Consider the following 56596-nt stretch of genomic DNA (forward strand, 5'->3'; position numbering starts at 1 on the left):
AGCTCGGGATCACCGTCTGCACCCTGGCCCTCGGCGCGATCACCAAGCCCGCCGTGCACCACTGGTTGACGCCGCTGTTCGAGACGTGGGGCGCGCCGTTCTGGGCTGCCGACGTCGCGGGCTTCGTGCTGGCCCTGATCATCGTCACGTTCCTGCACCTGGTGGTGGGGGAGATGGCGCCCAAGTCGTGGGCCATCGCCCATCCCGAGGCCAGCGCCACGATGCTCGCGCTCCCGATGCGGGCCTTCATGGTCGTGACCCGGCCGGTGCTCGTGGCGCTCAACGGCGCCGCGAACTGGTGCCTGCGACGCGTAGGCGTCGAGCCCGCGGACCAGGTCGCGTCCGGGCAGGGCCCGGAGGACCTGCGACACCTCGTGGAGCACTCCGTCAGCGTCGGGGCGCTCGACGTCGCCTACTCCGACCAGCTCTCCGGTGCGCTGGACCTGCGCCGTCTCACGGTCGAGGACCTGCTGGCGGCGCCCACGACTCCCGCCGCCGTCGGCCACGGCGCGACGGCCGCCGACGTGCAGGAGGCGTCCCGCGCGTCCGGCCACCTGCGGATCCTGGTGCAGGAGCCCGGCCGCCTGCCGGACGGCGTCGTGCACGTGCGCGACACGCTCCTGCTGGCCGACGACGCGTCCATCGCTGACGTCACCCGGCCGGTCTTCGAGCTGGCCGCCGACCTGCCGCTGCACAGTGCCCTGACGAGCATGCGGGAGACCGGCAACCTGCTCGCGATAGTGACCCGGCCGGACGGCGTGGCGGCCGGCTACGGCGTGGTCACCCTCGCCGACGTCCTGCGCAAGCTCCTCCCGCGCACGACGTCGACCCGAGTCGCCTGACCTCCCGACCCGTTGAGTGCGGGATCTTCGCCCCTTCTGATGGCTCAGGAGGGCGAAGATCCCGCACTCAACGGGTTTCCAGGATCGCGTCTAGCTCGCGGAGGAAGTTCGGGAGGTCTTTTGGGGTGCGGGACGTGATCAGCGGGTAGCCAGCGCCCGTGTCCCGGACCACCGGCTCGTCCACCCAGATACCGCCCGCGTTCCGGACGTCGGTGGCCAGCGACGGGTAGCTGGTCAGCCTCGCGCCCGAGACCTTGCCGGCCTCCACGAGGGCCCACGGACCGTGGCAGATCGCGGCCACCGGACGCCCGGAGGACGTGAATGCCTGGACCACCGAGACGGCAGGAGCCTGCAGGCGCAGGGCGTCGGCATTGATCGTCCCGCCGGGCACGAGCAGCAGGTCGAAACCTGCCGGGTCCACCTCGTCGATGGTCGTGTCCGGCGTGACCCTCTCACCAGGCTTCTCGTCGCCCACCAGGGTGCGTACGTCGTCCCCCGTCACGGCGGCCACGGTCACCACGGCGCCGTGATCGCGCAGGTGGCGCACGGGTTCGAGGAGCTCGTCCTGCTCGACGCCGTAGTTGGTCACGATCGCCAGTACCTGCTTGCCGTTCAGGTGCGACATGGTTCTCCTCCTTCGGTCGGGATCACTGCTCCTCGACCGTAGGCACGGCCGCGCCCCGCTCGCACGGGACGTGGGAGAATGGAAGCTGGCCCTCCCACCCTGACGACGGAGCGAGATCGCTTTGCCCATCCCCGGTCCTGCGCTCACGGCGCGCCTCCAGCCGAACGCCACCGCGCCCGAGCTGATCCGCAACTTCTGCATCATCGCGCACATCGACCACGGCAAGTCGACGCTGGCCGACCGCATGCTGCAGCTGACCGGCGTGGTCCAGTCGCGCGACATGCGTGCCCAGTACCTCGACCGCATGGACATCGAGCGCGAGCGCGGCATCACCATCAAGTCGCAGGCCGTCCGGATGCCGTGGGCGCTCGCCGACGAGGCAGGTGTGCTCACCCCGCACGCGCTGAACATGATCGACACCCCGGGGCACGTCGACTTCACGTACGAGGTCTCCCGCTCGCTGGCCGCGTGCGAGGGCGCCGTGCTGCTGGTCGACGCCGCACAGGGCATCGAGGCGCAGACCCTGGCGAACCTGTACCTGGCCATGGAGAACGAGCTTGAGATCATCCCGGTCCTGAACAAGATCGACCTCCCGGCGGCGCAGCCGGAGAAGTACGGCGAAGAGCTCGCGAAGCTGGTGGGCTGCGAGCCCGAGGACATCCTCCAGGTCAGCGGCAAGACCGGCGTCGGCGTCGAACCGCTGCTGGACCGGATCGTGCAGCGCGTGCCGGCCCCGACCGGCGACCCGAACGCCCCTGCCCGCGCCATGATCTTCGACTCCGTCTACGACACGTACCGCGGCGTCGTGACCTACGTGCGCGTGATCGACGGCGACCTGAACCCGCGCGAGAAGATCGCGATGATGTCGACGAGGGCCACGCACGAGCTCCTCGAGATCGGGGTCAGCTCGCCCGAGCCGCACGCGAGCAAGGGCCTCGGCGTCGGCGAGGTGGGCTACCTGATCACTGGTGTGAAGGACGTGCGCCAGTCCAAGGTCGGCGACACCGTCACCAACGCGGCCAAGCCCGCCACCGTCGCGCTCGCCGGCTACAGCGACCCCAAGCCCATGGTCTTCTCGGGCCTGTACCCGATCGAGGGCTCCGACTACCCGGTGCTGCGCGACGCCCTGGACAAGCTCAAGCTCAGCGACGCCGCGCTCAACTACGAGCCCGAGACGTCGGTCGCGCTCGGCTTCGGCTTCCGCGTGGGCTTCCTCGGCCTGCTGCACCTCGAGATCGTGCGCGAGCGCCTCGAGCGCGAGTTCAACCTCGAGCTGATCTCCACCGCCCCGAACGTCGTCTACGAGGTGACGATGGAGGACAACACGAAGATCGTGGTGACCAACCCGTCGGAGTTCCCAGGGGGCAAGATCAAGGAGGTTCGCGAGCCCGTCGTCAAGGCCACGATCCTCACCCCGAGCGAGTTCGTGGGCGCGGTCATGGAGCTCTCGCAGTCCAAGCGCGGCGACCTGCAGGGCATGGACTACCTGTCCGAGGAGCGCGTGGAGCTGCGCTACCACCTGCCGCTCGGCGAGATCGTCTTCGACTTCTTCGACCAGCTCAAGTCCAAGACCCGCGGCTACGCGTCCCTCGACTACGACACGTCCGGCGACCAGGTCGCCGACCTCGTGAAGGTCGACATCCTGCTCCAGGGTGAGCACGTCGACGCGTTCAGCTCGATCGCGCACCGCGACAAGGCGTACTCGTACGGCGTCATGATGACCGCCAAGCTCAAGGAGCTCATCCCGCGCCAGCAGTTCGAGGTGCCGATCCAGGCCGCCATCGGCGCGCGCGTGATCGCCCGCGAGACCATCCGCGCCATGCGCAAGGACGTGCTCGCCAAGTGCTATGGCGGCGACATCAGCCGTAAGCGCAAGCTGCTGGAGAAGCAGAAGGAGGGCAAGAAGCGCATGAAGAACATCGGCTCCGTAGAGGTGCCGAAGGAGGCGTTCATCGCCGCGCTCTCCTCCGACTCCGACACGCCGAAGGACAAGAAGAAGTAGGTGCCAGCTCTTCCCTCCGGCATCCCGGTGCCCGACGACGGCGCGCTGCCCGCCTGGGTAGGCCCGTCGCCGGCGGACCGGCCGTTCGGCGTCTACGTGCACGTCCCGTTCTGCACGGTGCGCTGCGGCTACTGCGACTTCAACACCTACACGGCGTCCGAGCTGGGCGGGGGCGCCAACCAGGCGCAGTACGCCACGACGGCGCTGCTGGAGGTGGACCTCGCGGCGAAGGTCCTGTCCGACGCCGGACGTGCGCCCGCCGCGGTCTCCACGGTCTTCTTCGGCGGCGGTACGCCCACGATGCTCCCGGCGGAGGACCTCGCCCGGGTGCTCGACGGCATCAGGGGCGCCTGGGGCCTGGGCGACCCGTCGACGGGTGCGGGACGGCGTGCCGAGGTCACCACCGAGGCCAACCCGGACTCCGTGACACCGCAGTCGCTGCAGGTCCTGGCCGACGCCGGGTTCACGCGGGTCTCGTTCGGGATGCAGTCGGCGGTGCCGCACGTCCTGGCGACGCTCGAGCGCACCCATGACCCGCTGCGCATCCCCGACGTCGTCCGGTGGGCGCGCGACGCCGGGCTCGACGTGTCCCTCGACCTCATCTACGGCACGCCGGGGGAGTCCCTCGACGACTGGCGCACGAGCGTGGAGACGGCGCTGGCCACCGGCGTCGACCACGTGTCCGCGTACGCGCTGGTGGTGGAGCCCGGCACGAAGATGGCCGCCCAGGTGCGCCGCGGCGAGGTAAAGCTCCCCGATGAGGACGACCAGGCCGCCAAGTACGAGCTGGTCGACGACCTGCTCACGGAGGCGGGCCTGCGCTGGTACGAGGTGTCGAACTGGGCGCGCGCCGGGCACGAGTGCCGGCACAACATCGGGTACTGGCGCGGCGACGACTGGTGGGGCATCGGCCCGGGTGCGCACAGCTACGTGTCGGCCCCGACGCCGGTGGACGACGACGCGAGCACCCCCGCCGGCGTCCGCTGGTGGAACGTGAAGCATCCCCGTGCCTACGCCACGCGGCTCGAGGCCGGACACAGCCCCGGCGCGGGGCGCGAGCTGCTCACGCGTGCGGAGGCGCACCTGGAGCGGGTGATGCTCGGCGTGCGGCTGCGCGAGGGTCTCGACCTCGGGGTGCTGTCCGTTGCCGGCCGCACCGCGGTGGCGGGTCTGGTGGCGCGCGAGCTGCTCGACGGACGGGCGGCGGTCGGCGCCGGAGGAGTACCGGCACGTGCTGTGCTGACCCGCCGCGGACGCCTGCTCGCCGACTCCGTGGTGCGCGACCTCACCGCCTGAACCACCGTCGGCGCACGGCGTCGGAGAGCCGCAGGGTTTGTTTGCATGGTGGGCGAAATCGCAGATATCTTGTGCCGATTCATACCGTTACGAAGCGGCACCAGCACGCCTGACGAGGGGTACCCGCATGAGCAGCACCTACGGCGGCTGGAACCCACAGGATCCGAACCGCGATCCCCGGCGAGCGACGGCGCCGCAGGTCCCGCACGTCCCGCAGCAGCAGGATCCGCAGCCGCAGCAGGCTCAGCCCCCGCAGGCTCATCCTCAGCAGCCCCAGCCGTTCGACCCCTACGGCCCGCGTGATCCCTACGGCCGCCCCGCCAACCCGTACGGCAGGCCCGACTACCAGCCCCTGCAGCGGCCGGAACAGCAGGATGCGCAGCCCCGGTCCCAGCAACCCGCACCCCCGCAGCGGTACCAGGAGCCGCCGGCCCCGCCCGGTCTCCCGCGGTACTCGGCGGTCTCCGCGACGGAACGTCGGCCAGACGTGGACGAGCCCCCGACGATCGGCAACGCGTGGCGCTGGGGCTGGAGCGCGTTCGGCGCGAGCTGGGGCCTCTGGGTGCTGATGAGCCTGCTGCTCGGCCTGGCGCAGATCGCCGTCCTCCTCGTGTTCAGCCCGTCCACGATGGACGCCCTCATGCACTCGACCGACCCCGTAGCGGTCGAGGCCGCGCTGGCCGCGGGCCGGACGCTCGAGGCCAGGGGGCTGGCGGCGGCCGGCACTGCGGTGGGCTTCCTGCTGCAGGCGCTCCTGTATGCCGGCGCGCTCGCGGCGACGCGCACCCGCAAGGTCCGCATCCGCGACTTCTTCGTCCTCCGCGGTTTCGGCGGGCTCCTGGGGTTCGCGGTGGTCACCGGAGCGCTCGGGTTCGCCGGCACGGCGGTGCCAACGGTCGGCGTGCTGGTGCAGGTGGTGGTCACGCTCGTCCTGCTCCCGGTGCCCTTCCTGCTGCTGGGCGGTGTGGGCTTCGGCAGGGCGCTCGTCCGCGGTATCGGCCTGGTGCTCTCGCACCTGGGGACCGCCTTCGGTGTCTTCGGCATCTTCGCCGGGCTGGTGATCGCCTCGGTCTTCACGTGCGGGATCGGCCTCGTCGTCGTCATGCCCGCGATGCTGCTGGTGGGGGCGTATCTGGTCCAGCGCTGGACCGGGGAAGCCGTCCAGGGCTGACCACCCGGAAACAACTCGGCAGTTGCACATGCGCAAATGCGGAGAAGAGGTGAAGGTGGGGCTGGATCAATGACCAGCCAAGGGGAACACATGAGTGAGAACACGCCACAGAACCCGTACGAGCAGAACGCGGGTGGCGCCACCCCGCCGCCGTCGGCCGGCCCGACGCCGCCGCCGTCAGGCCCGATACAGCCGCCGGCCTACGGCGGGGCGAGCCAGCCCCCTGCCTACGGCGGACCGGCCGTGCCGTACGGGACGCAGCCGGCGAGCCCGTTCCAGGTCGGTGAGGCGCTTCGCTTCGCATGGGACCGGTTCAAGGGGAACTGGCTGTTCTGGGTGTTGTTCGTGCTGCTGACGTTCGTCGTCGGCGCCATCTTCAACTCCGGGTCGGCCGGTGACATCCAGGAGCAGATCAACGCGTCTTCCGATCCGGAGGCGATGCAGGAGCTCGCGACCACCATGTCAGGGGGTAGTTCCCTGCTCGGCCTGATCGGGTCTCTGGTGCTCGGGGTGCTTCAGGCACTCGGGATCAATGCCGCGCTGCGCGAGGTCTCCGGTGAGAAGGCGACCTGGGGCAACCTGTTCAAGGCGAACAACTTCGGGATGATCATCCTGGCCGCCCTCCTGCTCATGGTGGCGAGCTTCGTGGGTGTGCTGCTCTGCGGGATCGGGCTCATCGCGGTGGCGATCTTCGCGGTGTTCACCTACCACAACGTGGTCGACAAGGGCCTGAACGCCTGGTCGGCCTTCACGTCGTCGTTCTCCCTGGTGGGCAAGAACTTCGGTGCGGTGTTCCTGCTGGAGCTCGCGCTCTTCGGCATCAACATCCTGGGTGCGATCCCGTGCGGGCTCGGCCTGTTCGTCACGCTGCCGCTGTCGGTGCTCGCGATCGCCTTCGCGTACCGCCGGATCACCGGTGGCGGCGCGGTAGCCGCAGCCTGAGGCCCGGCGGCCCGCCGTCGTCGTCCCGAAAAATGACCATGCACCTGCTGCCAGGATCACTCGGATCCTGGCAGCAGGTGCATGGTCATTTTTCAGCGATAGCCGACGACGGCGGCCTGGCGGACTGGGCCTACTTGATGAGGCGGATGTTCACCGGGTAGCGGTAGGGCGCGCCCTTGTTGTTCTCCACGGCGGCCAGAATCATGAACACCAGCGCGGCGATGAAGACGAGGTACACGATGGAGCCGATCATGAAGGTGACGGCGGTGATGATCGCGGCGGCGATGTGCACGAAGATCAGCGTGATCTGGAAGTTCAGCGCCTCCTTGGCCTCCTGGTCCACGAACCGGCTGCGGTCCTTGAACACCAGCCAGATCACCAGCGGTGCGATGAACGACAGCAGGACCGGGCCGATCTGGGCGAAGATCGCCCACATGCGCTCGTCCGACGGGTTGAGCGGCTGGGGCTGGTACGGCGCGCCGGAGCCGTAGGGCGGGCCGTACCCGGTGCCCGGCTGCGGCTGACCGGGCGCGGGCTGGTTCGGGTAGGGCTGGGCCGGCTGATCCTGGTGCGGGGGCTGGCCGGGCTGGGGCGAGCCGTAGGCGGGGGCCTGCTCCGGCTGCTGCTGCGGCGGCGGGCCGGGCTGCTGCGGCTGGTCAGGCGGCTGAGGCGACTGCGGCTGCTGCGGGTTCTCGGACATGGCCATAACCGTAGAGGCTGTGGCCTCCGAGATGGCTCATGACGTGGTCACGAAATCGATAAGTTCTTCGACTCGTCCCAGCAGCGCCGGGTCGAGGTCCCGGAAGTCGCGCACGGCGGAGAGGATCCGCTGCCAGCCGCGGGCGACGTCGGCCTGCGTCTCGGCGGGCCAGCCCAGGGAACGCAGGATGCCGAGCTTCCACTCGGTACCCCTGTCGATGACCGGCCAGCGGTCCAGCCCGAGCCGCTCGGCGCGCACCGCCTGCCACACGTCGACGTAGGGGTGTCCGAGCACCAGCACGGTGCCCTGCGGGACGTGGCGCAGGGCCTCGTCCGTCAGCCGCTGCTCCTTCGACCCGGGGACCAGGTGGTCGACCAGCACGCCGACGCGGCGGTCGGCGTCGGGCCCGAACTCCGCGAGGCGGTCGGCGAGATGGTCCACGCCGTCGAGCATCTCGACCACCACACCCTCGACGCGCAGGTCGTCGCCCCAGACCTTCTCCACCAGCTCGGCGTCGTGCTTGCCCTCCACCCAGATGCGGCTGCCCCGCGCCACGCGGGCCCTGGCGCCGTGCACCGCCACCGACCCGGAGGCGGTGCGCGTGGGCCGATCGGGTGCGCGGTTCAGGACTGGCGCGGTGAGTATCACCGGCTTGCCCTCCACCCAGAAACCCGGGCCGAGCGGGAAGGTCCGGGTGCGTCCGCGACGGTCCTCGAGGACCACCACGTGCATCCCGCCCGACTTCTCGACGCGTACGACGGCGCCCACCCAGCCGGTCTCGACCTCTTCGACCACGAGTCCTGTGTCGGCGGGCATCGGCTGCGACGTCGGCCGGCTCCGCCCCCGCTGCGCGCCAGGAAACGCGGGGGACAGCACGTCGGGTCCATACCGTTCGTCAACCACGAGGTGACACTAGTTCCGCCACCGCGCTGAGTGCTGGATATCTGTGCCTTCGGAGTGTCATCCGGGGCAGATACCCAGCACTCAGCGAGGAACGCGGAGGGCCGCTTCCGTGCGGGTCGACACGCCCAGCTTGCGCAGGATCGCCGAGACGTGCACCGAGGCGGTCTTGGCGGAGATGAACAGCCGCTCCGCGATCTGCCCGTTGGTCAGGCCCTCGGCGACGAGCGTGAGCACCTGCTGCTCACGCGGGGTGAGCCTGTCCGGCACGCCGCCCGACGACGACGACGCCACCGTCGGCGCGGGCGCTTCGGCAGGCCCGCCACGGCCGGTCAGCCCGGCCCGGTCGATGAGTCCCTGCGCCCGCTGGACGAGCAGCCCCGCGCCGATCTTCTCCGCCTCGGTGATCGCCGACCCCAGGGTCGCCCGTGCTCCGGGCCGGTCGCCGGCCTCCAGCAGCCGCCCGCCCTCGCGGTACAGCGCGTACGGCCGCAGGTGCACCGGTCCGGCACTTGGCAGGTCGGCGACAGCCGTCCAGAGGCCGGTGCCCAGCTCCGCCTCGAACAGCGCGGACCACAGCGGGTACGTCGGCCAGTGTCCGCACTCGGCCATGGCCGCGCGGTAGGGGGCGTCGTCCACGTCCTGTCCGGCGACGCGCAGCCTGGCGATCGCGAGCGCGGCCACGGCGAGCTGCGGCAGGTCGTAGGCCGGGATGCGCAGATGGTCCGGGGCGACCACCACCGACATGCGCTCAAGGGCCTCGGCCGGCTCGTCCCGCAGCAGCGCGAGCTCCGCCAGCGTCACGCTCGTGCGCGACCTGATCTGCACCTCCAGGCGCCCGAACCGCTCCCAGCTCGCGGCCCTGCGGCGCGCCTCGGCCTGTGCCTGCTCCACCTGGCCCTGCCACATCAGGAGCCAGGCCCGGCGCTCGCTGAGGTAGACGGAGTACACGCTGTCGTGGATCGGCGGGATCGTCCGCTCGTACCAGGCGGCGGCCTCGGTCCAGTCGCCGCGCCCGATCCACGCCTCGGCGACGTTCCCCTCGATCATGATCCGGGAGCCCTCGGACGAGCCGTACCGGCGTGCCGCGTCCACCCCCTCGCGGGCGATCTCCGCCGCCCGGTCCCACTCACCGGCGTGGAGCCAGACGTCCGACCCGTTCGTGTAGTACCGGCTCAGCCCTCGCCAGGAGTCGCCTGCTGCCTCGCGGCTGGCGTCGATCTCCGCGAAGCCACCCGCGTCACCGAGCTGGATGCGGCTCACGGCCCGCAGGTTCTGGGCGACGGACACGACCTCGGCGTCGCCGACCGCGATCCCGGCGTCGTAGGCGGCGGTCGCGGCCCTGATCGCCTCCTCGAGCCTGCCGTCGAGCATGGCGTGGCGCGCCTGCAGCATCAGGAGCTGGCCGCGTACGGCGTCGTCCCGGCCGGGCTCCACGAGCGCGAGGGCCTGCTCGATGAGCTCGGGCCCTTCGTCCGAGCCGGCGTGGCCCGCTGTGAGCGCCGTGTCCGAGAGCATGCGGGCGAGGCCCGCCGGGTCGTCGTCCGGCCACTCGTCGATCGCCTCGTGCGCGACGGCCAGGGCGCGGGTGGTCCGGGTTGAACCGCGCAGGGACTCGGCGACCGTGCGGAGCAGCTCGTGGTGCGGCAGCCCGGCGACACCCTCCGGGTCGGGCACCTGCTCCCACAGCTCGAGGGCGCGCTCGCCGAGGGTGACCGCGGTGGACGACGCCGCGCCGTCCACCGCCGCCTGGTGCCCCTCGACGGCCGCCGCCAGCGCCCTGTCGAGCATGCCCGCGCGCCACCAGTGGTCGGCGATGCGGGACAGCTTCGCGACCGAGCGGGCGCGCCGGACGAGGGCACGCTCCAGTGCCTGTGCGTAGGCGGCGTGCAGCCGGCGGCGCTCGCCGGGCAGCAGCTCCGCGTACACGGCTTCCTGGACCAGTGCGTGCCGGAACGCGTAGCCGACGTCGGTGACCACGAGCACCTGCGCCTCTACCGCCTCACGGACGTTCTCCTCCGGCTCTGGCCCCAGGCCCGCGCCGGTGTGCTGCCCTGAGCCCGTCGAAGGGTCCGCCAGGACGTCGTCGAGCACGTCGTACCAGACCCGCGGACCGGCGGCCGCGACCACGCGGCACAGCGCCTGGGCCTCCCGGCTCAGGTTCCAGTAGCGCAGCAGGAGGATGTCGCGCAGGGAGTCGGGCAGGTCGGTGCCGAGGAATCCGACGAGCTCCTCGACGTAGAAGGGGACGCCCTCGCTGCGGTCGGCCAGGTCGGCGAGCGCCTCGCCGTCGAGACCTATGTCGAGCAGGTCCTGCGCCATCTCGCGGACCTCCGTCTCGCCCAGGCGGGTCAGGTCGAGGCGGTTGGTGAGCCGGGCCCGGTCGAGCTCGGCCATGACGGTGCGCAGGGGGTGCGCGCGTCCGACGTCGTCGCTGCGGTAGGTGAGCAGCAGGAGCAGGCCTGCGGGCGCGGTGCGGGCGAGGCGGAGGGCGACGGCGCGGGTGACGTCGTCGGACCAGTGCAGGTCCTCCATGATGACGACGACGGGGCGCTCGGCGGCGAGCCCGGTGAGCAGGTTCGCGAGGACCTCGGGGAGGCGGTCCGCTCCGGCGTCGGACGCCGGGGCGACGAGCTGGGGAGCGACGACGGACAGGGCGCCCGCCGCGGGCCCGGCCGCGGCGACCACTGTCTCGGGGCCCAGCGTTCGGACGGTCTCGCGCAGCAGTCCGGCGAGGGCCGCGTAGGGGAGGGGGCCGGAGCCCTCGTCGGCGCACTGCCCGGTGAGGACGGTGACGCCGTCGGCGTGCGAGGTCAGCTCGTCGAGGAGGCGGGTCTTGCCGATCCCTGCCTCACCCGCGATCACTATCGTGCGGTTGCCACCCGAGCGGACGGCGTCGAGGGCGGCGCTGAGCTCGCCGAGCTCTCGGGCTCGACCCACCAGGCGGGCGCGGGGAACCGGCATGGGCTCATCGTCCCATGCCGGTCCTGCCGTGGGTCGGCTGGTCATCGTTGCTGGTCATACTGTCCGGAACAGGCATGGGCACGGCCCGCGCCGGGCGTCAGGCGACGCGGGGCCGGGCCGTGCGTGCGGCCTTGGCCTGCCTGGTGGGCTCGGCGGCGCGCTGCTCGGTCGCCTGACGGCGGGCGATCTCCTTGCGCTCGCGGGCCACCCGCGACTGCTCGGCCCGGCGGTCGATCTCCTGCTCGTTCCTGCGGTAGTCGGCGTAGTCGGTAAAACCGAACATGGTGTCTGCCTCCTGGTCGTCGCCGGCCCGTCGCCGGCGATGACTCAAGGTTCGTCCGTGAGGTACCCCTGGCGGATCGGGCGGTCGCCGCATCTTTCGGGCCGGTTCTGCTGAGGCGTTCGGCGGTACCTAAGGCAAACCCTTAGTCGGCCCCTCGGGAACGGGGAGGACACTAGGGATAGGCACCCTGACCTGCAGGTCTGCCCGGTTCGGTCCCGGCCGGTCGGAACGGGTGGCGGGTCGGGGACTTGGCGTGTGGCCTGTGCCGCGTAGGATTGGCACTCGGCTGGCGAGAGTGCTGGAGCGCCGGCCGGAACCCGGGTGCAGGTCCCGGACGTTCTACCTGGGACGGAGGTGAGCGCGGTGAGCGAAGAACGCAGGCTCGATGTCTTGCGAGCGATCGTGGAGGACTATGTCCGGACACGGGAGCCCGTGGGCTCCCGCATACTCACCGAGCGGCACAAGCTCGGTGTGTCCCCGGCGACCGTGCGCAACGACATGGCGGCTCTGGAAGAGGCAGGGCTCATCGCCCAGCCGCATACCTCGGCCGGTCGCATCCCCACGGACAAGGGCTACCGCCTGTTCGTGGACCAGCTCGCCGAGGTGCGGCCGCTGACCGTGCCCCAGAAGCGCGCCATCGAGACGTTCCTGTCCGAGGCGGTCGACCTGGACGACGTCGTAGCCCGCGCCGGACGCCTCATCGCGCAGCTGACGGGCCAGGTCGCCGTCGTGCAGTACCCGTCGCTGCGCCGTTCCGGGCTGCGCCACCTGGAGCTCGTGCCCTCCTCCGAGGGCCGGCTCCTCGTCGTCGTCATCACCGACACGGGTCGGGTGGAGCAGCGTTACCTCGACGTGCCCGTCGGCATGGACGACGGGACGCTCGGCGAGCTGCGCGCGCGCTTCAACGCCGCGGCCGCCGGCCACCGGCTCACCGAGATCGGCACCGCCTTCGCGCGGGTCACCGAGGCTATGCCCGACGAGCACCGCGCGCTGGGTACGGCCGTGGCCGAGGTGGTGACCGCCGCGCTCGCGGAGGAGAGCGAGGAGCGCATAGTGCTGACGGGCCAGGCCAACCTGGCGCGCTCCAGCATGCGGTTCGAGCAGGGCCTGCGTCCCGTGCTCGAGGCCCTCGAGGAGCAGGTGGTCCTGCTCGGCCTCCTCACCGACATGTCCGACGACGCAGGGGTTGCCGTGAGCATCGGCCACGAGAACCGGCTGGCCGGCCTGTCCGAGACCTCGGTCGTCACGTCCGGCTACGGCTCGTCCGACGGCGACTCCGTCGCGATCCTGAGCTCGATCGGCCCCACCCGTATGGACTACCCGGGCACCATCGCCGCGGTGCGCGCCGTCGCGCGCTACCTGTCGCGTGTGCTGCCCAGCTGACATCCCCTTTTCCACAAACCTCTTTTCCACAAACCTCCTCACCCACGTTCCTCAAGAGAGAGACCTGTGACCGACTACTACGAGATTCTCGGTGTTCCGCGCGACGCCTCGCCCGAGCAGATCAAGAAGGCATACCGCAAGCTGGCCCGCGAGCTGCACCCTGACGTGGCGGGCGACGTGGGCGAGGACCGGTTCAAGGACGTCGCGCGCGCCTACGAGGTGCTGTCCAACCCGGACAAGCGCCAGCAGTACGACATGGGCGTGGACCCGACCGCGCCGGGTGGCGGCGCCGGTGGCGGGTTCGGCGCCGGGTTCGGTTTCCAGGACATCTTCGAGACCTTCTTCGGCGGCGGGCAGCCCGCCGGGCCGGTCCCGCGCGCCCGGCGCGGCAACGACGCGCTGGTGCGGCTCGACCTCGAGCTCGCCGAGGCGGTCTTCGGCGCCAAGCGTGAGATCCAGGTCGACACCGCGGTGGTGTGCAACACCTGCGCCGGCGACGGCGCACGGCCCGGCACCTCGGCGCGCACCTGCGACGTCTGCCACGGGCGCGGCTCCGTGCAGCGCGTGGCGCGTTCGTTCCTCGGCCAGGTCATGACCAACCAGCCCTGCTCAGCCTGCGGCGGCTTCGGCACGGTCATCCCCGAGCCCTGCACCGACTGCTCCGGCGAGGGCCGCGTGCGTTCGCGCCGCACCGTCTCCGTGAACGTCCCCGCGGGTGTCGACACCGGTACGCGTATCAAGCTCTCCGCGCAGGGCGAGGTGGGCCCCGGTGGCGGCCCCGCCGGCGACCTGTACGTCGAGATCCGGGAGCGCGCGCACGACACGTTCGTGCGGCGCGGCGACGAGCTGCACTGCACCCTCCAGGTGCCGATGACGGCGGCCGCGCTCGGCACCGTCCTCGAGCTCGACACCCTGGACGGGCTCCAGGAGATCGACCTGCGCCCGGGCACGCAGCCCGGCCAGGTCATGACCCTCAAGGGCCTCGGCGTGGGGCACCTGCACTCGACCGGGCGCGGCGACCTCAACGTGCACATCGAGGTCCAGGTGCCTACGGCGCTGGACGAGGAGCAGACGGCGCTCATGCAGCAGCTCGCGGTCCTGCGCGGCGAGGAGCGGCCCGAGTCGCGGCTCGCGTCCGTGCACGGCGGCGTGTTCTCGCGCCTGCGCGACAAGCTCAGCGGGCGCTGACCGCCCACCCATGAGCGCGCCAGTCTTTCTCGCGGAGGCGTCCACCGCCCATCCGCTCTCGGAGTACGCCGCGGGCTCGGTCTACGTGCTCGACGGCGCGGAAGGCCGGCACGCCGGCGTCGTCCAGCGGCGCGGGCCGGGGGAGCGGATCGACGTCGTCGACGGCGCGGGAGTTCGCCTGCGGACCGTCGTCGAGTCGGTGGTCGGCGCCGAGGTGCACCTCCGGGTCGAGGAGGTGGACGTCGAGCCGACGCCCGCCGTCGTCGTGACGCTCGTCCAGGCCCTCGCGAAGGGCGACCGCGACGAGATGGCCATCGAGGCCGCCACCGAGGTCGGCGTGGACGCGATCATCCCGTGGCAGGCCGAGCGGTCGGTCGTGGTGTGGCGCGGGGACCGGGCCGCGAAGTCGCGGGCACGCTGGGGGAGCACCGTGCGGGCCGCGACGAAGCAGGCCCGCCGCTGCCGCATACCCGACGTCGAGCCGCCGCTGAGCACCAAGCAGCTCGCGGCCAGGACCCGATCCGTCGTCGCAGCGGGCGGGACCGTGGCCGTGCTGCACGAGGAGGCGAAGGCGGGCCTGGCGACGGTAACGCTGCCCGACGCCGGCGAGGTGCTCCTCGTCGTCGGCCCCGAGGGCGGGATCTCGGAGGCCGAGGTCGCCCTGCTGACCGAGGCGGGCGCGGTCACCGCGCGGCTCGGGCCGCACGTGCTGCGCACGTCGACGGCGGGCCCGGTCGCGATAGCGCTCCTGAGCGACCGCCTGGGCCGCTGGACCTGACCCGCACCCCGCCGAGGTAGACCTCTACCTCGGCGGGTCGTTCTTGTCAGTTGCGGACGATGAACTCCACGCGGCGGTTCTTCTCCAGGTCCGCGAAGGTCTTCGGCACCACCAGCGGGTCCGACTCGCCGTAACCCTTCGCGGTCAGCCGGTCCTCGTCGACGCCGAGCCCCACCAGCCGGTCGAGCACCTCCTGGGCACGGCGCTCGCTGAGCCGCCAGTTGTGCACCCGGGTCCCGAGCGAGTCCGTGTGCCCCTCGATACGGACCTCGACCTCGGGGTGCTCCTCGAGCACCTCGGCGGCATTCCGCACCACCCGGCGGCCGTCCTCGGTCAGCTCCGCGCTGTCCGTGACGAACGTGATGTTCGGGATCTCGACCAGGTCCTCCTGGGCCTGCTCGCGCTCCTCACGGGTCGGGTTGCGCTCCGGCTCGTCCTCCTCCGGCTCGGCCGATGCGCCATCGGACGACGGGTCGGTCGCCTCGGGCGAGGGCGTCGCCTCCGCGGAGACGTCGACCGTCGTGTCCTTGGACGTCGTGTCCTCGGACTCCGTGGGCTCGGGGTCCCTCGGGAGGATGTAGGCGTCGATCGTCAGGTTGCCCGCCGACGCCGGACCGTTCGGCCCGTACGCCACCGCGGTCCGGACGCCCGCGACGCCGTTCACCACCTCGGCGGCCGTGATCGCGTCGTAGTCCGACGAAGCGGTCACGTCCGCGTCGCGGCCGGTGACCTCGACATCCACACCGCGGAGGTCGGCCGCGGCGAGCGCGCTCTGCGCACGCTCGGTCAGGTCGGCCTCGATCCCCTCGCGGAACCCCGTGTCCTGGACGCTCGAGAGCGCGCCAAGCCCGAGGACCGCGACGATGACCGGGGGCAGGACCGACCTCAGGTTCATGCCTTGGCCCCGGAACCCGCCGACTCGGTGCCGTCGCCGGCTGCCGCGGCCTCCGCCTCGTCCTCGGCGATCGCCTCGGCCTTGGCGGCGTCGTCGGTGATCTCGTCGACGTCGGCGTAGTCGACCTTCTCGCTGAACTTGGCGCGCCGCTCCTGGCCGCCGACCAGGTAGTCCTGGAACTCCTGGAGGCCCGCCTCGTCACCGTCCGCGAGGTACTGCGCCTGGTGCGCCCAGTTCGCGGCGGCGGGCGCGAACTTGATGCCGCCCGTGGTGAGCGCCTCACGCAGCTCTGCCTCGGACGCGGCGGCGACCTTGGCGTACGTCGTGTAACCGGCCGCCTGGAGCGCTGCCTCGATCTTGGGGCCGATGCCCTCGATACGGCGGAGGTCCTGCGGCGCGGGCTCCGGCTCCGGCTCGGCTGCTGCCTCGGGCTCGGCGGCGGCGGTCTCCGCCTCGTCCTCGGCGATCGCCTCGGCCTTGGCGTCGGCGTCGGTGATCTCGTCGACGTCGGCGTAGTCGACCTTCTCGCTGAACTTGGCGCGCCGCTCCTGGCCGCCGACGAGGTAGTCCTGGAACTCGCGCAGGCCGTCCTCGTCGCCGTCGACCAGGTACTGGGCCTGGTCGGCCCAGTTCGCCGCGGCGGGCGCGAACTTGATGCCTGCCGCCGTGAGCGCCTCGCGCAGCTCGGCCTCGGACGCGCCCGCGACCTTGGCGTACGTCGTGTACCCGGCGGTCTTGAGCGCGGCCTCGATCTTCGGGCCGATGCCCTCGATGCGCTGCAGATCCTGCGGCTCGGGCTCGGGCTCGGGCTCCGGCTCAGCGGCGGCGACGGCGGCTGCCTCCGCCTCGTCCTGCGCGATGGCGGCGGCCTTCGCGTCGGCGTCGGCGATCTCGTCGACGTCGGCGTAGTCGACCTTCTCGCTGAACTTGGCGCGCCGCTCCTGACCGCCGACGAGGTAGTCCTGGTACTCGTCGAGGCCCTTCGTGTCGCTGTCCACCAGGTACTGGGCCTGGTCGGCCCAGCTGGCGGCGGCGGGCGCGAACTTGATGCCCTGGCCCGCGACGGCCTGGCGCAGCTCTTCCTCGTTCGACGCGGCGATCGACGCGTACGTCGGGTAGCCGGCGGCGACCAGTGCGGACGCGATCTTCGGGCCGATGCCCTCGATGCGCTGCAGGTCGTCGGGCTTCGTGGCGGCAGCGGCCTTCGCGGCGGCCGCGGCCTCGGCGGCCTTGCGCGCGACGGCCTCGGCCTCGGCGACGACGTCGGACCCGGCGGCCTCGACCTCCGCCTCACCGGTGCCCGCGCCGTCGGTGGCGCTCTTGTCGTCAGACCCCGTCACGCCGTCCGCGGCGGGCAGGACCGTGCCGGTGCCGGCTGCGGGCCCGGCCTCCGGCGTCTCGACGCCGGCCTCCGCCGCGGTGCCGGTGGAGGCGACCGCGAGGGCGGGAGCGGGCTCGGCGGTCTCCGCCTCGGCGTCCGTCTCCGAACCGGCAGCGGACTCCGCCTCGGCGCCGGACGCCGGCGCGGCGGCGGCCGTGCGTGCGGCCGCCTCTGCCTTCTCCGCCAGGTGCTTGCCCTTGGCTCGGCGGCCCCAGACGAGCCAGCCGATCCAGATGCCTATCGCAAGGCCGATCAGGGCCGCGATGATGATGAATGCGAGCGATTGGGCGATGAACCAACCCACGCGTACCTCCAGGTGACTACTGCGGTGTGTGGTGTGAGGGCGACGACGGGACCCGCGGGACGGATGGCGACGAAATGGTGTCGCAGCGCGCCAATCTCCATCGAATGCCGCAAACTCTCCCACATCCCTTTCACCCGGGCATTACGAACTATGTAACGGTACGGAAAAATATGCCGAAGACCGGCTCTGCCCGGCGCTCCGCCCGTCTCCACGAGTCGTTCGCGGAGCCCCGCCGGTAGCCTGCAGAGCATGACGAGTACCGACAGCCCTGACTGCCTCTTCTGCAAGATCGTGGCGGGGGAGATCCCCGCGGACGTCGTGGCGTCGTCGGACACGGCGATCGCGTTCCGGGACATCGCGCCCAAGGCGCCGGTGCACGTCCTCGTGGTACCGAAGGAGCACTACCCGGACGTGCCGGCCTTCGCCGCGACGGACGCCGCGGGCCTGGCGAGCGTCATCGGGCTCGCCGACGGCGTCGCGAGCGAGCTGGCCGACGGCCAGTACCGCCTCGTCTTCAACACCGGGCCCAAGGCCGGGCAGACCGTCTTCCACGTGCACGCGCACCTGCTCGCGGGTGGCGAGCTGCCCGGCTTCGCCTGACGAGGCGACAGAAAGACCGTGGCGTCGCCCCTTCTGGTCGATAGGATGTGAACCATAGTCATCCCTACCGCACAAAGGAGCGGATCGGCCCCGCGGGCCGGCTCATGACAACTACGCCCAGCACACAGTCGCAGACCCGGATCGAGCACAAGATCGTCGTTCCGGCCCACATCCCGACGGTCGCGCTCCTCGGGAGCCGGGACTCGGTGCTGCGGGCCGTCGAAGAGGGCTTCCCCGGCGTCGTCATCCACGCTCGTGGCAACGAGATAGCCGTGAACGGACCGGCGGGCGACGTCGCCCTGGTCACCCAGCTGCTCGACGAGCTGATCGAGGTCGTCGAGGCGGGCACCCAGCTCACCCCCGAGGTCGTGAAGCGTTCGGTCGCCATGCTGAGCGCCGCGTCGGCGTCGCGCCCGGCCGAGGTCCTCACGTTCAACATCCTCTCCAGCCGCGGCCGCACCATCCGGCCCAAGACGGTCGGGCAGAAGGCGTACGTCGACGCGATCGACACCAACACGATCACGTTCGGCATCGGCCCGGCCGGTACCGGCAAGACCTACCTCGCCATGGCCAAGGCCGTCCAGGCGCTGCAGGCCAAGCAGGTCAACCGGATCATCCTCACGCGCCCCGCCGTCGAGGCCGGGGAGCGCCTCGGGTTCCTGCCCGGCACGCTGTCCGAGAAGATCGACCCGTACCTGCGCCCGCTGTACGACGCGCTGCACGACATGGTCGACCCCGAACAGGTGCCCAAGCTGATCGAGGCCGGCACGATCGAGGTGGCTCCGCTGGCCTACATGCGCGGCCGGTCGCTGAACGACTCCTTCATCGTCCTGGACGAGGCGCAGAACACCTCGACCGAGCAGATGAAGATGTTCCTGACCCGCCTGGGCTTCGGCTCCAAGATGGTCATCACTGGCGACGCCACGCAGATCGACCTACCGGGCGGCACCACCTCAGGCCTGCGCGTGGTCGAGGACATCCTGCTGGGCGTCGACGACGTCGAGTTCTGCCGCCTCACGTCGTCCGACGTCATCCGCCACCGGCTGGTCAGCGACATCATCGACGCGTACGCGCGCTGGGACGTCCTCACCGACGACCGCCGTCCGGGCCGTCAGCCGCAGGACTACCGTCAGGGCGGCAACCAGGGGAGCAAGAGGCAGCGCCGGTGAGCATCGAGGTCAACAACGAGTCGGGGTTCGAGGTCGACGAGGCGGAGTTCGCCGCGCTCGGCCGGTTCGTGCTGGACGCCATGCGGGTGCACCCGCAGTCGGAGCTGTCGATCATCTTCGTCGACACCACCGTCATGACCGACCTGCACGTGCAGTGGATGGACGAGCCGGGCCCCACCGACGTCCTCTCCTTCCCGATGGACGAGCTGCGCCCCGGACGCGACGGCGACGTCACCCCGGCCGGGACGCTCGGCGACATAGTGCTGTGCCCGGAGGTCGCGGTCACCCAGGCCAAGACCGCCGGCCACTCCACCACCGAGGAGCTCCTGCTCCTCACCACGCACGGGATCCTGCACCTGCTGGGCTACGACCACGCTGAGCCGGAGGAGGAGAAGGAGATGTTCACGCTGCAGCGGAAGCTTCTCCTGACCTTCCTCGCGACTCGGTGACCGGCGTGATCGCCCTGCTCCTGACCCTTGTCATGCTGGTCGGCCTCTCGCTGGCGGGCATGCTCTCGGCCGGTGAGGCCGCCCTCCTGCGGGTCACCCGCGCCTCCCTCACGGAGGCGCTCGCGGAGGCGGAGCTGGGGCGGTCACCCGATCCGGAGCGCGCCTCGCGCATCCGGCGGGCCCAGGCGCTCGTCGTCGACCCGACGGCGATCGTCGCCTCCTTCGCGCTCGTGCGCGTGATGTCGGAGGTGGTCGCCATCGCGGCCGGGACGCTGCTGGTGCAGCAGACCATGCCCGGCGAGGGCGTTCCCGACGAGCTGCCCGTGATGCTCGTCGCGCTGGTCGTCGGAGTCGTCATCGGCGTGATCTTCGTGCGGGTCTCGCCGCGTGCGCTCGGCTTCCGCAACCCGGTGGCGGTGCTGCTCGCGCTCGTGGGTCCGCTGACCGGGGTGTCGCGCGCCGTCGCCTGGCTCACCAGGTTCTCGGTGCCGCGCTACGACCCGTCGCCGCCCACGGAGGCCGAGCTGCGTGACATCGCCGACCGGGTGGGCGAGAGCCTCTCGGAGAGCAGCGCGTTCGAGGAGTCCGACCGGGAGCTCATCCGCTCGGTGATCGAGCTGGGCGGCACCATCACCCGCGAGGTCATGGTGCCCCGCACCGACATGGTGACCGTCACCGCCGACACCTCGCTCGACCGGGTGCTCCGGCTGTTCCTGCGGTCCGGTTTCTCGCGCGTGCCGGTGGTCGGCGAGTCGGTGGACGACGTCGTCGGCGTCGCCTACCTGAAGGACGTCGTGGCCGCGCTGCACTGGCCGGTGGACGACGGCGGGCGGGGCGGGCGCGCGCCCTCGCAGCGCCCGGCTGCCGACGTCGCGCGCGACGCCGTCTTCGTGCCCGAGTCCAAGCCGATCGACGACCTGCTGCGCGAGATGCAGGCCTCGGCCAGCCATATGGCGCTCGTCGTGGACGAGTACGGCGGCGTGGCCGGGCTGGTGACCATCGAGGACCTCCTCGAGGAGGTTGTGGGCGAACTCACTGACGAGCACGACACGGTGCCCGTCCAGGAGGTCGAGGACCTCGGCGACGGCGTGCTCCGCGTGCCCGCCCGGCTGCCCGTCGACGAGCTCGGCGACCTCTTCGACCTGCGGCTGGACGACGACGATGTGGACACCGCCGGAGGCCTGCTCGCCAAGGTGCTGGGCAAGGTGCCGCTCGCGGGCTCGTCCGTCGAGGTGGGCGGCGTGCACCTGGAGGCGGAGCGTGTGGAGGGCCGCCGCAAGCAGATCTCGACGATACTCGTACATCGTACGGAGCCGGCCGCCGAGCCGGACGACAGCAACGGTGGTCCCGATCAGCACGACCACCGTGATCAGAAGCGTGACCAGAAGGAAGTGACCTCGTGAGCGACCAGCCCGCAGTGCATCAGACCGCCGAACACCGGAGCGGCTTCGCCTGCCTGGTGGGCCGCCCCAATGCCGGAAAGTCCACCCTGACGAACGCGCTGGTGGGGCAGAAGGTCGCCATCATGTCGGCTCGGCCGCAGACCACGCGCCACACGATCCGCGGCGTCGTGCACCGTCCGGACGCCCAGCTCGTGCTGGTGGACACGCCGGGCCTGCACCGGCCGCGGACCCTGCTGGGAGAGCGGCTCAACGACCTGGTGCGGGACACGCTGTCCGAGGTGGACGTCATAGCGTTCTGCATGCCCGCCGACCAGAAGGTCGGCCCCGGTGACCGCTACATCGCCGCGCAGCTGGCCGAGCTGATGACCGGACGCCGGCGGGTGCCCGTCGTCGCCGTCGTGACGAAGGCGGACCTCGTCCCGCGCGAGACGCTCATGCAGCACCTCATCTCCGTGGACCAGCTCGCCAGGGCCGTGGACCGCGAGTGGGCCGACATCGTGCCCGTCTCCGCGAAGGACGGGTACCAGGTCGAGGAGCTGGAGGCAGTGCTCATCTCGCACCTGCCCGAGGGGCCCGATCTGTACCCGGACGGCGAGCTGACGGACGAGCCGGAGTCCGTCATGGTCGCCGAGCTCGTGCGCGAGGCGGCCCTGGAGGGCGTGCGCGACGAGCTGCCGCACTCCCTCGCGGTGGTCGTGGACGAGATGGTTCCGCGCGAGGGGACGGGCGACCCCGAGAAGGGCAGGCCGCCGCTCCTCGACGTGCGGGTCAACCTGTTCGTGGAGCGCGACTCCCAGAAGGCGATCATCATCGGGCGCGGCGGGTCCCGGCTGCGGGCCGTTGGCACCGAGGCGCGCCAGGGCATCGAGAAGCTGCTCGGCCAGCGGATCTATCTCGACCTGCACGTCAAGGTCGCGAAGGACTGGCAGCGCGACCCGAAGCAGCTCCGCAAGCTGGGCTTCTAGCTCGTGACGTGGTTCGTCGGGGCGGCCCAGTCGATGCGGTAGTCGGTGATCCAGTCGCGTGTGGTCCGGGCTGCGGCCCGGCCCACGAGCGGCAGGATCACGCGGTCGCGCAGCACCCTGGTCAGTGGGTTCGGGATCTTCTGGTTCGACGTGCGCTTCGCCTGGGCGATCAGCTTCTCCACCCGGGTCCGCCGGAACGCCTCGAAGGCGGTGAACGCGGCCGCTGGATCGCCGTGGTCGCGCAGGAACCGCGCCAGCAGCACCCCGTCCTCGATCGCGAGCGAGGCGCCCTGCCCCGAGGTCGGTGAGATGGCGTGGGCCGCGTCCCCGATCAACCCGATCGGGCCGCGGTGCCACACGGGCACTGTCGGCAGGTCGAGCGTGTTCCAGGGCGCGATGATCGACGGCGTCGCTGCGATCAGGTCCAGCGCGGGACCGTCGTCGTCGGCGAAGAGGCTGATCAGCTCGGCCCGCCAGCGGTCAGGGGTCCATGCGGCGAGCTCGTCGTCGGTCGCCGCCCGTGCCTGCGGGACGTTGGCGAACCACCAGACGTCGCCCGGCGCCCTGTTCGCGTAGGCGAAGAAGGCGCGCCTGCCGAACGTCATCGTGAACGTGCCCTCGGGTGCGTCCACGGAGACACCAGAGGCGTAGCCGCCGGTGTTCAGCAGGCCGGTGTAGCGCGGCGGCGGGCAGGCCGGGTCGAGGATCGCCCGCACGCGGGAGTGCAGGCCGTCGGCGCCGATGAGCAGGTCGCCCTCGGCGGTGGTGCCGTCCGCGAACGAGGCCACCACACCGCCGTCGGGCCGCGTCGTGGCGTCGACGAGGCGTTTGCCGTACTCGACGGGGATGCCGCGGCGCGCCGCCTCGTCGCGGAGCCGGACGTAGAGGTCGGAGCGGCGGACTGTCTGGCTGACCGTGCCCGCGGCGTCGTCCCGGCCCATCGGGAGGTGGGCCAGGGGCCTGCCGGACGCCGACCGCAGCGCGAGGGTGTGCGTGTCGAACCCGCCGAGGTCGTGCTGGTCGATGCCCAGCACCTGGAGGGCGGCCAGGCCGTTCGGGGCGAGGTTGAGGTAGGCGCCGACGCCGTCCGCGGTGCGCTGGTACGCCTCGTGGACCTCTGCGTCGATGCCCGCCTTCTGCAGGGCAATGGCGGTCACGGGTCCGGTGATGCCCGCTCCGATGATGATCGCTCTCATGTCGTAACCATAAGATGGGTAACCATAAAATGGCAAGGTGTTGGAGAGAAAGCCCCTGCGAGGGCGACCTAGGCTGGGCCCGTGACCCAGGACTCCCGGCCGCGCTCGCCGCTCGCGATGGTGCTGCTGGCGCTGCTCGCCGAGGAGCCCATGCACGCCTACCGCATGCAGCGGCTGATCAAGAGCCGGCGCAAGGACGACGTCGTCAACGTGGCGCGCAGCAACAGCGTCTACCAGTCGATCGAGCGCCTGCTCCGCGACGGCCTGATCGAGGTCCACGAGAAGCTGGCGGCCGAGACCGGCCCTGCCCGCATCGTCTACGCCCTCACCAGCGACGGCCGGGACGCACTCGGCCGCTGGATGGACGCCGCCCTCGCCATGCCCGCGCGCGAGTTCCCCGAGTTCCGGGCGGTGCTGGCCGTGCTCGCGATCACGGGGCCGGACCTCGTGCGGACCCGGCTCGAGGAGCGGGTGCGGGCGCTGGAGGCGGTGCTGGCCGAGGCCGAACGAGAGGCCGCTGCCGCGCAGGAATGGGGCCTGGCCAGGGTGCTCATGCTGGAGCACGAGCACCTCGTGGCGGTCACGCGAGCCGAGCTGGACTGGGTGCGCCAGGTGGTCGCCGACCTCCGGTCGGGGGCACTGACCTGGGACACGGAGGAGATGCTGGCGACCCGCCCGCCCGAATGACTCGCCGCGCTCGGCTCGCCTGTCGCGCCCGCTAGCGAGAGGGCCCGGGCCTGCGGGCGTAGCATCCGATGGTGTTCTTTCGGACGGTCGCCACATCCGCCGCAATCCTTGTCGCCCTGGCGCTGACCGGCGCCGTCGCCGGTCCCGTCTGGGAGCCCGCGCCCGTGACGTCACACCTGCACCTCGGGTCCGCGTCGACGGCGATCGGTGGTGCTCTGCCCGGTGGCGGTGAGCCCGGTGGCGGTGAGCCCGGCGGCGGCGAGCCCGGCGACCACGAGGTGCGCGAGTCCGAGGTGACCATCCCGCTCGCCGACGGGCTGGAGGTGGGCGGGCTGCTCCGCGAGCCGGTCGACGCAGGCTCCGGCTCCGACCGCCCGGGCATCGTGTTCGTGCACGGCGCGGGCACCGGCAAGGCCGTCGATGCGTTCACCCTTGCCGCCACGGCGCTGGCGAGCGCGGGAATCACCACGCTCGTGCCGGACAAGCGGCTGGACAACTACTCCACGCGGCACCGGGACTACGAGGCCATGGCGCGCGACTACGCCCACTCGGTGAGCTACCTGCGCGACGTCCCCGGCGTGGACCCGGACGAGGTAGGGCTGTACGCGGAGTCGGAGGGCGCATGGGTGTCTCCGGTGATGATGGTGGACGACCCGCGGCTCGCGTTCCAGATCCTGGTCTCCGCGCCGGTGGTCCCGCCCCGGCAGCAGGCCGCCTACGCCGTCGACAACTACCTGCGGAACACCGACGTGCCGGCGGGGGTCTTCCGCGCCATCCCGCGTGCGGTGGGGATGAAGCTGCCCGGCGGCGGGTTCGAGTACGCCGACTTCGAGGTGCGGCCCTGGCTCGAGCAGCAGGACGACCCGATCCTCGCCGTGTACGGCACGAACGACGCGTCGATGCCGCTCGAACAGGGCACGCGGGAGCTCCTGGACACCACCGACGACGTGACCGTCCGGTTCTACGACCACGCGAACCACGGCATCAACGTCGAGACGCCCGAAGGGCTGGTGCTGCACCCCGACTTCGCGACCGACGTCGCCGACTGGGTGCTCGGCCTCCCCGCGACGGCGTCCGCCCCGCCCCAGCTCGCCGGCGCCCAGCCCCGGCAGGTCTACCTCGCCGGACCGGTGCCGCAGCCGCAGTGGTACGGCGACGGCGACTGGCTGGTCGGTGTGGTGATCACCGCGGCCGGGCTGCTGCTGGTGGGCCCGCTGCTGGTCGGCGGTACGGCGCTGGCGGGCCGCCTCGCCCGACGTCGTTCCGGTCGCCCGGGCACGCGCCTCGCCCAGGGCCTGCGCGCGCCCCTGGCGGGTCTGGCGATCGGCGCCGTGGTGACCACCGTCGGGCTCGCCGTGTACCTGGCGGCGGTCGCGCGCCTCGCCCTGGACTACGAGAAGAACGCGCTGGTGGTGCAGGGCGGCTGGATCGGCGTCCGACTGCTCGGCATCGCGACGGTGGTTGCGGCGGCGCTGCTGCTCAACCGGCTCCGCGATCTGCGGAGGTCGCTCGTCGAGCCTGCCGAGACCCCGCGGACCGACACGTCACGGGCCGGCGCCGCGGGCGTCGTCGTCCGGACGGGTTTCTGGGCGACGGTGCTCGGCGCGACGGCGCTGCTCGTCACCCTGGCGTACTGGGGCGCCTACCAGCTGGGCATCTGACCCGACCCGCCAGGGTGCTATCTCGGGGTCAGCAGGGCCGGGGTCCGGGAGGCGCGGGGTTCCGGCAGGGGTACTACGTCGTCGGGCACCGTGTCCGGGAGGCGCAGGTGCCGCACCTGGTCCACGTGCGTGGTCGTCGCCAGCGCGGCGCTGTGGTTCGCCGGCGCGGGCACGTGCGTCAGGTACGGGCGGGGGTAGGGGAGCCGGACCGACGGGTCCCGCCCCAGGAGCGTCGGCCGCGGGCCGGTGACGTCGAGATCGCGCAGCGGGATCGTCAGCCCGTGCCCGGTCAGCTTGGCGGTCGCCTCCTTACGGGTCCAGTACGCGAGCAGCGCGTCCGCCCGGTCGCGGGCCGGCAGACGCCGCCAAGCACGCCGCTCGGCGGGCGTGAGCGCGGCGGCCGCCAGGTCCTCCAGGTCGGCGTCCGCCGGGCGCGCGTCGAGGTCCGCACCGACCCGGCCCTCACCCACCACCGCGACCAGCACCCAGGCCCGCGTGTGCGACACCGAGTAGTCGAGGGCCGCGCCCGGCACCTGCGGCCGCCCGTGCTGCGGGTCGCCGCAGTGCTCGCACGACCGGTCCACGACTATCTCGTCGGGGAACACGCCGAGATAGCGCGACAGGATCAGCCGCTGCGCGGCACGCGACGTCAGATGGACGGCGGTGGCAACGGAGTCCAGACCCACGAGGTGCTCGCGATCCGGTACGGTCAGCAGGCGCGTCCAGGCTTTCCGACGTCGGACCGGAACGAGCCAGACGTCGCAGGTGCGGGGTGCCGGTGCGGCAGCTAGGTCCACTGCGTTCTCCTGTGACCTCGGCGAGCTGTCGGCTGCGGCCGACGGCGGTGTTCCACCCACGTCGAATGTGATGGACGTGCGCAGAAATGCAGGTGTGACCGGACTCGCCGTGGTTCGGCCTGACAGGCTCCGTCCCCAGCGGGTAGTAACGTCGGGGACCCAACGCCACCAGCCACACTTCCCCAGTCTCGACCAGCGGCGTTATCGAGGAGTGAACGGATGATGGACCAGCACGCTTCCGAGCGTGACGAGAGAGATTCGGCAGACGGCGCGCAGGACGCGAACGGCGCGCCGACCGAACATCTCGGCCACGAGCACGTCGCAACGATCTCGGCAGAGGCCGAGTCCGGGCACACACCCGACGGCACCGACGACGCCAGACCCTTCGCGAACATCGCGGTGGCCGACTACGTGCGGGACGCCATCGCCGCACTCGCCCTGCTCGTGTCGCTCGCGCTGCCGTGGAACCTGGCCGACCGGGGAGCCGACCGCGTAGAGGTCGTCCTGGCCGTCGCGCTGTCCCTCGCCTCGCTGACCCTGCCCTACCTCGCGCGCTTCGGCGTGCTGCCGGCCACGTGGACCGTGCACTCCACACGTCGCGCACGCCTGCTCGCCGGGCTGCCGATCGCCGTGATCGGCCTGCTGCACCTCATCTTCGACGTCCGCAGCGGTGCGGGCGTCGGCACCGGCCTGGGCCTCGCGCTGGCGGGTGCGGCGCTCGCCGCCACCCCGCGCGACAGCGAGCTCGGACCCGTCGACGAGGACGGCGCCGTCGTGCGCGGCTGGCGCCTCGGCCTCGCCGGCGTCGGCATCCTGATCGCGGTGGGCGCCATCACCTCGACGCTGCTCGCGGAGTTCGCCGAGGACGCGACGCTCGGCGACCGCCTGCTCGCGCCCGTGTGGCTCGCGCTGGTCGTCGGCCTGGCGTGGCTCCTGGTGGGCGGCACCGTCCGGCACGACCGTCCCTCGCGGCTCGTGCTGATCGCCGCGGGCATCGTGCTGGCGCTGCTCTTCATCTTCACCTCCGGCGACTCGCTGACCGGCCTCGAGTCCATGCGCCCCGGCGTCACGGACCCGAGCCGGTTCGGCCTGGTGCTCCTGCCGCTCGCCGCTGCCGTCGCCGGTGCGCCAGCGGTGCGCCGCGACCCCGCGGCCGAGGACGACGTCAGCACCGAGCAGGCCGCCGGCGTGTGGGTGCGGGTCGCCATGCGTGCGTTCGACGTCATCGTGCTGCTCGCGGCGTGCAGCGCGCTGGCCGCGCTCGTGCAGCTCATCGACCCCGGCTTCATCGGGTCCGGCGCCGGCGTGACGCTGGTGGTGCGGCTCGTGCTCGGCGTCGTCGTCGCCGGTCTCGCCTGGTTCGCGCGGCGCTCGCTGCAGCGCGACCCCACCACGGGGCACGTGCCCGCCGTCGGTGCCGCGTGCGTGGCCGGCGTGCTGGGGCTCGTCGTCGTCATCGCGACGTCCGGCGCGAGCCTCGGCGTGAACCTCGGCGACCTGCTGATGGCCCTCGGCCTGCCGGTCGTCGCGGCGTCCGCGCTGATGATCCCCAAGGCGGTGCGTGACCACTTCCAGACGGTCGGCATCGGTGGGGACACCGACGTCGACCGCAGCCAGGCCTACCTGTGGGCGCCGCCCCGCCCCAAGGGCGACAAGGCGCCGCCCGTCTCGCTCCCGGAGCAGCCCGTCCGGTCGGCGCCCGAGCTGCGCCGGCCCGCCGAGCCGCGCCGGGTCACCTCGACGGGCGCGGTGCGCACCGTCGCGGGTGCCGCAGCGGTCCAGCACGGGGTGATCCCCGTGCAGTCCGCGAAGCCGGAGTCGAGCGAGGTCCCGATCAGCGCGATGCGCACCGTCGAGGAGATGCGGGCAGCGGGCGCGCCCGCGGGTTCGTCGACGAGCGAGACGGCGACCATGCCGCCGGTCCGGTCCGGCGCGACGCCGGTGGCGTCCGCCCAGCCGGTATCCGCCGCGCAGCCGGTGGCGCCCGTCCAGCGGGTGGCCTCCGCCCAGCCGACGGCGCGTATCCGGCCCGTGACCGGTCAGCAGGCAGCCCAGGCCGACGCCGGCGCGGCTGCCGGTGGCGACGGTCAGGAGCAGGTCACGCGCCGCGTCGTCGTCGGCCAGGAGCAGAGCCAGCGCCCCGCGCCCGTGGACTACGGGTCCGAGTCGGGTCACACGGCAGTGCTGCCCCCCGTGGGCGGCAGGTGGACGCCCGCAGTGGCGCTCGACCCGGCCACCCCGCTGGCGGACCTGGCGAAGATCGTGCAGGAGGCGCCGCACCTGCGTCCGCAGGTCGCCGCCAACCCGTCCACCTACCCCGCGCTGCTGGACTGGCTGGGCGCCCTCGGCGACCCGCAGGTCGACGCGGCGCTGCGCAGCCGCCGCTGAGCTCCCGACGTGTCAGACGCACAGGTCACTCCGGTGACCTGTGCGTCTGACACGTCCGGATCGTGGGCGCGATTGGCGGTCCGGGTCACGGCCGGGGGTACAGTGACGGCATGCGCATGACGGTGATCCTTCTCCTTCCCTGCCGCGACGAGGCCTAGACAGGTCGGTCCCTCGTCGCGGAGGCTTGGTGTGCCGGCCAACCTCACCGAGCGAAGGACACATGATGGAGAACAGCATCACCGCCACCACCCCCGGCGGAGTTCACGACACAGGACTGCATGGCGCAGGAGCGCATGGCGCAGCGGGCGGAATCATCGAAGACAACCCGCAGCAGACCTCTGGCATGCCGACCCAGAAGTACCTCCCCTTCCACGAGCAGATCACCGTGGACATCCCCGACCGCACCTGGCCCACCAAGCGGATCGAGAAGGCTCCGCGCTGGTGCGCGGTCGACCTGCGTGACGGCAACCAGGCCCTCATCGAGCCGATGAACCCGGAGCGCAAGCTCCGCATGTTCGAGCTGCTGGTCTCCATGGGCTACAAGGAGATCGAGGTCGGGTTCCCCTCCGCGAGCCAGACCGACTACGACTTCGTCCGCAAGCTGATCGACGAGAACCGGATCCCCGACGACGTCGTGATCCAGGTTCTGACGCAGGCACGTGCCCACCTGATCGAGCGCACGTACGAGGCGATCACCGGCGCGAAGCAGGCGATCGTGCACCTGTACAACTCGACGTCCGTGCTGCAGCGTGAGGTCGTGTTCCGGTCCGACCAGGACGGCATCGTGAGCATCGCGCTGGACGGCGCCAAGCTGTGCCGCAAGCTCGAGGAGACCGTCCCGGACACGCGGATCTACTACGAGTACTCGCCCGAGTCGTACACGGGCACTGAGCTCGAGTTCGCCGTGCGCATCTGCAACGAGGTCATCGAGGTCTTCGAGCCGACGCCGGAGCGCAAGGTCATCATCAACCTGCCCGCGACCGTCGAGATGGCCACGCCCAACGTCTACGCCGACTCGATCGAGTGGATGAGCAGGCACCTCAACCACCGCGAGAACGTCATCCTGTCGCTGCACCCGCACAACGACCGCGGCACCGCCGTCGCCGCGGCCGAGCTGGGCTACCTGGCCGGTGCCGACCGCATCGAGGGCTGCCTGTTCGGCAACGGCGAGCGCACCGGCAACGTCGACCTGGTGACCCTGGGCCTGAACCTGTTCTCCCAGGGCATCGACCCGCAGATCGACTTCCACGACATCGACGAGATCCGTCGGACCGTGGAGCACTGCAACCAGATGCCCGTCCACGAGCGGCACCCGTACGTGGGCGACCTGGTGTTCACGGCGTTCTCCGGCTCGCACCAGGACGCCATCAAGAAGGGTTTCGAGCACATGGCCGGCCGCGCGGAGGCCGCAGGGGTTACCGTCGACGAGCTGCACTGGGGCGTGCCGTACCTGCCGATCGACCCGCGCGACGTCGGCCGCTCGTACGAGGCAGTGATCCGGGTCAACTCGCAGTCCGGCAAGGGTGGTGTGTCCTACCTGCTCAAGAGCGAGCACAAGCTGGACCTGCCCCGGCGTCTGCAGATCGAGTTCTCCCACGCGGTGCAGAAGGTGACCGACGCCCAGGGCACCGAGGTGACCGGCGCGGACATCTGGCGCATCTTCACGGACGAGTACCTGCCGATCGAGGAGAACGCGCAGTCCGGCCTGGAGCACTGGGGCCGGCTCGAGCTGCGCGGCACACGTGCCGTGTCGGTGGAGGGCGAGCAGGACACGCTCGAGGTCGACGTGCTGGACCGCGGGCAGGAGCTGACCCTGACCGGCACCGGCAACGGGCCCATCGACGCCTTCGTGAACGCGATCGCGCAGGTCGGCGTCAAGGTACGGGTGCTGGACTACGTCGAGCACGCGCTGTCCGAGGGCGGCGACGCCAGCGCTGCCGCCTACGTCGAGTGTGCGGTGGGCGACGACGTCCTGTGGGGCGTCGGGATCGACCCGTCGATCACGCTCTCGTCGCTGAAGGCGATCGTCTCGGCGGTCAACCGAGCGGAACGCACCGCCTGACCCCTCGTTGAGTGCTGGGTATCTGTGGTAACTCCGGTCCAGGAAGCGCAAATGCCCAGCACTCAGCTGAGCTTGGCGTGGGTGGCCTCGGCGCTGAACTTGGTCAGTTGCACGCGGTTTGAAATGAGTTCGGTCGATTGCTCTGAGATCGGTCCATTAAATGACCGATCTCAGAGCAACCGACCGAACTCGAACTGCGGCGGAGGCAACCGACCGATCTCACGAACCCAGTGCTCCTCCGACCCCCGAGGCCCGCACCGCTCCGGTGACCGCCCCCACGAGCGCGAACAGAGTTCCGTTCAAGAGGATCCAGACGACCACGACCCCCGGGGCCAGGCCCGGTGTACCCCCAGGTAGCCTCCGGGCATGGACTGGCCGGTCACCATCAACTTTCATCCGGATCGGCTCGTCGCCGACGGGAGCGAGACCCTGATCGAGCGCCTCGCGCACGACCGTGTGTGGCGCTCCCAGTTCGAGACGGGCACCAGCAACGGCGGGCTAACAGCGCACCCGGGCGGGGACCGGTGGCGCTGGGAGCGGCGTATGTTCGACGGCCGGTACGACGACGGCCCGCCGCGCGACCGCCCGCGCTACGGGGCGCTGAACCACCGGGGCCGCGCCGCGGGCGGCGCCGTCCGGTTCGGCTCTGCCCACCTGCGGCTCCATCCGCACGTGCTGGCCCGCACCACCTTCTGCTACCCGGACTCCGTCATGGAGCCCGAGCACTTCGCCGCCGTCGACCCGGAGCCGCTGGTCGCGCTGGCCGACGCCGACACGGCGGCCGGTGCCTGCGACCTCCTCGACGACTACGTCGAGGCCCAGGTGCACGGCACGATAGCCCTGCCCGACGACGTCGCCGCGCTCGTGCTGGACCCCTGCTACCGCGATACGCCCGTGGCCGATGCCGCCCGCGGGCTCGGCGTCGGCGTCGAGTGGCACCACGGATTCCGCCTCCGCGTGGAGGAGCTGGCGAAGCGACCGGAGTTCCGCGGACCGGCGGTCGTGGAGGTGGCGCGGGCGGTCGCCGCGCGCCACGCGAGCGACGGGTGGCTGGACCCCCGGGGGATCGGGGAGGCGGTGCTCGCCGGCGAGCACGACCCGCAGGACCTGAAGAAGGTCTGGCACCACGTGGCGCGTTGGGGGAACTACAGGGTGCGGTAGTGCTCGGACATCGCCGGGTAGTAGTCCGCGAAGTCGATGGCGGCAGGGTCGCCGCCCGTCTCGACGGCGACGAGCCGGTCGAGGTAGTACTCCCACCCGGGGCCCACGTTCTCGGCCATCGCGGGGTCGTCCATCGACTGCGCGAACGTGAGCGTGGTGACGCCGTCCGCCTCGACCAGGTCGAGCTTCAGGTGCCAGGTCGCGGGTGCGTCCTCGCCGTACGTCCCCTGCGAGGTGAGCTCGAGCTGATGAGGAGCCTTGCACGTGTCGATCGTGTACTCCTCGGGTTCGACGTCGTCGCCCTCGTAGAGCATCTCGACAGCCACTTTTCCCGTCGCCGGATCGCCGGTCCAGCGGCCGATCCAGCGGGCCAGGCGGTCCGGTTCGGTGACCGCCGCCCACACGTCCTCGATCGGGGCGCGGAACGTGCGGGTGAGCACTATGTAGGGCCCGTCCGGGCGTTGCTCCGTGCGGCCGGTGGCGGTGATGTCGGTGCTCATGCTGTCTCCTCGTCGACGTGCTCGGTCTTGGTGTGCTCGGTCTTCACGTGCTCGGTGTTGATACGAGCTGCGCCCGGCATTGCCCGGCGGTCCCGGCCGACGCGCCGCACCTCGAGCTCCAGGCCGTCGAACGCCTGCTCGGCGATCGGCGGGGCAGGGGCCGGCTGTGCGGGCGCGAGCTCGGCGAGGAGTGCGGTCACGGGTGCGAGCCCTGCCCGGTCCAGCCGGTAGTGCCGCTCCCGGCCGACGTCGTCGGCGGTCACGAGCCCCGCCGAGCCCAGGGCCCGCAGGTGCTTGCTGATGGCCGGGCGGCTGATCGGATGGCCCGACGCCATGTCCACCACCCTCGCCGGCCCGGCCGCGAGCTGGCGCAGCAGCTCGCGACGGACGGGGTCCGAGAGGGCGGCAAAGGCATCCATGGTCCTATTGGTAACTCTACGGTTACCAATCTGTCAAGAGCGGGCGGCTGCCAACGGGTGATCCCGGCGGGTCTGCTCGCGGTCGGGCGTGGGTCGGACGACGAGCACCCCCGCGAGGCTGATCGCGAACCCCGCCACCGTGAGCAGCGACAGCCGCTCGCCGAACATGGCCCAGGCCCATGCCGCGGAGACCGCCGGGGTGAGATACAGCCATGTGCTTACCGCGACCGGCCCGCGCGTGCGCTGCACGTACAGGTACATGCCGTAGCCGCCGAAGAACGCCAGGCCCACCAGCCAGGCGACCGCCAGCCAGAACGACGGGTCCGCCGGCGGCGCCGTCTGACCGCTCGCGAACGCCACCACCGCGAAGAACGCGAGCGCCACGACTCCCTGGACGGTAAGGGAGTCCAGCACGTCGTGCTTCTCGTCGGGCGCCGGCCACAGGTCGCCGAGCACCGCTGCGGCCGAGAGCGAGAGCATGCCCGCCAGCGCCCAGAGGGCCCCTTCCGTGCCTGTCCCGGCGACGGCGTCGGGCCCGACGGCGAGCGCGACTCCCGCGAAGCCGATCGCGAGGCCGACCGTCTGGCGGCGTCCGCCTCCCTTGCCGAACCTGGACAGGACGACGGCGACCAGGGCGGGCTGCAGCGAGGCGAGCAGGGCTGCCGTTCCGGCCGGCAGCCCCGCCTCGACCGCGCGGAACACGCCGTAGAGGTAGCCGGCCTGGCCGAGGGCGCCGAGAACCGCCTCGCGCCGTAGGTAGCGGAGCCCGTAGCGGCGGCGGAGCGCCAGCACCACGATGAGCATCAGGGGCGCTGCGACGACGTAGCGCCACAGGAGCGTGGTCGTGACCGGAGCGACCGGCGCCGCGAAGGTGGCGCCGACGAAGCCGGAGCTCCACAGCACGACGAGCAGGGCGGGGGCGAGGTGTCCCAGGAGACTCTTTCGCATGATCCCCAGGTTAACCATACAGGTCGGTATACTCGCAGTGGACCCAGACCGCAGCCCGGACGGAGCGACCCGTATGCCCCGACGCAGCCCCAACCCGCACACGCCGGCCGGCGAGAAGATCCTCACCACGGCGGCCGATCTCTTCTACCACCGGGGGATCCGCAGCGTCGGCGTCGACCTGATCGCGGACCAGGCAGGGGTCACCAAGAAGACGCTCTACGACCGGTTCGGTTCCAAGGACGCACTGGTGGCCGCCTATCTGACGCGCCGGCACGAGCGCTGGGTGACGTGGTTCGGCGAGCGGCTCGCGGCGCGTGGTGCGGCTGGGCCCGCACGGGGCGTCGACCGGGTGGTGGCCGCGCTGGAGCTCGCGGAGGAGTGGGCGCGGGAGAACGAGCGAGGGTGCGCCTTCGTCAACGCCCACGGCGAGATCGGCGGGTCCGACCACCCCGGCAACGCGGTGATCCTCGCGGACAAGCTGTACATGCTCGGCGTGTTCACCGACCTGCTGAGCGACGCCGGACATCCCGACGCGGAGGAGGTCGGCGCGCAGGTCCACCTGCTCTACGAGGGTGCGATGGTCGCGTACACGACGCGGGCGCAGCCGAACGCCTTCGCCGCCGCCCGAGCGGCGGCGCGGGGGCTGCTCGCGCCCGCCGGCTGAAGCTGGTGGATACAGTCACCCCGTGCACCAGCAGACCATCCTCCAGCCCGGCAGCCACGTCCCTGACGGGGCCACCTATCTGCCCACCTCTGTCGAGACCGCCTACTGGGGCCGACTGCCCTGCGCGGCGGACCGCGCGGTGCTGTCGGTGGACCCCGGGCAGGAGGTGGTCGTCGACACCCTTTCCCACGAGGGCATCCTCGAGGACCAGGGCGGCGACCCGCTCGCGTACTTCGCGGAGCGTGGAGTCGCCGAGAATGCGGTCCTGGCCGACGCCGTCGAGCTGGCGGGCGCCCGCCGTTCCCTCCTGGGCGACCGGGTGCCCGGGCTGCCGGGTGTGGCCGGCGCGCACGGTGGTCACGTCGTGACCGGGCCGATCGAGGTCCGCGGCGCCCGGCCCGGCGATCTGCTCGCGATCCGCGTGCTGGCGACCGAACCTCGCGTCCCGTACGGCGTGATCTCGAACCGGCACGGTCGCGGGGCCCTGCCGGACGAGTACCCGGCCGGAGGCGTGGAGAGCGTCAGCGTCTTCGCCGAGGTGGACTCCTGGTCCGACGGCGCGGGGCGCGGGAGTCTGCCGCTGTTCGAGGGGTCGGACCGGACTGTGGGCTTCGACCTGCACCCGTTCCTCGGCATCATGGGCGTCGCCGCCGCGGGGGACGAACGGCCGCACTCGGTGCCGCCCGGCCCGTTCGGCGGCAACATCGACATCAACCTCCTGGGCGCCGGGTCCACGCTCTATCTGCCGGTCCAGGCGGCCGGGGCGCTCGCCTACGTGGGCGACCCGCACTTCGCGCAGGGGGACGGCGAGGTGGCGCTCACCGCCTTCGAGGCATCGCTGCGGGTGCGGCTGAGCTTCGACCTGATCCCGGCGTCGGACGCCGTCGCGACGTTCGGGAAGCTGGCCGGGCCGCTCGCCGAGACCGCCGAGTTCCTGGTCCCGACCGGCCTGGACCGCGACCTCGACGTCGCCGTGCAGAACTGCGTACGGGCCGCGATCGCGCTGCTGGAGGTCCGGTACGGGATGTCGCCGGCGCACGCCTACGCGTACCTCTCGGCGGCGACGGACTTCGACATCTCGCAGGTCGTCGACGTCGTCAAGGGCGTGCACGCGAAGATCCGCAAGGCGGACTTCGGCGGGCACGAGCGATAGCCGGCGCCCCGGGGCTGGTGGAGGTCCGCTTCCGGCAAGGTCCGGAAGCGGACCTCCACCACTGTTCTGTCTCGTCGTGGTTCCGGCTTGCAGCCGTTCGGCAGGTTCTCGCTCGGAGACTTTCGGCTGGCAGCATGTGCGCATGGCTCTCGATCCCAGTGTGTGGCGCGTCCGGACCGAGCCCGGCCCGCTGACTGCGCCGACCGGCTCCGGCGTGCTCGACGGCGAGACCGTCGCCGTCAAGGACCTGTTCGCCGTCGCGGGCGAGCGGATCGGCGCGGGGAACCCGGCCTGGCTCGCGGCGGCACCCGTCGCGGAGGAGCACGCCGTCGCGGTCGCGCGGCTGCTGGACGCCGGAGCCGCGCTCGCCGGGATCGCGCAGACCGAGGAGTTCGCCTACTCGCTGACCGGCGCGAACGCCCACTACGGCACCCCGCCCAACCCGCGGGTACCCGGGCGGATCAGCGGCGGTTCGACGTCGGGCCCGACGACGGCGGTCGCGGCCGGCGAGGCGAGCATCGCGCTCGGGACCGACACCGGCGGGTCCGTGCGGGTCCCGGCCGCTTACCAGGGGCTGTGGGGCATCCGTCCGACGCACGGCGCGGTGCCCGATCGCGGGCTGCTGCCGCTCGCGCCGTCGTTCGACACGGTCGGCTGGCTCACGCGCGACGCCGCCACGCTGGCCCGGGTGGGCGACGTGCTGCTCCCCGCCGACACGGTGGCGCTCCCGGATCAGGCCCCCCTCGTGCTGAGCGACGCCCTGCTCGCCCTGGCGGCGCCAGAGGTGCGAGACGCCGTCGGACAGCTCGCGCGGGCTGCCGGGGCGCGGCCCGTCGACTGGGCGCCCGAGCCTGCCTGGCTCGCCGCGTTCCAGACCCTCCAGGCGGCAGAGGCCTGGGCCGTCCACGGCGGCTGGCTCGAAGGCCGGATGGACACGCTCGGGCCGGCGGTGCGCGGGCGGTTCGAGCGGGCGCGCGCCATCGGTGCGGCGGACGCGGACGCGGCGCGGACCGCCGTCGGGCACGCGAGGGAGCAGATCCGGGAGCGGCTCGGGGAGCGGGTGCTCGTGCTGCCGTCGACGGCGACCGTGGCACCCCGCCCGGAGGAGGCAGAGGCCGCGCGCGAGGCGACGATGCTGCTGACCTGCATCGCGGGGATCGGCGGGCTACCCGCCGTCTCGGTGCCGGTCACCACGGCGGAGGGACTGCCGGGGGGCGCGTGCCTCGTCGGGCCGGCCGGTTCGGACCGGTCGCTGCTGGAGCTGGCGGGCCGGATCGGAGCCTGACGGCCGGCCGGATGTCACGGTACGGCGACATCGCAGCCATGTCGCCATACCGTGACATGGCTGCAACGATCGGCGGCAGCGCGCGACACCCGGTCGGGCGTGCGCCGGGAGGACCTCTCCGGCGCCCGTCCGACCGCTAGCCTGCGCGGATGACCCGTATCGCTGTCCTCTCCGACGTCCACGGCAACACCCCGGCGCTCGCGGCGGTCCTCGCCGCCATCGACGCCGCGCGGGTGGACCTGGTGCTTAACCTCGGCGACATCATCTCCGGCGCCGTCGACCCGCGCGGGACCCTGGACCTGCTCGCCACGCGGCCCGACATCGTGACCGTCCGCGGCAACCACGAACGCCAGGTGCTGACGCTGCCGTACGACGAGATGGGCACTGTCGACCGCATCGCCTCGGGCGTCCTGGCCGACGCCGACCGCGCGTGGCTCGGCTCGCTCCCGCTCACCGTCGAGCCGGTCCCAGGGGTGCTCGCCTTCCACGCGGTGCCGGACGACGACGCCACCTACCTCACCCAGACCGTCGTCGGGCCGACGGCGGAGCACCCGAGCGGTTGGCGCGAGGCGACCGACGACGAGCTGGTCGAACGACTCGGGGCCGCCTACGGCACGCACGGCCTCTACCTGTGCGGGCACACGCACCAGGCCCGGACGCGGCAGCTGCCGGACGGATCGCTGCTGGTCAACCCCGGAAGCGTGGGCTGGCCCGCCTACTCGGACGACGCCCCGCTCCCGCACCGGGTCGAGGTCGGCGCGCCCGAGGCCCGGTACGCGATCCTGTCCGACGCGGCGGACGGGTGGACGGCCCAGCTGCTCGCCGTCCCGTACGACCGCGAGGCCGCCGCGGCGTCGGCGGACGGGCTGGGGCAGCCGGACCTCGCCCACATGCTCCGGACGGGCGTGCTCGCCTGAACCAGAACTGGTGAAGTTTTACCCGGCTGAAACGCGCGTCTCACCGCGGGGGACAGTTTGAAACTAAGTTTGTCCTCGTGGACCTCACGACCTTCAATGCCCTGCCCGCCGCCGACGCCGCCGCGACGGTCCGCCCGTGCGTCGACATCGACTCCTGGGTCGACGACGTGGTGGCCGGCCGTCCCTACCGGTGCCGGAACTCGCTCCTGCTGCGCGCGATGCGGGCCGCCGCCGAGTGGACGGCCGCCGACGTCGACGCGGCGCTCGCGCATCATCCCCGCATCGGCGAACGCGCGTCGGGGGACAGCACCGAGGCGCGGCTGTCCCGCACCGAGCAGCCGACGGCGGCCGAGGCGACAGCCGCCCGGATCGCCGCCGGCAACGCCGCGTACGAGGCGAGGTTCGGCCGGATCTATCTGGTCCGGGCCGCCGGGCGCACGGCGGACGACATCCTCGCCAACCTGACCGAACGCCTCGGCAACGACCCGGCGTCCGAGGCCCTGGTGACCGCCGAGCAGCTCCGTCAGATCGCGCTGCTGCGCCTGGAGACGCTCGTCGAGGAACCGGCGGGGGAACCTGCGGAGGCGGCGTCGTGAGCACCGCTTCGACCCACGTGCTCGACGCCGCGCGCGGCCTCCCGGCCGGGGGGCTCGCGGTCACGCTCGGCAGCCGTCAGGCCGTGACCGACGACGACGGCCGGATCAGCTGGGGCGAGGTCACGCCCGGGCGACACGTCCTGACCTTCGCCGCAGGCGACTGGTTCGCGGCGCAGGACCGGGAGACGTTTTTCGGCCAGGTGGTGCTCGACGTCGTCCTCGGGCCGGACCACACGCACGTCGCCCTCCTGCTGAGCCCGTTCGCCTACACCACTTATCGGGGGAGCTGAATGTCGATAGTCCTGGGACCCAACCAGTACGGCAAGGCCGAGGTACGGCTCGTGCGGGTCGACCGTGACACGGCACGGCACCGCATCACCGACCTCAGCGTCACCTCGCAGCTCCGCGGCGACTTCCGCGCCACGCACGAGTCGGGGGACAACACCGGCGTCGTCGCGACGGACACGCAGAAGAACACCGTGTACGCCTTCGCGCGGGACGGCGTCGGCTCGCCGGAGACGTTCCTGCTGCGGCTCGCCCGCCACTTTCTCCAGGAGCCGCAGATCAGCGGCGGACGCTGGCTCGCGGAGCAGTACGGCTGGGAGCGCATAGTGGCGGGTCCGGGGGCTAGCGGCGGCGACGCCGGCCACGACCACGCGTTCGTGCGCGGCGGCGCCGAGCGGCGGACCGCGCTGGTCCACGCCGACTCCGCCGGCCTGACCGTGCTCGCGGGGCTGCGCGACGTCACGGTGCTGAAGTCGACGGGCTCGGAGTTCGCGGGGTTCCCGCGCGACCGGTACACGACGCTGCCCGAGACCGACGACCGGATCCTCGCGACCGACGTCAGCGCCTGGTGGCGGTACGAGCAGTCGTTCAGCGAGACGGCGGGTCCCGCCGAGTACGACGAGCGGTTCGCTGCGGTCCGCTCGATTCTGCTGGCGACCTTCGCCGAGCTGCACTCCCTCGCCCTGCAGCAGACCGTGTACGCGATGGGCAGGGCGGTGCTGGAGGCGTTCCCCGACATCGCCGAGATCCGGCTCTCGTGCCCGAACAACCACCACTTCCTCGTCGACCTGGAGCCGTTCGGCCTGGACAACCCCGGCGAGGTGTTCTTCGCCGCCGACCGGCCCTACGGGCTCATCGAGGTGGCCGTCCAGCGGTCCGAGGCCGACGACGCCCCGGCCGGCTCCGGCGCGCCGGCAGCCGAGCATCCCGTCTGGTCCACGATCGGAGGTTTTGTATGAGCGGCAGCCCGCAGGGCAGCAGGAGCCTGGTCGTCGCGTCCGAGCGGGTCCTGGTGGAGGACGAGCTCCGGCCCGCCGTCCTGCGGATCGAGGGCGACCGGATCGACCAGGTCTGGTGGGGCACGTCCGACCCGGCCGCCGTCCTCAAGCCGGCCGACGACCTGTTCGGTGAGGTGCTCGGCGCCGTCCCCGCACCCCCGCCGCAGCTCGTCGAGCTCGGCGACAAGGTGGTGCTGCCCGGCGTCGTCGACACGCACGTGCACGTCAACGAGCCCGGCCGCACCGCATGGGAGGGGTTCGCCTCGGCGACCCGGGCCGCGGCGCTCGGCGGGATCACGACGATCGTCGACATGCCGCTCAACTCGCTCCCGCCGACCACCACCGCGGCGGCCCTGGAGACGAAGCGTGCGGCGGCCGAGGCTGTCCGCGCCCGCGGTGAGCTGCACTGCGACGTCGGCTTCTGGGGCGGCGCCGTCCCCGGCAACGCCGACGACCTCGAGCCGCTCTGGGACGCGGGGGTCTTCGGCTTCAAGTGCTTCCTCGCCGACTCGGGAGTGCCCGAGTTCCCGCCGCTCGCACCCGACGAGCTCCTGGACGCGGCGGACCGGATCGCGCGGTTCGGCGGCCTGCTCATCGTGCACGCCGAGGATCCGGCGGCCCTCGCGGCCGCCCCGCACGGGGGCAGCCGCGCGTACGCGGACTTCCTGCTCTCCCGCCCGGACGAGGCCGAGACGACGGCGATCGCCGGGCTGCTCGACGCCGTCCGCGAGACGGGAACGCGCACCCACGTGCTGCACCTGTCGTCGGCGCGGGCGCTCGACCTGATCGCCGAGGCCAAGGACGAGGGCCTGCCGGTCACTGCCGAGACCTGCCACCACTACCTCGTGTTCGACGCCGAGCACATCCCCGACGGCGACGCGGCCTTCAAGTGCTGCCCGCCCATCCGCGACCGCGGCAACCAGGACGCGCTCTGGGACGGCCTGCGTGCAGGGATCCTCGACTGCGTGGTCAGCGACCACTCGCCGGCCACCGCCGAGGAGAAGTACCGGGGCGCGGCGCCCGGCGAGGTCGATCTGCAGCAGGCGTGGGGCGGCATCTCGGGCCTGCAGGCCGGGTTCCTCGCCCTGGCGGACGCCGCCCGACGCCGCGGTGTCTCCCTCGCCGACGTCTCCCGCTGGACCTCGGCCAACACCGCCGCGCTGGTGGGCCTGGACCGGGGCACGCGTCCGAAGGGCCTGATCGCGGAGGGTGCCGCCGCCGACCTGATCGTCTACACCCCGGACGCTACGACGACCTTCCGCGCAGCCGACCTGGCACACAAGAACAAGATCAGCGCGTACGACGGCCTGACCGTCACCGGCGCCGTCGCTGAGTGCGGGCTATTTGCGGGGTCGGAACGTTTCGACGCCGCAAATAGCCAGCACTCAACGGCGTCCGGGGTGCTTTTGAGGAGGCCCGCATGACCCAGATCCATCCGCCCGCCCGGCTGCTGATGGGACCTGGGCCCGTCGACGCCGACCCACGCGTGCTGCGCGCCATGGCCGCGCCGCTCGTGGGCCAGTTCGACCCGTTCATGACCGACACGATGACCGAGGCGATGGCGCTGTGGCGCACGGTCTGGGACACCGCCAACGAGCAGACCTTCCTCGTCGACGGCACCTCACGCGCCGGCATCGAGGCGGCGCTCGTGTCCCTGCTGGAGCCGGGGGACCGGGTGCTCGTCCCCGTGTTCGGCCGGTTTGGGTACCTGCTCGCGGAGATCTGCGCGCGGGCGGGCGTTGAGGTGCACACCATCGAGACCGAGTGGGGAACGGTCTTCGACCCGGGGCAGATCGAGGACGCCGTCCGCCGCGTCCGGCCACGCGTGCTCGCCGTCGTGCACGGGGACACCTCCACGACCATGGCCCAGCCGCTCGCCGAGCTGGGCCGGATCGCCCACGAGCACGACGCGCTGCTGTACGTGGACGCCACCGCCACGCTCGGCGGCAACCCGTTCCACACCGACGAGTGGGGCATCGACGCGGCGACCGCCGGACTGCAGAAGTGCCTGGGCGGGCCGTCGGGCAGCGCGCCCGTGACGCTCTCGCCCGCGGCGGCCGCGGCGATCGACCGGCGCAAGCACGTCGAGGCGGGCATCCGGACCTCGGACGACGTCGCCCCGCACGGCGCCCCGATCGTGTCCAACTACCTCGACCTCGCCCAGATCATGGAGTACTGGGGCCCGCGCCGCCTCAACCACCACACCGAGGCCACGTCGATGCTGTACGCGGCCCGCGAGTGCGCCCGGCTGCTCAAGGACGAGGGCATGGCAACAGCGGTGGGCCGGCACGCACGGCACGGCGGCGCGATGCTGGCCGGGGTGCTCGGCCTGGGCCTGGAGGTCTTCGGCGACGTCGGCCACAAGATGCACAACGTGGTCGCCGTGCGCATCCCCGACGTCGTGGACGGGGACGCCGTCCGCGGCGGGCTCCTCGACAACTTCGGTATCGAGATCGGCACGTCCTTCGGGCCGTTGCACGGCGTCGTCTGGCGTATCGGGACCATGGGCTTCAACGCCCGCCGCGACGCCGTCCTCACCACCCTCGCGGCCCTGGAGCACGAGCTGCGCCGCGCAGGCCTCGCGACCCCGCCGGGTGGCGGCGTCTCGGCAGCCCTGGCCTCGTACGAGACCGCCGATCAGCTGGAGGGGGAATCGTGAGCCCGATCGGATCTGCCGAGTGGGTCATGGAGCGGTGCGACGACCTGACGCGCCACTCGTCACGCCCCGACGCGCTCGAACGCGTCTACCTGTCGCCCGAGCACTCCGCCGCCAACATGGCGGTCCGGGCCTGGATGCTCGACGCGGGCCTCGACACCGAGACCGACGCCGCGGGCAACCTCTGGGGCCGCCGTGCCGCCGACGGTACGCGCCAGCGGCCGGGGACCGCCGGCGAGCCGGCGCTCGTGCTGGGGTCGCACCTCGACACGGTGCCCGACGCCGGACGGTACGACGGCATGCTCGGCGTCGTCCTCGCCATCGCCGTCGCGCACCGGCTGCGGGACGTCCCGCTCCCGTTCGCGCTGGAGGTCGTCGGGTTCTCCGACGAGGAGGGCACCCGGTTCGGCAAGGCGCTGCTGGGCAGCTGCGCGGCGTCGGGCCAGTGGGACCCGGCCTGGTGGGACCAGACGGACGCCGACGGCGTGACCCTGCGCGAGGCGTTCCTGCAGTTCGGGCTGGCCCCGGACCGCGTGGGCGACGCCGCCCGCCGCCCCGAGGACCTCGTCGGCTACCTGGAGGCGCACATCGAGCAGGGGCCGGTGCTGGAGTCGGCGAACCTGCCGCTCGGGTACGTCACGTCCATCGCGGGGGCACGGCGGTTCGTGCTCACGATCACCGGCGAGGCCAGGCACGCGGGCGGCACCCCCTTCAGCCGACGGCGGGACGCGCTGGTCGCCGCCGCGCACCTCGTCACCCGGATCGAGGAGCTGGCCAGGGCCACCGACTGCCTCGCCACCGTCGGCGACATCCGGGTAGAGCCCGGCGCCGTGAACGTGATCCCCGGCCTGGCGGAGCTCACGCTCGACCTGCGCGGCCGGACCGACAACGGGCGCGACGCGCTGTGGGAGCAGATCTCGGCGGTCGGCCACGACATCGCGCAGGAGCGGGGCGTGAAGCTCGAGGTGGTCGAGACCCACCGGGCGCCGTCGACCGCGTGCGCCGGACGGATGCAGGCCGCGGTGGCGACGGGGATCGCGGAGGCTACCCGTTCGACAGGCTCGACGGCGTCGGCCGAGGTGCTCGGGCTCTGGAGCCCCGCCGGACACGACGGCATGGCGATGGACGCGGTGACCGACGTCGGCATGCTGTTCCTGCGCTGCCGCGACGGGATCAGCCACCACCCGGACGAGCACGTGGAGGCCGAAGACGTCGCCATCGCGCTCGACGCGTTCACCGAGGCGGTGCTCGTGCTGGCTCGCGAGCAGGAGGAGGCGCGATGAAGGCGGGGACCACGCCGCTCGAGGAGCGGATAGCCGCCGGCTACCGCGACCTGTCGCCGCAGGAGCGGCGGGCCGCCGACGCCCTGCTGGACCACCTCGGCGACCTCGGGACGTACCGGGCGACGGAGCTCGCCGCGCTCGCCGGGGTCTCGAAGGCGACGATGAGCAGGCTGTTCCGCAAGCTCGGCTACGAGGACTTCGAGGGGCTGCGCGAACACCTCCGCGTCCAGCGCGGGCGCGGGCTGCCGATCGCGGTCGACCCGTCGCCCGGCCTGCGCGAGCGGCTGGAGCAGGAGGTCAAGAACCTCGAGAAGGTCTACTCGGCGCTCGACGACACGATGCTCGACGACGTCGCCGCCGCGCTCGCCACCGCGCGCGACGTGGTGGTCGTCGGACGCCGGGGATCCCTCGGGCCGGCCACCCAGCTGCGACGGAACCTGATCCAGGTGCGCGGTCGGGTGCACCTCGCGCCGGGACCCGGCCAGTCGCTCGCCGACGACCTCGTCGGGCTCGGGCCCGAGGACGTGGTGGTCGTGGTCTCGATCCGCCGGCACGCGTTCAAGGTCGCTGCGATGGTCGAGGCCCTGCTGGCCGACGGCGTCCGGGTGCTCCTGCTCGCTGACTCCAGTCTCCGGCACCTCGCGAGCGCCGTGACCTGGTGGATCGAGTGCCCGATCACCACGGAGGGGGCCTTCGACTCGATGGTGGCGCCCGTGAGCGTGGTGGCGGTCCTGTCGGACCGGGTGCACGGGGCGCTCGACGGCGCGGCCGACCGCGTCGAGGCGATAGACGCCAGGTACGCGCTGCTGCGCGAGATCGACGAGAGCTGACCGGCGACGCCATGGATCTCGACATCGACACCGTGCGGGTGGCGCGGACCCGGGAGGACTGTGTGCTGCTGCCCGGCGAGGCCTTTCTCGGCGGGGGCACGTACCTGTACTCCGAGCCGGTCCCCGCGGGAGTGACCGGTCTGGTGGACCTGACGGGGATGGGCTGGGAGCCGTGGTCCGTGGACGGCGCGGGACTGCGGGTCGCCGGGACGTGCACGCTGGAGCAGCTGGTGTCCGGGCCGGGTGCGCTGGGCGCGCACACGGGCGGGCCGTATCGCGCGCTCGGGCTCGTGGCGCCGTGCGTGTCGGCGCTGACGCTGTCGGCGAAGGTGGCTCGGATGGCGACCGTCGGCGGGAATCTTGCGCTGGGGCTGCCGGCCGGGTCCATGGTGGGGCTGTTCGCGGCGCTGGACGCGGTGGCGGTGATCTGGACGCGGGGGGTCTCGACCAGCGGGGGTGGGTCGCGGGTGGTTGCCGTGGCGGATCTCGTCACCGGTGCTGGGGCCGTGGACCTGGCGCCGGGGGAGGTGCTGCGTGAGGTGCGCGTGCCTTCTGCCATGCTCGCGCAGCGAACCGTGTTCCGCCGGGCGTCCCTGAGCTCGACCGGCCGCACGGCAGCCATGGTGACGGGGCGGGCGGGCGGCCAGGGTCCGACGATCACCGTGACCGCATCAGTGTCGGCGCCGCTCAGCCTGCGCGCCCGCGACCACGCGGCGGTCGACCGGTGGATCGACCGGCTGGACAGCACCGGCGCGTGGTTCGAGGACGTGCACGGCAGCCGCGACTGGCGGGCCGCGATGACACGACAGCTCGCCCATGAGGCGCTCGACGAGCTGGCCGGCACATGAGGATCGACGGCATCGCGGCGGCGGCAGAGCCGCGTCCCGGCCAGTGCCTGCGCACCTATCTGCGGGAGCAGGGCGCCACTGCCGTGAAGAAGGGCTGCGACGCGGGCGACTGCGGTGCGTGCACGGTGCTGCTCGACGGCGCCCCGGTGCAGTCGTGCCTGGTCCCCGCGCACCGGACGGTCGACTCCGAGGTGGTGACGGCCGCGGGGCTGGGACGGTTCGGGCCGGGCGGTGACCCTTCCGCTGATGTCGACCACCTGCACCCCGTACAGCAGGCGTTCGTCGAGGCCGCAGGGTTCCAGTGCGGGTTCTGCACGGCGGGCATGGTGTGCACGATCGCGGGCAGCGGGGTGGGCGAGGTCTCGACAGGCTCCACCCGCGAGAGCACCGGGGCCGGGGACGAGCTCAAGGGCAACCTCTGCCGGTGCACCGGGTACCGGTCGATCCGGGACGCCCTCGCCGGTCGCGTGAACACCGAGGTGGCCGAGCCCGGCCAGGCGTTCGGCCGCGCCGTCGTCGCGCCTGCCGCCGCCCGGGTCGTGAGCGGCCGCGAGGCCTACACGCTGGACGAACCCGCCCCGCCCGGGCTGCTGCACGTCGCGGTCCTCGGCAGCCCGCACCCGCACGCCCGGATCACCCGCATCGACACGACGGCGGCCCGCGGCGCCCCCGGTGTGCACCTCGTGCTCACCCACCACGACGTCCCCGACACCCTGTACTCGACCGCCCGCCACGAGAACCGCCTCGACGACCCCGACGACACCCGCATCCTCGACCCCGTGCTCCGGTTCGTGGGCCAGCGCGTCGCCGTCGCGGTCGCGGAGACGCCCCGGCAGGCCCGCGCGGCGCTCGCCCTCGTGGACGTCGAGTACGAGACGCTGCCCGCCGTCTTCGACCCGGAGGCGGCCAGGCAGCCCGGCGCGCCCCTGGTCCACCCCGGCAAGACACCTGGCGAGCACCGTGTCGCGGAGGCGAGCCGGAACGTCGTCGCGCAGCTGCACGAGGAGTACGCCGAGCCGGGGCACGACGGCGTCGCCGCGGCGCTCGCGGCATCTGCCGCCACCGTGCAGGGCACGTGGACCACCGACCGCGTGAACCACGTGGCCCTGGAGACGCACGGCGCGCGGGCGTGGCTCGCGCCCGGCCCACACGGCGACGTCCTGCACGTGCGCACCTCCACGCAGGTGCCGTTCCTCGTGCGCGCCGAGCTGGCCAGGCTCCTGGACCTCCCCGAGCAGCGGGTCCGTGTGGTGGCGGGCCGTGTCGGTGGCGGGTTCGGCGGCAAGCAGGAGCTCCTCGTGGAGGACGTCGTGGCGCTCGCGACCCTGCGCACCGGCCGGCCCGTGCAGTGGGAGCTCACGCGTGAGCAGCAGTTCACGATCGTGCCGTGCCGGCACCCGATGCGGATCGGCGTCCGCGCGGGCGCCGACGCGGACGGGCAGCTGACGGCGCTCGCCATCGACGTCCTGGCGGACACCGGCGCCTACGGCAATCACGCGCCGGGCGTCATGTTCCACGGCGTGCACGAGTCCATGGCCGTCTACCGGGCCCCGAACAAGCGCGTCGACGCCGAGTCGGTCTACACGAACAACGTGCCGTCCGGGGCGTTCCGCGGGTACGGGCTGGGGCAGGTGCAGTTCGCCATCGAGGGCGCGATCGACGAGCTGGCCGCGCAGCTCGGCATCGACCCGGTCGAGATGCGGCGCCGGAACGTGATCCGGCCGGGCGACGCGTTCGTCGTCGGGCGGCCCGTGGACGGGGACCTGGAGTACGGGTCCTACGGCCTGGACCAGTGCCTCGACCTGGTCGAGGGGGCGCTCTCCTCGGGGCGCGGCGACTCCGTCCCGGACGGCTGGGCCGAGGGCCGTGGCGTAGCGCTCGCGATGATCGCTACCATCCCGCCGCGCGGCCACTTCACGCACGCCAAGGTGTCGGTCGACGCCGACGGCGACTTCGTGGTCGACGTCGGGACCGCCGAGTTCGGCAACGGCACCACCACGGTGCACGCGCAGCTCGCGGCCACGGAGCTCGGGGTGCCGGTCGACCGGGTGCGGGTGCGCCCGTCGGACACGGCGACGGCCGGCTACGACACGGGCGCCTTCGGCTCGGCAGGCTCGGTAGTAGCGGGCCTGGCGGTCGCCCGAGCGGCGTCATCTCTCAAGCTCAAGCTGGACCAGCTGAGTGCTGGGTATTTGCCCCATCGAAACGGTTCGGCAGGGCAAATACCCAGCACTCAACTGGTTGGGGTCTGGGCCGAGGCCACGCATGACGGGTCGCCTCGGTCTGTCGCGTTCAACGTGCACGGGTTTCGGGTGGCCGTGCATCAGGGGACCGGGCGGGTGCGGATCCTGCAGTCGGTGCACGCCGCCGACGCCGGGGTCGTGATCAACCCGGAGCAGCTGCGCGGGCAGATCGACGGCGGCGTGGGGCAGGCGCTCGGCTCGGCGATGACGGAGCGGATGGTGGTGCGCGACGGCGTCGTCGTGACGCGCACCCTGCGGCACTACCGGGTGCCGCAGCTGTCCGACGTCCCGGTCACCGAGGTGCTGTTCGCCGACACCGTCGACCGCCTCGGGCCCCGCGGCGCGAAGTCCATGAGCGAGGCCCCGTACAACCCGGTGGCCCCGGCGCTGGCGAACGCGATAGCGGACGCCACGGGAGTCCGCCCGTGTGACCTGCCGATACAGCGGGACCGGCTGTGGGAGCTGCTGCGCGCACCGATCACACGGCCTGCAGCAGTCGCACCGACCGGCCGTGCGGGTCCGTGAGCGCTACCGGCTCGCCGTCGCGGGCCAGGATGAACTGGGGCGAGAGGCCCTCGGGAAGCCTGGCCGCGACGTCGGGCAGGACGGTCCAGCCCTCGTTGCTCAGCCAGACGGCGCCGCGCGTGCTCCTGAGGCCGGCCATCATGGCCTCGAACGTCACCAGCCCGGCGGGTGTGAGGTAGTAGAGCGCCGCGGAGTTCTGCACGACGACGGTGGCCTCGGCGGGTGCTGAGGCCACCAGGTCCGGCAGGCCGTCGAGCAGGTCGCCGGTGACCAGGCGCGGCGGGTCCTGGGCCACCGCACGCGCGGCGGCGCGGAGCGTCACCATCCGGTCGGTGTGCTCGGGCCAGACCAGCGCCTCCAGCCACGCGAGGTCGGCCGGGTCGCGCACGTCCAGGGGGTTGAGGTCGATGCCGGCGCGCCAGACGACGTCGGGCATCCGCGTGGGGACGGGGCCCTCGATGTCGCAGGGCAGCACCACGTCGGCCGGGCCGTCGGCCGGATCGAGGCGGGTGCGGCCGCCGTCGGGCGACGTGTACAGGTAGGAGTACCGGTCCGGGTAGAGGCACAGCCCCGCCGACGCGCCCACCTCGATCAGCGCGATCGGCCCCTCGATCGCCGCGAGGGCCGGCAGGAGGGTGGCGCAGCGCCGCGGCTCGTTGGTCTGGGTGGTGTGGGTGCGCATCACCTGCTCGACGTCGCGCCAGGCGGCGTGCAGCCAGGGCCGCACCTCGGCCCAGCCGCGGGCGGGCGCCCCGGCCAGCCGCGCCGCAGCGAACAGCAGGTTGGGCTGCCGCCTGGGCTCGGGCAGCGTGTCGAGCAGGGCGCACAGCTCCGGGTCGACGGCGACCCCGCGCGCCCAGTCCTGGTACGTGGGCGAGCCGCCGTTGAGCGCCTGGCTCCCGGCGAACTGGGCGTAGACGGCGGCGGTATCCATTCGGGTCACGCTACCGACCAGACCGCGGGTGCGAAACAGGTGTTTCGTGGGGGTGACCTGCTGGGAATGTGGTTGAAACGCCGCGGTGCGAGCATCGAAGGGTGATCAGCCATATCGAGAAGTCCGGCACGTCCCTGGCCTCCGTCGGCCCGGACGACGAGACCTGGCTCGCCCGCGCCGTCGAGGTCGCCACCCAGAACGTGGCCGACGGCGGTGGCCCGTTCGGGGCCGTCGTCGTGCGCGACGGCGTCGAGGTGGCGGCGGCCGGGAACCGGGTGACCCGCGACCTCGACCCCACTGCACATGCCGAGGTGGTGGCGATCCGGGCCGCGTGCCAGGCCCTCAAGACGTTCTCGCTGGCCGGGGCGACGCTGTACGCGTCGTGCGAGCCCTGCCCGCTGTGCCTGTCCGCGGCGCTGTGGGCCCGTGCGGACCGCGTCGTCTTCGCCGCGGACCGGCACGACGCCGAGCGGGCCGGTTTTGACGACCGCGAGTTCTACGAGCTCCTCGCGCGGGACCGGTCGACGTGGCCCAACCCCGTCGTCGAGCACCGGATCACGCGCGCAGGGGAACCCTTCGAGGCCTGGCGGGCACACACCGCGCGCACCCCGTACTGACCGCCCGGATAACGATCCGGTCGCGTGCAGCACGTTTTACGGCGGCGTGCTGGCGGTCACCGTGTTCGACGGTTCGTCGATGCCGACGCCGCCCGGCGTCCTGCGGCAGTACGGCGCCGACGGTTGGGCCTTCTACGCGAACAACTTCAGCGGCACCGTGGTGGAGGCGCTGATCGGGTTCGCGTGGGGCAACGGCCTGGCGCTCGTGCTGGCGGCCCTCGTGCTGCTCACGCCGCGGCTGGAGCCGGTGATCTCGCAGATCGCTGTCATCAGCTACTGCGTGCCGACCATCGCGGTCCTGCCGATCCTGTACATAGTGCTCGGCCCGCCGGACTCGGGCGAACCCTCGCCGACGGCGGTCGTGCTGGCGGCGCTGTCGGTCTTCTTCACCACGGTCGTCGGGGCGGTGCTCGGGTTCCGGTCCGCGGACCGGGCGGCGCTCGACGTCGTGCGGGTCTACGGCGGAGGCCGCTGGAAGCAGCTCGTCACGGTGCAGCTCGTGTCCGCGCTGCCGGAGATCATCAGCGCGTGCAAGATCGCGGCGCCCGCCGCGTTCCTCGGCGCGATCCTCGGGGAGTACATCGGCGGCGTCGACCGCGGCGTCGGACCCGCGCTCATCGCCGCGGGCCAGGGCCTCATGGTGGAACGCGCCTGGGGAATCATGTTCGCCTGCGCGCTCGTCGCGGGCGTTGGGTATGCGGTGTTCGGCGTGCTGGGCCGGGTAGCGGTGCCGTGGTCGACCGGAGGGGGACGAGGATGAGCAAGGGAAGCACCGGGCGCGACCTCGCGACCGGCGTCGGCAGGGCGCTCGGGACGGCGCTGCTCATGCTCGCGATCCTCACCGTGGTGTGGGTCGTGTCGGTGGCGCTGGTGGACAACACCTTCGTCGCCAAGGGCCCCGCCGAGGTCTACGAGTTCCTCTTCGCCGACGACGACGCCGCCAAGACCCGCGCGGAGATCGCCACGGCGCTCGGCGTGACGCTGGGCGACGCCGCCATCGGGTTCGTGGCGGGCATGCTCGCGGCGACCGTCATGGCGGCTCTGATCGTGCTGTTCCGGCCGGTCGAGACCGCCGTCATGCCGGTGGCGCTGATCCTGCGCGCGGTGCCCCTCATCGCGCTGACGCCGATCATCCGGCTGCTCTTCTCCGACGAGCTGGTCCGCGTGGCGGTGGTGTCCGGGATCGTCGTGCTGTTCCCCGCCCTGGTGAACATCGTCCAGGGGCTGCGCTCGGTGTCCACGCAGATGTCCGACGTCGTGCACGTGTACGGCGGCGGACCGTTCGCCCTGCTGGTCAAGGTCGCGTTCCCGTCGGCGCTGCCCGCGCTGTTCGCGTCGATCCGGATCTCGGTGCCGGGCGCGATCACCGGCGCGCTGCTTGCCGAGTGGCTGATCACCGGCCGGGGGATCGGCAGCATGGTGGTCAACGCCGTGGGACGGTCCGAGAACAACCTGGTCTGGACGGGCATGCTCGTGGTGACGCTGGCCTCCCTGGCGCTCTACCTCCTGGCGCAGATCGCGGAGTCGTTCGTCCTGGCCCGCTACGGCCGGTGACGGGCTCGTGAGAGGAGTCGGGGTCGTGCTGGCCGGCGGGGCCGGGACCCGGTTCGGGATGCCCAAGGCGCTCGCCCGGGCCGGCGACGGCACCCCCTGGCTCGAGCTCGCGTGCCGCGCGCTGCTCGACGGCGGCTGCCAGGACGTCGTAGTGGTGCTCGGGGCGCGGGCCGACGAGGCGCGGGAGCTGGTGCCCGCCACGGCCACGGCAGTGGTCGCCGTCGACTGGGCGTCCGGGATAGCGGCGTCGCTCCGGGCGGGCCTCGCCGCGGTCGCGAGCGCGCCGGCCGGCGGGGCGAGCGGGGCCGACGTCGCCGTCGTCTCCCTCGTCGACCTGCCCGGCCTGCGGGCCGACGCCGTCCGCCGGGTGCTCGCCGCCGTGTCCGGGGAGCCGGACGCCGCACGCCACGCGCTGGCCCGCGCCGTCTACGGCGGCGAGCCCGGCCACCCCGTGCTGGTCGGCCGCGCGCACTGGCGGCCGCTGGCCGACGCGGTGCGGGGCGACACGGGCGCCGGTCCGTACCTGCGCGCCCATGCCGCCGTCGCCGTCGACTGCACTGACCTCGGTGGCGGCGACGACGTCGACCGGGCAGGTCCCGCGAGGTTTCCCGACCAGGGGGAGTAGGGCCAGCCCGAGCACGCACTCGGGGTGATCCCTGACCTTTCCCCAGTTCTGCCCGAATCCTGTCGCCGTGGCCGGTCCGGCTACGTAGTCTCTGGAGCGTGCCGGAACACCGGACGCGAGGCCCGAGCCGGAGGTGGTCCGATGAACGCAGCGGCCTGGGCAGTCCTTCTGGCCGTCCTGGTGACGGGGTGGGTGCTGCTCGACGGAGCCGTCCAGGGCGCCGGCGCGACCCTGCTGCAGGAGCGCCACGACGGCGGGAACCGGCGGCGCGAACCGGCGGAGCGGCGCGTGGTGCTGGGCGCCGTCGGGCCGCTGCTCGTGCCCGGCGAGGTGTGGCTCGTGGCCGCGCTCGGGGTGCTGATCGGCGTGTTCCCGCACGCCACGGCAGACCTGCTGGACGCAGGGTCTCCGGTGGCGATCACGCTGATCGGCTCGTGGGTGCTGCGCGACGCCGGGATCTGGCTGCGCAGCCGACGGCCCGGCAAGATCTGGCGGGACGTGTGGGACGTCGTGCTCGTGGTCGCGAGCATCGCGCTCGCCGGGAGCTGGGGCGCGCTGCTGGGCGTGGCGTGGGGGAACGGCCTCGCGGCCCTGGCCCTCGGCATCGTGGCGGTGGTGGTGACGCGCCTGCACGGCGACGCCGTCGTCGCGTGGCGCCTGCGCCGCACGGGACCGCTGCCGGTGATCGTCACCTCGGTGATGATCACGGCGCCAGTCGTCGGGACCGCCGTCGCCGCGTGGCCGCGGCTCGTCGAGGGCGGGATCGCCCCGGAGGCCATGGCGTCGCTCGGATTCGTGGCGATGGCGGTGCTGCCGGTGATCCTCGCGCTCCAGGTCCTCGCGTGGTGGCTCATCGCCCGCCCGCTGGGCAGGCGGGACACTCTGTTCTTCTGACCGGTTGTTCTGAGCTGTTCTTCTGAGCTGTTCTTCTGATGGCTGCCGGACCTTTGCTACAGGTCAGGGCGAGATGCCGGTAAAGTCCTGCTCACCATGACCATGAAGAACCGCATAGTCTGCGCGCTGCTCGGCGCGCTGGCTTTCGCCACCGCGACCCTGCTCCTACCGTGGCTCCCGGACGCGCTGGTGGCGCTGCTCGGGTCGGGTGGTGTCCTGCTGTTCCTCGCCGCGCTCGTGCTGCCGACGAACACACGCCAGCCGCCGGTGCACAGCCTGACGGTCCTCGACAAGGGCTACCTGACGCCCGCCGAGATCCACCAGATCCTCGGGATCTGGCTCCCGACCGGAAGCTCCTCCCTGGATGCCAGGGACGCGCAGTGGACGGTCGCCCGGCACGTCGCCAAGTGGCGCGCGGACCACGTGGTCAACGTGATGGACTTCCACGGCGTCCTCGCCGAACGCCGCGTCGAGCTGCTCTCGGTGGTGCAGTGGATAGGCGTGCACCTGCTGCCCGCGTTCCTCGGCCTGATGTTCCTGATCCCCACGCTCGCCCTCACGGGGTTCGAGAAGATCAGCAACAACTTCCTGCAGACGGTCCTGCTCTTCGCGATCTGGGGGACGGTCGCGCTCATCGTCCGCGGCGTGCTCGAGAAGCACGTGATCCACCGGTTCGTGTGGGAGCCGGAGCTGACGACGGACGGCACGCGGTTCGTGGAGCGCTGACGCGGAGCGCAGCGCGACCAGAAGATGGAGAGCGCTGACGCGTCCCGAGTGTCAGACGCACCTGGGATGATGTTCTCGTGCCCCTGTACCGAGACGACGCGATTGTCCTGCGCACCCACAAGCTGGGTGAGGCGGACCGCATCGTCACGTTCCTGACGCGCGAGCACGGCAAGGTGCGCGGAGTGGGCAAGGGCGTGCGGCGGACGTCATCCAAGTTCGGTGCGCGGCTGGAGCCGTTCATGGCCGTCGACGTGCAGTTCCACACCGGTCGCAGCCCGCGTCCCGGTATGGGGCTCGACACCGTGACGCAGGTCGAGACCATCGGTGCGTACGCCCGGGCCATCAGCCAGGACTACGGCCTGTACACGACAGGCACCGTGATGCTCGAGGCCGCCGACCGGCTGGTCGCGCAGGAGCACGAGCCGTCCGTGCAGCAGTACTGGCTGCTCGCCGGCGGGCTGCGAGCCCTGTCGGAGCGGCACCACGACGCCGGCCTGGTGCTCGACTCGTACCTGCTGCGCGCGCTCGCGGTCGCGGGCTGGGCGCCGTCGTTCGAGGACTGTGCGCGCTGCGGCGAGCCAGGGCCGCACCACTCGTTCAACGTGGCGCAGGGCGGCGCCGTCTGCCCGCGCTGCCGGCCGCCGGGTTCCACCGCGCCGGCGCCCGAGACCTTCGCCCTGTTGTCCTCGCTGCTCGCGGGCGACTGGGAGACCGCCGACGCGTCCGACGCGCGGCACCGCAAGGAGGCGAGCGGCCTCGTCGCCGCCTATGGCCAGTACTACCTGGAGAGAACGTTGCGATCGTTGAAGATGGTGGAGCGCTGATGGCCCGGACCGCGAGCCGCGAGCTGGTGGCGCCCTTCCCGCACCCGTCCGGCGCGCAGGCCCCGCGAATCCCGAAGGAGTTCGTGCCGCGCCACGTCGCCATCGTCATGGACGGCAACGGGCGCTGGGCGAACGCCCGTGGCCTGCCCCGCATCGAGGGGCACCGGGCGGGTGAGCACTCACTGCTCGACGTCGTCGCCGGGGCCGTCGACGTCGGCGTCGAGTACGTCTCGGCGTACGCGTTCAGCACCGAGAACTGGAAGCGCTCGCCCGAGGAGGTGAGCTTCCTGATGAACTTCACGCAGGACGTGATGCGGCGCCAGTGCGACGTCATGGCGTCGTGGGGCGTGCGGATCCGCTGGGCCGGACGCCGTCCGAAGCTGTGGAAGTCGGTGATCAACGTGCTGCAGGAGGCCGAGGAGCGCACCAAGGACAACGACCTCTGCACCCTGACGATGTGCGTCAACTACGGCGGCCGGGCCGAGCTTGCCGACGCCGCCGCGGCCATGGCGCGCGATGCCGCCGCCGGCCGGCTCAACCCGAACCGGGTCAACGAGAAGACTGTGCAGAAGTACCTCTACCTGGCCGACCTGCCCGACGTGGACCTGTTCCTGCGCTCGTCCGGCGAGCAGCGCACGTCCAACTTCATGCTGTGGCAGGCCGCGTACGCCGAGATGGTGTTCCTCGACGAGCCGTGGCCCGACGTCGACCGCCGGCACCTCTGGCGCGCCGTCGAGGAGTACGCGAGCCGCGACCGCCGCTACGGCGGTGCGCTCGACACCCCCACGCCGAAGTCGAGGTAGACACGGGCAGCAAGCGAGCGCATCATCCACCGTCCGGCTGTGGATGATGCGCTCGCCTGTTTTCCGCTGCGATGCGACTTAGATCTGCGCGATGACGAACTGGCCGCGCTTTCCCTGCACGTCGTCGATCGACAGCGAGGTGCCAGCCGACTCGAGGTGTACCTCGACCCTTGTCGGGACACCGTCGCACGGAGCCTTGTACGGGGAGTCGGTTCCTTCATAGATGATGCTCAGCTGATCTCCGCCTTCGCATCTGACGTAGATCACGAACGAACTCGACCGCACCTGAGGGATGTCGATCGGCGAACCGTCGATGTCGCCGGCCAGGATCAGTTCCTCGCCGTCCCGTAGGTCTTCGGACAAAGGTGCGAGCTCGCTCGAGGCGGAGGGCGCTGTAGAACGGTCCGGTTGAGGACCGGACTCAGGCCCCCGGGACGTGCAGCCTGCGGTGATCGCGATGGCCAACGCGCCTGCCGCGATCGTGCCGCACGCGCGCCTGCTCACTCGTAGAACCGCCAGGCGTTGCGCTCGGGTGCGGTCGAGGTCCAGTCGACACGTACTCGGCCGCCGCCCGGTCCGAGATTGGTCGTCACGCTGTAGCCGCTCATCTTCTCTACCCACGTACCGCGGTCACAGTAGACCCTGGATCTGGCCGGCACAGTGAACGTGCCTGACGTCTCCAGACCGGACGTGAGGCTCGTCTCCAGCGCGTATCCAGCGGTGACGTCCATCTCGGCGAAGATCCCGGCCTTCACGGCGGTGCTGATGCTCGCGTTCACGGTGTGCTTCGTTGTCTTGCTCGTTGTTGCCTTGCAGGTTCCGCTTATCGAGCGCGAGGTGTCGTTGAGGATCGCGTCACGGTACGCGACGGTGAAGGACGACCGATGGGTCGACGTCACCTCCGAGCAGGTCCGCAAGCTCCCGCCACCCCCGTGGGACAGGCACGTCGCGGCTGAGGCTGTGGGTGCTACGGCGACGATCGCGCTACCGGACAGGACGAACGCTGCCATGACCGCGACGATCCGACGCATTGTGGGCTTGTGCATGGGGCTCCGTTAACCATAGATAGATCTTCATGCCAGGCGGCGGGTGAAATCTATTCCCTGCCTTGCGTGTGCACAACGAAATACACATGCGCACGATGAATTGCCGAGGCGGGGAGGCTAGCCCAGGACGTTGGCGAGCTCGTCGACCAGCGCGGGCACGCCGTCCGCGTAGTCGTACGAGAGCGCGGTCGGGGGGCCGACCGACGAGACGGGGATCGTGCCGGCGAGCTG

56 protein-coding genes (2 of these 56 only partly in view) are annotated in these 56596 nt (G+C 72.1%); 40 read left to right on the forward strand and 16 right to left on the reverse strand.

The genetic code is table 11. The features are described 5' to 3' along the window. On the forward strand, window positions 1–842 hold the 3' portion of the coding sequence (locus AB0F70_RS07820; RefSeq protein WP_357445714.1) for a hemolysin family protein. The gene continues 190 nt to the left of window position 1, outside the view; only the last 842 of its 1032 coding nucleotides appear in the window; its start codon lies beyond the left edge, outside the window; it ends in the stop codon at window positions 840–842. A gap of 67 nt (window positions 843–909) precedes the next feature. On the opposite strand, the gene AB0F70_RS07825 is transcribed toward AB0F70_RS07820, so the two are convergent. Then, entirely contained in the window at window positions 910–1467 is a 558-nt protein-coding gene (locus AB0F70_RS07825) for a type 1 glutamine amidotransferase domain-containing protein (RefSeq protein ID WP_357445717.1), read from the reverse strand. 121 nt (window positions 1468–1588) lie between these two features. Between AB0F70_RS07825 and lepA the strand changes: the two genes are divergently transcribed. The 4 genes from lepA to AB0F70_RS07845 all read left to right on the forward strand — a co-directional run bounded on the left by lepA (window position 1589) and on the right by AB0F70_RS07845 (window position 6878). Then, on the forward strand, window positions 1589–3469 hold the full coding sequence (gene lepA, locus AB0F70_RS07830) for a translation elongation factor 4 (RefSeq protein ID WP_357445720.1): 1881 nt from the start codon (window positions 1589–1591) through the stop codon (window positions 3467–3469). Beyond that, window positions 3470–4765, forward strand: a complete 1296-nt coding sequence (hemW, locus tag AB0F70_RS07835) for a radical SAM family heme chaperone HemW (protein ID WP_357445723.1) — start codon at window positions 3470–3472, stop codon at window positions 4763–4765. It abuts the gene before it with no gap. Window positions 4766–4892: 127 nt separating this feature from the next. Continuing rightward, window positions 4893–5936 (forward strand): hypothetical protein, encoded by a 1044-nt coding sequence (locus AB0F70_RS07840; protein WP_357445726.1) that lies wholly within the window; start codon window positions 4893–4895, stop codon window positions 5934–5936. Between the two features lie 90 nt (window positions 5937–6026). Next, window positions 6027–6878, forward strand: coding sequence for a hypothetical protein (locus AB0F70_RS07845; RefSeq protein WP_357445729.1), 852 nt, complete (start codon window positions 6027–6029; stop codon window positions 6876–6878). A 130-nt stretch (window positions 6879–7008) separates the two neighbouring features. Here the strand turns inward: AB0F70_RS07845 and AB0F70_RS07850 are convergent, their stop codons facing one another. From AB0F70_RS07850 to AB0F70_RS07865, 4 genes are all read right to left on the reverse strand, one after another. Continuing rightward, on the reverse strand, window positions 7009–7578 hold the full coding sequence (locus AB0F70_RS07850) for a DUF4870 domain-containing protein (protein ID WP_357445732.1): 570 nt from the start codon (window positions 7576–7578) through the stop codon (window positions 7009–7011). Window positions 7579–7614: 36 nt separating this feature from the next. After that, on the reverse strand, window positions 7615–8481 hold the full coding sequence (locus tag AB0F70_RS07855; protein WP_357445735.1) for a DUF3097 domain-containing protein: 867 nt from the start codon (window positions 8479–8481) through the stop codon (window positions 7615–7617). Window positions 8482–8562: 81 nt separating this feature from the next. Next, window positions 8563–11442: an AAA family ATPase gene (locus AB0F70_RS07860; RefSeq protein ID WP_357445738.1), complete on the reverse strand. Its 2880-nt coding sequence runs from the start codon at window positions 11440–11442 to the stop codon at window positions 8563–8565. Window positions 11443–11539: 97 nt separating this feature from the next. After that, window positions 11540–11725 (reverse strand): hypothetical protein, encoded by a 186-nt coding sequence (locus AB0F70_RS07865; protein WP_357445741.1) that lies wholly within the window; start codon window positions 11723–11725, stop codon window positions 11540–11542. Window positions 11726–12088: 363 nt separating this feature from the next. Between AB0F70_RS07865 and hrcA the strand changes: the two genes are divergently transcribed. The 3 genes from hrcA to AB0F70_RS07880 all read left to right on the forward strand — a co-directional run bounded on the left by hrcA (window position 12089) and on the right by AB0F70_RS07880 (window position 15074). Further along, complete coding sequence (gene hrcA, locus AB0F70_RS07870; RefSeq protein ID WP_357445744.1) at window positions 12089–13108, forward strand: heat-inducible transcriptional repressor HrcA; 1020 nt, start codon at window positions 12089–12091, stop codon at window positions 13106–13108. Between the two features lie 66 nt (window positions 13109–13174). Next, window positions 13175–14296: a molecular chaperone DnaJ gene (dnaJ, locus tag AB0F70_RS07875; protein ID WP_357445747.1), complete on the forward strand. Its 1122-nt coding sequence runs from the start codon at window positions 13175–13177 to the stop codon at window positions 14294–14296. A gap of 10 nt (window positions 14297–14306) precedes the next feature. After that, the gene (locus AB0F70_RS07880) at window positions 14307–15074 is read left to right on the forward strand and encodes a 16S rRNA (uracil(1498)-N(3))-methyltransferase (RefSeq protein WP_357445750.1); all 768 of its coding nucleotides are present in this window, start codon (window positions 14307–14309) and stop codon (window positions 15072–15074) included. Window positions 15075–15120: 46 nt separating this feature from the next. On the opposite strand, the gene AB0F70_RS07885 is transcribed toward AB0F70_RS07880, so the two are convergent. Next, window positions 15121–15969 carry an OmpA family protein gene (locus AB0F70_RS07885; protein WP_357445753.1) on the reverse strand — a complete coding sequence of 283 codons (849 nt, stop codon included), beginning with the start codon at window positions 15967–15969 and terminating at the stop codon, window positions 15121–15123. Then, the gene (locus tag AB0F70_RS07890; RefSeq protein ID WP_357445756.1) at window positions 15966–17654 is read right to left on the reverse strand and encodes a helix-hairpin-helix domain-containing protein; all 1689 of its coding nucleotides are present in this window, start codon (window positions 17652–17654) and stop codon (window positions 15966–15968) included. The genes AB0F70_RS07885 and AB0F70_RS07890 overlap by 4 nt, the downstream gene beginning before the upstream one ends. A gap of 249 nt (window positions 17655–17903) precedes the next feature. On the opposite strand from AB0F70_RS07890, the gene AB0F70_RS07895 reads away from it, so the two are divergent. The 5 genes from AB0F70_RS07895 (at window position 17904) to era (ending at window position 22240) form a co-directional block, all read left to right on the forward strand. Further along, window positions 17904–18254 (forward strand): histidine triad nucleotide-binding protein, encoded by a 351-nt coding sequence (locus AB0F70_RS07895; RefSeq protein WP_357445759.1) that lies wholly within the window; start codon window positions 17904–17906, stop codon window positions 18252–18254. A gap of 104 nt (window positions 18255–18358) precedes the next feature. After that, window positions 18359–19423, forward strand: a complete 1065-nt coding sequence (locus AB0F70_RS07900; RefSeq protein WP_357445762.1) for a PhoH family protein — start codon at window positions 18359–18361, stop codon at window positions 19421–19423. After that, complete coding sequence (ybeY, locus tag AB0F70_RS07905; RefSeq protein ID WP_357445765.1) at window positions 19420–19872, forward strand: rRNA maturation RNase YbeY; 453 nt, start codon at window positions 19420–19422, stop codon at window positions 19870–19872. The genes AB0F70_RS07900 and ybeY overlap by 4 nt, the downstream gene beginning before the upstream one ends. Before the next feature lie 5 nt (window positions 19873–19877). Then, complete coding sequence (locus AB0F70_RS07910) at window positions 19878–21275, forward strand: hemolysin family protein (RefSeq protein ID WP_357445768.1); 1398 nt, start codon at window positions 19878–19880, stop codon at window positions 21273–21275. Beyond that, window positions 21272–22240 carry a GTPase Era gene (gene era, locus AB0F70_RS07915; protein ID WP_357445771.1) on the forward strand — a complete coding sequence of 323 codons (969 nt, stop codon included), beginning with the start codon at window positions 21272–21274 and terminating at the stop codon, window positions 22238–22240. The genes AB0F70_RS07910 and era overlap by 4 nt, the downstream gene beginning before the upstream one ends. Here the strand turns inward: era and AB0F70_RS07920 are convergent. Next, entirely contained in the window at window positions 22237–23436 is a 1200-nt protein-coding gene (locus AB0F70_RS07920) for an FAD-dependent monooxygenase (protein ID WP_357445774.1), read from the reverse strand. The genes era and AB0F70_RS07920 overlap by 4 nt on opposite strands. 81 nt (window positions 23437–23517) lie before the next feature. On the opposite strand from AB0F70_RS07920, the gene AB0F70_RS07925 reads away from it, so the two are divergent. Further along, on the forward strand, window positions 23518–24123 hold the full coding sequence (locus AB0F70_RS07925) for a PadR family transcriptional regulator (protein ID WP_357445777.1): 606 nt from the start codon (window positions 23518–23520) through the stop codon (window positions 24121–24123). 68 nt (window positions 24124–24191) lie between these two features. Then, on the forward strand, window positions 24192–25784 hold the full coding sequence (locus AB0F70_RS07930; protein ID WP_357445780.1) for an alpha/beta hydrolase: 1593 nt from the start codon (window positions 24192–24194) through the stop codon (window positions 25782–25784). Between the two features lie 17 nt (window positions 25785–25801). On the opposite strand, the gene AB0F70_RS07935 is transcribed toward AB0F70_RS07930, so the two are convergent. Further along, a complete protein-coding gene (locus AB0F70_RS07935; protein ID WP_357445783.1) occupies window positions 25802–26581 on the reverse strand; it encodes a 4'-phosphopantetheinyl transferase superfamily protein in 780 nt (259 codons plus the stop codon). A gap of 219 nt (window positions 26582–26800) precedes the next feature. On the opposite strand from AB0F70_RS07935, the gene AB0F70_RS07940 reads away from it, so the two are divergent. The 3 genes from AB0F70_RS07940 to AB0F70_RS07950 all read left to right on the forward strand — a co-directional run bounded on the left by AB0F70_RS07940 (window position 26801) and on the right by AB0F70_RS07950 (window position 32192). Beyond that, window positions 26801–28969, forward strand: a complete 2169-nt coding sequence (locus tag AB0F70_RS07940) for a hypothetical protein (RefSeq protein WP_357445785.1) — start codon at window positions 26801–26803, stop codon at window positions 28967–28969. A 343-nt stretch (window positions 28970–29312) separates the two neighbouring features. Beyond that, the gene (gene leuA, locus AB0F70_RS07945; RefSeq protein WP_357445788.1) at window positions 29313–31031 is read left to right on the forward strand and encodes a 2-isopropylmalate synthase; all 1719 of its coding nucleotides are present in this window, start codon (window positions 29313–29315) and stop codon (window positions 31029–31031) included. Window positions 31032–31397: 366 nt separating this feature from the next. Further along, entirely contained in the window at window positions 31398–32192 is a 795-nt protein-coding gene (locus AB0F70_RS07950) for a DUF3626 domain-containing protein (protein WP_357445791.1), read from the forward strand. Here AB0F70_RS07950 and AB0F70_RS07955 read toward each other — a convergent pair. From AB0F70_RS07955 to AB0F70_RS07965, 3 genes are read right to left on the reverse strand one after another with little or no spacing between them, the layout of a single operon-like run. Then, window positions 32177–32692 (reverse strand): SRPBCC family protein, encoded by a 516-nt coding sequence (locus AB0F70_RS07955; RefSeq protein WP_357445794.1) that lies wholly within the window; start codon window positions 32690–32692, stop codon window positions 32177–32179. The two genes, AB0F70_RS07950 and AB0F70_RS07955, sit on opposite strands and share 16 nt — an antisense overlap. After that, window positions 32689–33111, reverse strand: coding sequence for a metalloregulator ArsR/SmtB family transcription factor (locus tag AB0F70_RS07960; RefSeq protein WP_357445797.1), 423 nt, complete (start codon window positions 33109–33111; stop codon window positions 32689–32691). The genes AB0F70_RS07955 and AB0F70_RS07960 overlap by 4 nt, the downstream gene beginning before the upstream one ends. A gap of 33 nt (window positions 33112–33144) precedes the next feature. Beyond that, window positions 33145–34059 (reverse strand): DMT family transporter, encoded by a 915-nt coding sequence (locus AB0F70_RS07965; protein WP_357445800.1) that lies wholly within the window; start codon window positions 34057–34059, stop codon window positions 33145–33147. Window positions 34060–34132: 73 nt separating this feature from the next. Between AB0F70_RS07965 and AB0F70_RS07970 the strand changes: the two genes are divergently transcribed. From AB0F70_RS07970 to AB0F70_RS08030, 13 genes are all read left to right on the forward strand, one after another. Further along, window positions 34133–34723 carry a helix-turn-helix domain-containing protein gene (locus AB0F70_RS07970; RefSeq protein WP_357445803.1) on the forward strand — a complete coding sequence of 197 codons (591 nt, stop codon included), beginning with the start codon at window positions 34133–34135 and terminating at the stop codon, window positions 34721–34723. A gap of 22 nt (window positions 34724–34745) precedes the next feature. After that, window positions 34746–35876, forward strand: coding sequence for an acetamidase/formamidase family protein (locus AB0F70_RS07975; protein WP_357445806.1), 1131 nt, complete (start codon window positions 34746–34748; stop codon window positions 35874–35876). Window positions 35877–36018: 142 nt separating this feature from the next. After that, window positions 36019–37161 (forward strand): amidase, encoded by a 1143-nt coding sequence (locus tag AB0F70_RS07980; protein ID WP_357445809.1) that lies wholly within the window; start codon window positions 36019–36021, stop codon window positions 37159–37161. A gap of 149 nt (window positions 37162–37310) precedes the next feature. Further along, window positions 37311–38078, forward strand: a complete 768-nt coding sequence (locus tag AB0F70_RS07985) for a metallophosphoesterase family protein (protein ID WP_357445812.1) — start codon at window positions 37311–37313, stop codon at window positions 38076–38078. Between the two features lie 77 nt (window positions 38079–38155). Continuing rightward, window positions 38156–38674 (forward strand): 2-oxo-4-hydroxy-4-carboxy-5-ureidoimidazoline decarboxylase, encoded by a 519-nt coding sequence (uraD, locus tag AB0F70_RS07990; RefSeq protein ID WP_357445815.1) that lies wholly within the window; start codon window positions 38156–38158, stop codon window positions 38672–38674. Beyond that, window positions 38671–38964, forward strand: a complete 294-nt coding sequence (locus AB0F70_RS07995) for a hydroxyisourate hydrolase (RefSeq protein ID WP_357445818.1) — start codon at window positions 38671–38673, stop codon at window positions 38962–38964. The genes uraD and AB0F70_RS07995 overlap by 4 nt, the downstream gene beginning before the upstream one ends. Beyond that, entirely contained in the window at window positions 38965–39918 is a 954-nt protein-coding gene (gene pucL / locus AB0F70_RS08000) for a factor-independent urate hydroxylase (protein WP_357445820.1), read from the forward strand. It begins immediately after the preceding gene. Beyond that, window positions 39915–41381, forward strand: a complete 1467-nt coding sequence (gene allB / locus AB0F70_RS08005) for an allantoinase AllB (protein ID WP_357445823.1) — start codon at window positions 39915–39917, stop codon at window positions 41379–41381. The genes pucL and allB overlap by 4 nt, the downstream gene beginning before the upstream one ends. Beyond that, window positions 41378–42616 (forward strand): alanine--glyoxylate aminotransferase family protein, encoded by a 1239-nt coding sequence (locus AB0F70_RS08010; protein WP_357445826.1) that lies wholly within the window; start codon window positions 41378–41380, stop codon window positions 42614–42616. Before allB ends, AB0F70_RS08010 begins: the two co-directional genes overlap by 4 nt. Beyond that, window positions 42613–43896, forward strand: a complete 1284-nt coding sequence (locus tag AB0F70_RS08015; protein ID WP_357445829.1) for an allantoate amidohydrolase — start codon at window positions 42613–42615, stop codon at window positions 43894–43896. Before AB0F70_RS08010 ends, AB0F70_RS08015 begins: the two co-directional genes overlap by 4 nt. Continuing rightward, window positions 43893–44726 carry a MurR/RpiR family transcriptional regulator gene (locus tag AB0F70_RS08020; protein WP_357445833.1) on the forward strand — a complete coding sequence of 278 codons (834 nt, stop codon included), beginning with the start codon at window positions 43893–43895 and terminating at the stop codon, window positions 44724–44726. The genes AB0F70_RS08015 and AB0F70_RS08020 overlap by 4 nt, the downstream gene beginning before the upstream one ends. Before the next feature lie 11 nt (window positions 44727–44737). Continuing rightward, the gene (locus AB0F70_RS08025) at window positions 44738–45574 is read left to right on the forward strand and encodes an FAD binding domain-containing protein (RefSeq protein WP_357445836.1); all 837 of its coding nucleotides are present in this window, start codon (window positions 44738–44740) and stop codon (window positions 45572–45574) included. Continuing rightward, window positions 45571–48342: a molybdopterin cofactor-binding domain-containing protein gene (locus AB0F70_RS08030; protein ID WP_357445840.1), complete on the forward strand. Its 2772-nt coding sequence runs from the start codon at window positions 45571–45573 to the stop codon at window positions 48340–48342. The genes AB0F70_RS08025 and AB0F70_RS08030 overlap by 4 nt, the downstream gene beginning before the upstream one ends. Here the strand turns inward: AB0F70_RS08030 and AB0F70_RS08035 are convergent. Beyond that, a complete protein-coding gene (locus AB0F70_RS08035) occupies window positions 48296–49276 on the reverse strand; it encodes a DUF2332 domain-containing protein (RefSeq protein WP_357445843.1) in 981 nt (326 codons plus the stop codon). The two genes, AB0F70_RS08030 and AB0F70_RS08035, sit on opposite strands and share 47 nt — an antisense overlap. Window positions 49277–49380: 104 nt before the next feature. On the opposite strand from AB0F70_RS08035, the gene AB0F70_RS08040 reads away from it, so the two are divergent. From AB0F70_RS08040 to AB0F70_RS08075, 8 genes are all read left to right on the forward strand, one after another. Next, window positions 49381–49893: a nucleoside deaminase gene (locus tag AB0F70_RS08040; protein WP_357446007.1), complete on the forward strand. Its 513-nt coding sequence runs from the start codon at window positions 49381–49383 to the stop codon at window positions 49891–49893. A 79-nt stretch (window positions 49894–49972) separates the two neighbouring features. Further along, window positions 49973–50653, forward strand: a complete 681-nt coding sequence (locus AB0F70_RS08045) for an ABC transporter permease subunit (protein WP_357445846.1) — start codon at window positions 49973–49975, stop codon at window positions 50651–50653. Beyond that, entirely contained in the window at window positions 50650–51447 is a 798-nt protein-coding gene (locus tag AB0F70_RS08050; RefSeq protein ID WP_357445848.1) for an ABC transporter permease subunit, read from the forward strand. Before AB0F70_RS08045 ends, AB0F70_RS08050 begins: the two co-directional genes overlap by 4 nt. Window positions 51448–51454: 7 nt before the next feature. Beyond that, on the forward strand, window positions 51455–52072 hold the full coding sequence (locus AB0F70_RS08055; protein ID WP_357445851.1) for a nucleotidyltransferase family protein: 618 nt from the start codon (window positions 51455–51457) through the stop codon (window positions 52070–52072). Between the two features lie 141 nt (window positions 52073–52213). After that, the gene (locus AB0F70_RS08060) at window positions 52214–52966 is read left to right on the forward strand and encodes a cytochrome d ubiquinol oxidase subunit II (RefSeq protein ID WP_357445854.1); all 753 of its coding nucleotides are present in this window, start codon (window positions 52214–52216) and stop codon (window positions 52964–52966) included. 96 nt (window positions 52967–53062) lie between these two features. After that, window positions 53063–53692, forward strand: a complete 630-nt coding sequence (locus AB0F70_RS08065; protein ID WP_357445857.1) for a hypothetical protein — start codon at window positions 53063–53065, stop codon at window positions 53690–53692. Window positions 53693–53769: 77 nt separating this feature from the next. Continuing rightward, window positions 53770–54516 carry a DNA repair protein RecO gene (gene recO / locus AB0F70_RS08070; protein WP_357445860.1) on the forward strand — a complete coding sequence of 249 codons (747 nt, stop codon included), beginning with the start codon at window positions 53770–53772 and terminating at the stop codon, window positions 54514–54516. Beyond that, window positions 54516–55319, forward strand: coding sequence for an isoprenyl transferase (locus AB0F70_RS08075; RefSeq protein WP_357445863.1), 804 nt, complete (start codon window positions 54516–54518; stop codon window positions 55317–55319). The genes recO and AB0F70_RS08075 overlap by 1 nt, the downstream gene beginning before the upstream one ends. A gap of 78 nt (window positions 55320–55397) precedes the next feature. Here AB0F70_RS08075 and AB0F70_RS08080 read toward each other — a convergent pair whose 3' ends face one another. Continuing rightward, window positions 55398–55823: a hypothetical protein gene (locus AB0F70_RS08080; protein WP_357445866.1), complete on the reverse strand. Its 426-nt coding sequence runs from the start codon at window positions 55821–55823 to the stop codon at window positions 55398–55400. Further along, window positions 55820–56098 (reverse strand): hypothetical protein, encoded by a 279-nt coding sequence (locus AB0F70_RS08085; protein WP_357445869.1) that lies wholly within the window; start codon window positions 56096–56098, stop codon window positions 55820–55822. Before AB0F70_RS08085 ends, AB0F70_RS08080 begins: the two co-directional genes overlap by 4 nt. Between AB0F70_RS08085 and AB0F70_RS08090 the strand changes: the two genes are divergently transcribed. Beyond that, window positions 56085–56378, forward strand: a complete 294-nt coding sequence (locus AB0F70_RS08090; protein WP_357445872.1) for a hypothetical protein — start codon at window positions 56085–56087, stop codon at window positions 56376–56378. The two genes, AB0F70_RS08085 and AB0F70_RS08090, sit on opposite strands and share 14 nt — an antisense overlap. A 104-nt stretch (window positions 56379–56482) precedes the next feature. On the opposite strand, the gene AB0F70_RS08095 is transcribed toward AB0F70_RS08090, so the two are convergent. After that, window positions 56483–56596 carry the end of an iron-siderophore ABC transporter substrate-binding protein gene (locus AB0F70_RS08095; protein WP_357445875.1) on the reverse strand. It continues 936 nt past the right edge of the window, so 114 of the gene's 1050 nt are visible here — the last part of the coding sequence; the start codon falls outside the window, past its right edge — the gene reads right to left on this strand; the stop codon is at window positions 56483–56485.

Origin of the sequence: Promicromonospora sp. NPDC023805, assembly GCF_040639635.1 — a bacterium.
Lineage (GTDB): Bacteria > Actinomycetota > Actinomycetes > Actinomycetales > Cellulomonadaceae > Promicromonospora.

Coding starts and splice junctions, on each gene's coding strand:
- AB0F70_RS07825 (WP_357445717.1), bottom strand. CDS start 1,467: ATGTCGCACCTGAACGGCAAGCAGGTACTGGCGATCGTGACCAACTAC.
- AB0F70_RS07840 (WP_357445726.1), top strand. CDS start 4,893: ATGAGCAGCACCTACGGCGGCTGGAACCCACAGGATCCGAACCGCGAT.
- AB0F70_RS07845 (WP_357445729.1), top strand. CDS start 6,027: ATGAGTGAGAACACGCCACAGAACCCGTACGAGCAGAACGCGGGTGGC.
- AB0F70_RS07850 (WP_357445732.1), bottom strand. CDS start 7,578: ATGTCCGAGAACCCGCAGCAGCCGCAGTCGCCTCAGCCGCCTGACCAG.
- AB0F70_RS07860 (WP_357445738.1), bottom strand. CDS start 11,442: ATGCCGGTTCCCCGCGCCCGCCTGGTGGGTCGAGCCCGAGAGCTCGGC.
- AB0F70_RS07865 (WP_357445741.1), bottom strand. CDS start 11,725: ATGTTCGGTTTTACCGACTACGCCGACTACCGCAGGAACGAGCAGGAG.
- AB0F70_RS07880 (WP_357445750.1), top strand. CDS start 14,307: ATGAGCGCGCCAGTCTTTCTCGCGGAGGCGTCCACCGCCCATCCGCTC.
- AB0F70_RS07885 (WP_357445753.1), bottom strand. CDS start 15,969: ATGAACCTGAGGTCGGTCCTGCCCCCGGTCATCGTCGCGGTCCTCGGG.
- AB0F70_RS07895 (WP_357445759.1), top strand. CDS start 17,904: ATGACGAGTACCGACAGCCCTGACTGCCTCTTCTGCAAGATCGTGGCG.
- AB0F70_RS07900 (WP_357445762.1), top strand. CDS start 18,359: ATGACAACTACGCCCAGCACACAGTCGCAGACCCGGATCGAGCACAAG.
- AB0F70_RS07920 (WP_357445774.1), bottom strand. CDS start 23,436: ATGAGAGCGATCATCATCGGAGCGGGCATCACCGGACCCGTGACCGCC.
- AB0F70_RS07930 (WP_357445780.1), top strand. CDS start 24,192: ATGGTGTTCTTTCGGACGGTCGCCACATCCGCCGCAATCCTTGTCGCC.
- AB0F70_RS07940 (WP_357445785.1), top strand. CDS start 26,801: ATGATGGACCAGCACGCTTCCGAGCGTGACGAGAGAGATTCGGCAGAC.
- leuA (WP_357445788.1), top strand. CDS start 29,313: ATGCCGACCCAGAAGTACCTCCCCTTCCACGAGCAGATCACCGTGGAC.
- AB0F70_RS07950 (WP_357445791.1), top strand. CDS start 31,398: ATGGACTGGCCGGTCACCATCAACTTTCATCCGGATCGGCTCGTCGCC.
- AB0F70_RS07955 (WP_357445794.1), bottom strand. CDS start 32,692: ATGAGCACCGACATCACCGCCACCGGCCGCACGGAGCAACGCCCGGAC.
- AB0F70_RS07960 (WP_357445797.1), bottom strand. CDS start 33,111: ATGGATGCCTTTGCCGCCCTCTCGGACCCCGTCCGTCGCGAGCTGCTG.
- AB0F70_RS07965 (WP_357445800.1), bottom strand. CDS start 34,059: ATGCGAAAGAGTCTCCTGGGACACCTCGCCCCCGCCCTGCTCGTCGTG.
- AB0F70_RS07970 (WP_357445803.1), top strand. CDS start 34,133: ATGCCCCGACGCAGCCCCAACCCGCACACGCCGGCCGGCGAGAAGATC.
- AB0F70_RS07980 (WP_357445809.1), top strand. CDS start 36,019: ATGGCTCTCGATCCCAGTGTGTGGCGCGTCCGGACCGAGCCCGGCCCG.
- AB0F70_RS07985 (WP_357445812.1), top strand. CDS start 37,311: ATGACCCGTATCGCTGTCCTCTCCGACGTCCACGGCAACACCCCGGCG.
- pucL (WP_357445820.1), top strand. CDS start 38,965: ATGTCGATAGTCCTGGGACCCAACCAGTACGGCAAGGCCGAGGTACGG.
- allB (WP_357445823.1), top strand. CDS start 39,915: ATGAGCGGCAGCCCGCAGGGCAGCAGGAGCCTGGTCGTCGCGTCCGAG.
- AB0F70_RS08010 (WP_357445826.1), top strand. CDS start 41,378: ATGACCCAGATCCATCCGCCCGCCCGGCTGCTGATGGGACCTGGGCCC.
- AB0F70_RS08020 (WP_357445833.1), top strand. CDS start 43,893: ATGAAGGCGGGGACCACGCCGCTCGAGGAGCGGATAGCCGCCGGCTAC.
- AB0F70_RS08025 (WP_357445836.1), top strand. CDS start 44,738: ATGGATCTCGACATCGACACCGTGCGGGTGGCGCGGACCCGGGAGGAC.
- AB0F70_RS08030 (WP_357445840.1), top strand. CDS start 45,571: ATGAGGATCGACGGCATCGCGGCGGCGGCAGAGCCGCGTCCCGGCCAG.
- AB0F70_RS08035 (WP_357445843.1), bottom strand. CDS start 49,276: ATGGATACCGCCGCCGTCTACGCCCAGTTCGCCGGGAGCCAGGCGCTC.
- AB0F70_RS08045 (WP_357445846.1), top strand. CDS start 49,973: ATGCCGACGCCGCCCGGCGTCCTGCGGCAGTACGGCGCCGACGGTTGG.
- AB0F70_RS08050 (WP_357445848.1), top strand. CDS start 50,650: ATGAGCAAGGGAAGCACCGGGCGCGACCTCGCGACCGGCGTCGGCAGG.
- AB0F70_RS08060 (WP_357445854.1), top strand. CDS start 52,214: ATGAACGCAGCGGCCTGGGCAGTCCTTCTGGCCGTCCTGGTGACGGGG.
- AB0F70_RS08065 (WP_357445857.1), top strand. CDS start 53,063: ATGACCATGAAGAACCGCATAGTCTGCGCGCTGCTCGGCGCGCTGGCT.
- AB0F70_RS08075 (WP_357445863.1), top strand. CDS start 54,516: ATGGCCCGGACCGCGAGCCGCGAGCTGGTGGCGCCCTTCCCGCACCCG.
- AB0F70_RS08090 (WP_357445872.1), top strand. CDS start 56,085: ATGCTCGCGTTCACGGTGTGCTTCGTTGTCTTGCTCGTTGTTGCCTTG.